Origin of the sequence: Nocardia camponoti, from assembly GCF_014646135.1 — a bacterium.
GTDB lineage: Bacteria > Actinomycetota > Actinomycetes > Mycobacteriales > Mycobacteriaceae > Nocardia > Nocardia camponoti.
The window spans coordinates 1,457,573-1,514,347 of record NZ_BMMW01000001.1; the positions used below are offsets into that span (position 1 = coordinate 1,457,573).

56 protein-coding genes and 2 tRNA genes (2 of these 58 only partly in view) are annotated in these 56,775 nt (G+C 64.8%); 23 read left to right on the plus strand and 35 right to left on the minus strand.

The features are described from left to right. Positions 1-558: the 5' portion of an ATP-dependent DNA helicase RecG gene (gene recG, locus IEX78_RS06685; RefSeq protein ID WP_188827880.1), read on the minus strand. 1,707 nt of this gene lie to the left of the window's left edge; the window shows 558 of its 2,265 coding nt (coding positions 1-558); the start codon lies at positions 556-558; its stop codon lies beyond the left edge, outside the window. Between the two features lie 2 nt (positions 559-560). Then, the gene (locus IEX78_RS24885) at positions 561-2,771 is read right to left on the minus strand and encodes a DAK2 domain-containing protein (RefSeq protein WP_505806208.1); all 2,211 of its coding nucleotides are present in this window, start codon (positions 2,769-2,771) and stop codon (positions 561-563) included. 778 nt (positions 2,772-3,549) lie between these two features. Between IEX78_RS24885 and rpmB the strand changes: the two genes are divergently transcribed. The 3 genes from rpmB (at position 3,550) to IEX78_RS06710 (ending at position 5,095) form a co-directional block, all read left to right on the plus strand. After that, a complete protein-coding gene (rpmB, locus tag IEX78_RS06700; protein ID WP_011210730.1) occupies positions 3,550-3,741 on the plus strand; it encodes a 50S ribosomal protein L28 in 192 nt (63 codons plus the stop codon). Positions 3,742-3,807: 66 nt separating this feature from the next. Next, positions 3,808-4,308, plus strand: a complete 501-nt coding sequence (locus tag IEX78_RS06705) for a GNAT family N-acetyltransferase (protein ID WP_229683744.1) — start codon at positions 3,808-3,810, stop codon at positions 4,306-4,308. A 4-nt stretch (positions 4,309-4,312) separates the two neighbouring features. Then, positions 4,313-5,095, plus strand: a complete 783-nt coding sequence (locus IEX78_RS06710; RefSeq protein ID WP_188827881.1) for an enoyl-CoA hydratase/isomerase family protein — start codon at positions 4,313-4,315, stop codon at positions 5,093-5,095. A gap of 50 nt (positions 5,096-5,145) precedes the next feature. On the opposite strand, the gene IEX78_RS06715 is transcribed toward IEX78_RS06710, so the two are convergent. From IEX78_RS06715 to IEX78_RS06725, 3 genes are read right to left on the minus strand one after another with little or no spacing between them, the layout of a single operon-like run. Beyond that, a complete protein-coding gene (locus IEX78_RS06715; RefSeq protein WP_229683745.1) occupies positions 5,146-5,397 on the minus strand; it encodes a hypothetical protein in 252 nt (83 codons plus the stop codon). Between the two features lie 40 nt (positions 5,398-5,437). Next, positions 5,438-6,121: a uracil-DNA glycosylase gene (locus IEX78_RS06720; RefSeq protein ID WP_188827883.1), complete on the minus strand. Its 684-nt coding sequence runs from the start codon at positions 6,119-6,121 to the stop codon at positions 5,438-5,440. A gap of 11 nt (positions 6,122-6,132) precedes the next feature. After that, entirely contained in the window at positions 6,133-7,146 is a 1,014-nt protein-coding gene (locus IEX78_RS06725; RefSeq protein ID WP_188828293.1) for a thiamine-phosphate kinase, read from the minus strand. A 96-nt stretch (positions 7,147-7,242) separates the two neighbouring features. On the opposite strand from IEX78_RS06725, the gene IEX78_RS06730 reads away from it, so the two are divergent. Beyond that, on the plus strand, positions 7,243-7,803 hold the full coding sequence (locus IEX78_RS06730; RefSeq protein WP_188827884.1) for a DUF3515 domain-containing protein: 561 nt from the start codon (positions 7,243-7,245) through the stop codon (positions 7,801-7,803). Between the two features lie 88 nt (positions 7,804-7,891). Here IEX78_RS06730 and IEX78_RS06735 read toward each other — a convergent pair whose 3' ends face one another. Then, positions 7,892-8,989, minus strand: a complete 1,098-nt coding sequence (locus tag IEX78_RS06735; RefSeq protein ID WP_188827885.1) for a D-alanine--D-alanine ligase family protein — start codon at positions 8,987-8,989, stop codon at positions 7,892-7,894. A 50-nt stretch (positions 8,990-9,039) separates the two neighbouring features. Continuing rightward, positions 9,040-10,035: an NAD(P)H-dependent glycerol-3-phosphate dehydrogenase gene (locus tag IEX78_RS06740; protein ID WP_188827886.1), complete on the minus strand. Its 996-nt coding sequence runs from the start codon at positions 10,033-10,035 to the stop codon at positions 9,040-9,042. A 31-nt stretch (positions 10,036-10,066) separates the two neighbouring features. Between IEX78_RS06740 and cofC the strand changes: the two genes are divergently transcribed. The 3 genes from cofC (at position 10,067) to IEX78_RS06755 (ending at position 13,949) form a co-directional block, all read left to right on the plus strand. After that, the gene (gene cofC, locus IEX78_RS06745; protein ID WP_188827887.1) at positions 10,067-10,750 is read left to right on the plus strand and encodes a 2-phospho-L-lactate guanylyltransferase; all 684 of its coding nucleotides are present in this window, start codon (positions 10,067-10,069) and stop codon (positions 10,748-10,750) included. 92 nt (positions 10,751-10,842) lie between these two features. Then, positions 10,843-13,011: an RNA degradosome polyphosphate kinase gene (locus IEX78_RS06750; protein ID WP_188827888.1), complete on the plus strand. Its 2,169-nt coding sequence runs from the start codon at positions 10,843-10,845 to the stop codon at positions 13,009-13,011. Between the two features lie 5 nt (positions 13,012-13,016). Further along, on the plus strand, positions 13,017-13,949 hold the full coding sequence (locus tag IEX78_RS06755; protein WP_188827889.1) for an NUDIX hydrolase: 933 nt from the start codon (positions 13,017-13,019) through the stop codon (positions 13,947-13,949). 115 nt (positions 13,950-14,064) lie between these two features. Here IEX78_RS06755 and IEX78_RS06760 read toward each other — a convergent pair whose 3' ends face one another. The 3 genes from IEX78_RS06760 to leuC form a co-directional block, all read right to left on the minus strand. Next, complete coding sequence (locus IEX78_RS06760) at positions 14,065-14,676, minus strand: HU family DNA-binding protein (protein WP_188827890.1); 612 nt, start codon at positions 14,674-14,676, stop codon at positions 14,065-14,067. A gap of 157 nt (positions 14,677-14,833) precedes the next feature. Beyond that, positions 14,834-15,442: a 3-isopropylmalate dehydratase small subunit gene (leuD, locus tag IEX78_RS06765; protein ID WP_188827891.1), complete on the minus strand. Its 609-nt coding sequence runs from the start codon at positions 15,440-15,442 to the stop codon at positions 14,834-14,836. A gap of 36 nt (positions 15,443-15,478) precedes the next feature. Continuing rightward, a complete protein-coding gene (gene leuC, locus IEX78_RS06770; protein WP_188827892.1) occupies positions 15,479-16,903 on the minus strand; it encodes a 3-isopropylmalate dehydratase large subunit in 1,425 nt (474 codons plus the stop codon). Between the two features lie 91 nt (positions 16,904-16,994). Between leuC and IEX78_RS06775 the strand changes: the two genes are divergently transcribed. Beyond that, the gene (locus IEX78_RS06775) at positions 16,995-17,696 is read left to right on the plus strand and encodes an IclR family transcriptional regulator (RefSeq protein WP_188827893.1); all 702 of its coding nucleotides are present in this window, start codon (positions 16,995-16,997) and stop codon (positions 17,694-17,696) included. Positions 17,697-17,744: 48 nt separating this feature from the next. Here the strand turns inward: IEX78_RS06775 and IEX78_RS06780 are convergent. The 4 genes from IEX78_RS06780 to IEX78_RS06795 all read right to left on the minus strand — a co-directional run bounded on the left by IEX78_RS06780 (position 17,745) and on the right by IEX78_RS06795 (position 20,374). Further along, positions 17,745-17,817, minus strand: a tRNA-Glu gene (locus IEX78_RS06780). A 30-nt stretch (positions 17,818-17,847) separates the two neighbouring features. Further along, positions 17,848-17,919, minus strand: a tRNA-Gln gene (locus IEX78_RS06785). Positions 17,920-18,111: 192 nt separating this feature from the next. Then, the gene (gene gltX, locus IEX78_RS06790) at positions 18,112-19,578 is read right to left on the minus strand and encodes a glutamate--tRNA ligase (protein WP_188827894.1); all 1,467 of its coding nucleotides are present in this window, start codon (positions 19,576-19,578) and stop codon (positions 18,112-18,114) included. Between the two features lie 22 nt (positions 19,579-19,600). Next, positions 19,601-20,374 (minus strand): fumarylacetoacetate hydrolase family protein, encoded by a 774-nt coding sequence (locus IEX78_RS06795; protein ID WP_188827895.1) that lies wholly within the window; start codon positions 20,372-20,374, stop codon positions 19,601-19,603. A gap of 265 nt (positions 20,375-20,639) precedes the next feature. On the opposite strand from IEX78_RS06795, the gene IEX78_RS06800 reads away from it, so the two are divergent. Then, positions 20,640-21,776, plus strand: a complete 1,137-nt coding sequence (locus IEX78_RS06800) for an MFS transporter (protein ID WP_229683801.1) — start codon at positions 20,640-20,642, stop codon at positions 21,774-21,776. Between the two features lie 166 nt (positions 21,777-21,942). On the opposite strand, the gene IEX78_RS06805 is transcribed toward IEX78_RS06800, so the two are convergent. The 3 genes from IEX78_RS06805 to IEX78_RS06815 form a co-directional block, all read right to left on the minus strand. Beyond that, on the minus strand, positions 21,943-22,950 hold the full coding sequence (locus tag IEX78_RS06805; RefSeq protein WP_188827897.1) for a 3-isopropylmalate dehydrogenase: 1,008 nt from the start codon (positions 22,948-22,950) through the stop codon (positions 21,943-21,945). A gap of 104 nt (positions 22,951-23,054) precedes the next feature. Next, on the minus strand, positions 23,055-24,653 hold the full coding sequence (gene serA / locus IEX78_RS06810) for a phosphoglycerate dehydrogenase (protein WP_188827898.1): 1,599 nt from the start codon (positions 24,651-24,653) through the stop codon (positions 23,055-23,057). A gap of 173 nt (positions 24,654-24,826) precedes the next feature. Next, positions 24,827-25,030, minus strand: coding sequence for a cold-shock protein (locus IEX78_RS06815; RefSeq protein WP_014987157.1), 204 nt, complete (start codon positions 25,028-25,030; stop codon positions 24,827-24,829). 394 nt (positions 25,031-25,424) lie between these two features. On the opposite strand from IEX78_RS06815, the gene IEX78_RS06820 reads away from it, so the two are divergent. From IEX78_RS06820 to IEX78_RS06830, 3 genes are read left to right on the plus strand one after another with little or no spacing between them, the layout of a single operon-like run. Continuing rightward, the gene (locus IEX78_RS06820; RefSeq protein WP_188827899.1) at positions 25,425-26,207 is read left to right on the plus strand and encodes an MHYT domain-containing protein; all 783 of its coding nucleotides are present in this window, start codon (positions 25,425-25,427) and stop codon (positions 26,205-26,207) included. Positions 26,208-26,254: 47 nt separating this feature from the next. Next, positions 26,255-27,547: a hypothetical protein gene (locus tag IEX78_RS06825; RefSeq protein ID WP_188827900.1), complete on the plus strand. Its 1,293-nt coding sequence runs from the start codon at positions 26,255-26,257 to the stop codon at positions 27,545-27,547. A gap of 29 nt (positions 27,548-27,576) precedes the next feature. Further along, positions 27,577-28,209: a hypothetical protein gene (locus tag IEX78_RS06830; protein ID WP_188827901.1), complete on the plus strand. Its 633-nt coding sequence runs from the start codon at positions 27,577-27,579 to the stop codon at positions 28,207-28,209. Here the strand turns inward: IEX78_RS06830 and IEX78_RS06835 are convergent. The 3 genes from IEX78_RS06835 to IEX78_RS06845 form a co-directional block, all read right to left on the minus strand. Continuing rightward, positions 28,206-28,652 (minus strand): NUDIX hydrolase, encoded by a 447-nt coding sequence (locus tag IEX78_RS06835; protein ID WP_188827902.1) that lies wholly within the window; start codon positions 28,650-28,652, stop codon positions 28,206-28,208. The two genes, IEX78_RS06830 and IEX78_RS06835, sit on opposite strands and share 4 nt — an antisense overlap. An 86-nt stretch (positions 28,653-28,738) precedes the next feature. Then, positions 28,739-29,068, minus strand: a complete 330-nt coding sequence (locus IEX78_RS06840) for a Clp protease N-terminal domain-containing protein (RefSeq protein ID WP_188827903.1) — start codon at positions 29,066-29,068, stop codon at positions 28,739-28,741. Continuing rightward, complete coding sequence (locus tag IEX78_RS06845; RefSeq protein ID WP_188827904.1) at positions 29,065-29,247, minus strand: hypothetical protein; 183 nt, start codon at positions 29,245-29,247, stop codon at positions 29,065-29,067. Before IEX78_RS06845 ends, IEX78_RS06840 begins: the two co-directional genes overlap by 4 nt. Before the next feature lie 200 nt (positions 29,248-29,447). Here IEX78_RS06845 and IEX78_RS06850 point away from each other — a divergent pair, with 200 nt between their 5' ends. The 3 genes from IEX78_RS06850 to IEX78_RS06860 all read left to right on the plus strand — a co-directional run bounded on the left by IEX78_RS06850 (position 29,448) and on the right by IEX78_RS06860 (position 31,674). Further along, positions 29,448-30,242: a DUF5919 domain-containing protein gene (locus IEX78_RS06850; RefSeq protein ID WP_188827905.1), complete on the plus strand. Its 795-nt coding sequence runs from the start codon at positions 29,448-29,450 to the stop codon at positions 30,240-30,242. 44 nt (positions 30,243-30,286) lie between these two features. After that, entirely contained in the window at positions 30,287-30,652 is a 366-nt protein-coding gene (locus IEX78_RS06855) for a VOC family protein (RefSeq protein WP_188827906.1), read from the plus strand. A gap of 248 nt (positions 30,653-30,900) precedes the next feature. Beyond that, on the plus strand, positions 30,901-31,674 hold the full coding sequence (locus IEX78_RS06860) for an HNH endonuclease (protein ID WP_188827907.1): 774 nt from the start codon (positions 30,901-30,903) through the stop codon (positions 31,672-31,674). Positions 31,675-31,678: 4 nt separating this feature from the next. On the opposite strand, the gene IEX78_RS06865 is transcribed toward IEX78_RS06860, so the two are convergent. Next, positions 31,679-32,287 carry an NgoMIV family type II restriction endonuclease gene (locus IEX78_RS06865; RefSeq protein WP_373291543.1) on the minus strand — a complete coding sequence of 203 codons (609 nt, stop codon included), beginning with the start codon at positions 32,285-32,287 and terminating at the stop codon, positions 31,679-31,681. A gap of 309 nt (positions 32,288-32,596) precedes the next feature. Between IEX78_RS06865 and IEX78_RS06870 the strand changes: the two genes are divergently transcribed. Next, positions 32,597-33,937, plus strand: a complete 1,341-nt coding sequence (locus tag IEX78_RS06870) for a DNA cytosine methyltransferase (RefSeq protein ID WP_188827909.1) — start codon at positions 32,597-32,599, stop codon at positions 33,935-33,937. Here the strand turns inward: IEX78_RS06870 and IEX78_RS06875 are convergent. From IEX78_RS06875 to IEX78_RS06890, 4 genes are all read right to left on the minus strand, one after another. Then, entirely contained in the window at positions 33,915-34,475 is a 561-nt protein-coding gene (locus tag IEX78_RS06875) for a hypothetical protein (RefSeq protein WP_229683747.1), read from the minus strand. The genes IEX78_RS06870 and IEX78_RS06875 overlap by 23 nt on opposite strands. Positions 34,476-34,647: 172 nt before the next feature. Beyond that, the gene (locus IEX78_RS06880; protein ID WP_188827910.1) at positions 34,648-35,298 is read right to left on the minus strand and encodes a hypothetical protein; all 651 of its coding nucleotides are present in this window, start codon (positions 35,296-35,298) and stop codon (positions 34,648-34,650) included. A gap of 95 nt (positions 35,299-35,393) precedes the next feature. Further along, on the minus strand, positions 35,394-35,771 hold the full coding sequence (locus tag IEX78_RS06885) for a nitroreductase family deazaflavin-dependent oxidoreductase (RefSeq protein WP_229683748.1): 378 nt from the start codon (positions 35,769-35,771) through the stop codon (positions 35,394-35,396). A gap of 147 nt (positions 35,772-35,918) precedes the next feature. Beyond that, positions 35,919-36,374 (minus strand): carboxymuconolactone decarboxylase family protein, encoded by a 456-nt coding sequence (locus tag IEX78_RS06890; RefSeq protein ID WP_188827912.1) that lies wholly within the window; start codon positions 36,372-36,374, stop codon positions 35,919-35,921. Between the two features lie 147 nt (positions 36,375-36,521). Between IEX78_RS06890 and IEX78_RS06895 the strand changes: the two genes are divergently transcribed. Continuing rightward, entirely contained in the window at positions 36,522-38,984 is a 2,463-nt protein-coding gene (locus IEX78_RS06895) for a tetratricopeptide repeat protein (RefSeq protein ID WP_229683749.1), read from the plus strand. On the opposite strand, the gene IEX78_RS06900 is transcribed toward IEX78_RS06895, so the two are convergent. The 7 genes from IEX78_RS06900 to IEX78_RS06930 form a co-directional block, all read right to left on the minus strand. Next, a complete protein-coding gene (locus tag IEX78_RS06900; RefSeq protein WP_188827913.1) occupies positions 38,981-39,505 on the minus strand; it encodes a DinB family protein in 525 nt (174 codons plus the stop codon). The genes IEX78_RS06895 and IEX78_RS06900 overlap by 4 nt on opposite strands. A gap of 45 nt (positions 39,506-39,550) precedes the next feature. Beyond that, positions 39,551-40,927 (minus strand): vWA domain-containing protein, encoded by a 1,377-nt coding sequence (locus IEX78_RS06905; RefSeq protein ID WP_188827914.1) that lies wholly within the window; start codon positions 40,925-40,927, stop codon positions 39,551-39,553. A 133-nt stretch (positions 40,928-41,060) separates the two neighbouring features. Further along, positions 41,061-41,942: an AAA family ATPase gene (locus IEX78_RS06910; RefSeq protein ID WP_188827915.1), complete on the minus strand. Its 882-nt coding sequence runs from the start codon at positions 41,940-41,942 to the stop codon at positions 41,061-41,063. Positions 41,943-41,967: 25 nt separating this feature from the next. Then, entirely contained in the window at positions 41,968-43,326 is a 1,359-nt protein-coding gene (locus IEX78_RS06915) for a DUF2252 domain-containing protein (protein ID WP_188827916.1), read from the minus strand. Between the two features lie 134 nt (positions 43,327-43,460). Beyond that, complete coding sequence (gene ilvC, locus IEX78_RS06920) at positions 43,461-44,462, minus strand: ketol-acid reductoisomerase (RefSeq protein WP_188828296.1); 1,002 nt, start codon at positions 44,460-44,462, stop codon at positions 43,461-43,463. 69 nt (positions 44,463-44,531) lie between these two features. Further along, positions 44,532-45,038, minus strand: a complete 507-nt coding sequence (ilvN, locus tag IEX78_RS06925) for an acetolactate synthase small subunit (protein WP_188827917.1) — start codon at positions 45,036-45,038, stop codon at positions 44,532-44,534. After that, entirely contained in the window at positions 45,035-46,951 is a 1,917-nt protein-coding gene (locus IEX78_RS06930; protein WP_188827918.1) for an acetolactate synthase large subunit, read from the minus strand. Before IEX78_RS06930 ends, ilvN begins: the two co-directional genes overlap by 4 nt. Before the next feature lie 351 nt (positions 46,952-47,302). On the opposite strand from IEX78_RS06930, the gene IEX78_RS06935 reads away from it, so the two are divergent. From IEX78_RS06935 to IEX78_RS06945, 3 genes are all read left to right on the plus strand, one after another. Then, positions 47,303-48,022, plus strand: a complete 720-nt coding sequence (locus IEX78_RS06935) for a PH domain-containing protein (protein ID WP_229683750.1) — start codon at positions 47,303-47,305, stop codon at positions 48,020-48,022. Positions 48,023-48,217: 195 nt separating this feature from the next. Beyond that, a complete protein-coding gene (gene ilvD, locus IEX78_RS06940; protein ID WP_188827919.1) occupies positions 48,218-50,059 on the plus strand; it encodes a dihydroxy-acid dehydratase in 1,842 nt (613 codons plus the stop codon). Between the two features lie 295 nt (positions 50,060-50,354). After that, positions 50,355-50,609, plus strand: a complete 255-nt coding sequence (locus IEX78_RS06945) for a hypothetical protein (RefSeq protein WP_188827920.1) — start codon at positions 50,355-50,357, stop codon at positions 50,607-50,609. 20 nt (positions 50,610-50,629) lie between these two features. Here IEX78_RS06945 and IEX78_RS06950 read toward each other — a convergent pair whose 3' ends face one another. From IEX78_RS06950 to IEX78_RS06960, 3 genes are all read right to left on the minus strand, one after another. Further along, entirely contained in the window at positions 50,630-51,643 is a 1,014-nt protein-coding gene (locus IEX78_RS06950; protein ID WP_188827921.1) for an LLM class flavin-dependent oxidoreductase, read from the minus strand. Beyond that, a complete protein-coding gene (locus IEX78_RS06955) occupies positions 51,640-52,791 on the minus strand; it encodes an MFS transporter (RefSeq protein WP_188827922.1) in 1,152 nt (383 codons plus the stop codon). The genes IEX78_RS06950 and IEX78_RS06955 overlap by 4 nt, the downstream gene beginning before the upstream one ends. A gap of 63 nt (positions 52,792-52,854) precedes the next feature. Beyond that, complete coding sequence (locus tag IEX78_RS06960; protein ID WP_188827923.1) at positions 52,855-53,781, minus strand: DoxX family protein; 927 nt, start codon at positions 53,779-53,781, stop codon at positions 52,855-52,857. 92 nt (positions 53,782-53,873) lie between these two features. Here IEX78_RS06960 and IEX78_RS06965 point away from each other — a divergent pair, with 92 nt between their 5' ends. The 3 genes from IEX78_RS06965 to IEX78_RS06975 form a co-directional block, all read left to right on the plus strand. After that, the gene (locus IEX78_RS06965) at positions 53,874-55,001 is read left to right on the plus strand and encodes a PQQ-dependent sugar dehydrogenase (protein ID WP_188827924.1); all 1,128 of its coding nucleotides are present in this window, start codon (positions 53,874-53,876) and stop codon (positions 54,999-55,001) included. A gap of 52 nt (positions 55,002-55,053) precedes the next feature. Beyond that, a complete protein-coding gene (locus IEX78_RS06970; RefSeq protein ID WP_188827925.1) occupies positions 55,054-55,266 on the plus strand; it encodes a DUF4351 domain-containing protein in 213 nt (70 codons plus the stop codon). Positions 55,267-55,385: 119 nt separating this feature from the next. Next, positions 55,386-56,775 carry the 5' portion of a type I restriction endonuclease subunit R gene (locus tag IEX78_RS06975; RefSeq protein ID WP_188827926.1) on the plus strand. The gene runs 1,361 nt beyond the window's last position, so only the first 1,390 of its 2,751 coding nucleotides appear in the window; it begins with the start codon at positions 55,386-55,388; its stop codon lies beyond the right edge, outside the window.

Sequence of the window (56,775 nt, forward strand, 5' to 3'; positions counted from 1 at the left end):
CGCGGTCGCGGGATAGACCGGGACGAATTCGCGTTCGAAGAAGCTGGCGTCGATGCCGCCCGCGCCCTTGGCACTTTGCGCGAGGCCCTTCAGCGCGCCACTGCCGCGCACGGTCGTGAGCTGTTCGATGCCGCCGTCGGGGGTGGTTGGCAGGATCAGGTAGTCGGGGTGCGAGAGGTTCCAGCGGTCGGGCCGCCACCAGTGCACGGTGCCCGACATCATCGCGCGCGCACCTTCGCGCACGAGGAAACGGACCTTGTCGCCGTTGAAGAAGGTGATCTCGATCGGGGTCGACGCGCCGGTGTCGAGGTGGACCTTGAGCAGGTTCCCGCGACGGTTACGCATCGGGCGCAGTTCGGTTTTCGTGATGCGGCCGATGACGGTGATGTGCGCGCCCTCGTCGGGGACTTCCTCGGTGAGCGGCTGGCCCTGCGTCGCGTAGCGGGCCGGGTAGTGACGCAGCAGATCTTCGACGGTTGTCATGTCGAAGGACTCTGAAAGTCGTTCTGCCGCTTTGACTCCCAGTACGTGGTCGAGACGGTCCTGCAATGTCGCCATGCTCACTCCACCCCAATCTGGCACAAATCACCTTGTTGCCCACCGGAATACACCACAACCTCCACGCCGGGGAAACCGGCCTCGATGTGCGCGGTGAGCACGTCACCGAGTTCGGCGCTGGCATCGGCACCCATGAGCAGGGTCACCAATTCGCCACCCAGAGAAAGCATTCGGTCGAGGAGGATGCGACCGGCATCGAGTACGTCGGGGTCGATGACGACAACGTCGTGGCCGACGAGGCCGAGTCCGTCGCCGGGTTCGCAGGTACCGACCATCGTGAGCGCGCGCCCGGATGCGGCCCTTAGCGCGCCCCAGCGGGTGGTGGCTGCGGCTTCCGACATGGCGAACACGTCGTCGACGGCAACGCGTTGCTGGTCGTGCACCGCGAGCGCGGCCAGCCCTTGGACCATCGACGCGGACGGCAGGAGCAAGACGTCACGTGACTCGTCGCGGGCCGCCATACCGACGGCGACAAGTTCCTGGGCGGGGAGCGCACCGTTGGGCAGCACGAGGACTTCGCGATGTGGCATGGACCTGATGGCGGTGAGGAGGGCGGATGAGTCGAAGGTTGGCTGGTCGCCGCGCAGGGTTGTCGCGCCCGCACTTTCGAAGAGGGTGGCGGCGGCAGTGCCCGCGACGACGGCGAGGACGCCGCGAGGGGTGCGTGGGTGTTCGGCCGGTGCGGGTGAGGAAGCCGCAGCCTGCGCGCCGACGGCACCCGAGTAGTTGCCCGCGTGCCCGTCGCGGTCCGAGCGGCCGGTGGCGGCGACCTCGTTGGGCGCGCCCCCCGACTCGACTCTGTGCCCGAATTCGCTCGCAGTGGCGGCTTGGTGCGCGCTGCCAGGATCACCCGTGGGGACGAAATCTCTCGGCGCACGCCCGGGCCCGCCGACATGGGCAGGACCGGTCCCGAATTCGCCCGCAGTGGCGGATCGGCGCGCGAGGTCGCTCGCAGTGACGGTTTGGTGCGCGCCGCCAGGATCACCCGTGGGGACGAAATCTCTCGGCGCACGCCCGGGCCCGCCGGCATGGGCAGGACCGGTCCCGAATTCGCCCGCAGTGGCGGATCGGCGCGCGAGGTCGCTCGCAGAGGCGGTTTGGTGCGCGCCGCCAGGCTCGCCCGCATGGTCGCCGGGATTGTGCTCGTGTGGGGTCGTCGCGACGAAGCTCTCGATCTTGATCGCGCTGAGGTGGCCCACCGCGATGCCCGCCTCGATCGCCGCGCCCGCGTCGCGGCAGTGGACGTGGGCTGAGAACGTGCCCGTGCCGTCGCCAACGACGACGACGGAGTCGCCGAGGATCGCGAGTCGGTCGCGGAGGGCGTCGGCGGTGGTGGCGTCGATGCCGCTGATGAGATACATCACTTCGAAGTGGGGGACGGCGGCCGATGTTGGGTATGCCGCGTCGAAATCCGCGCCACGCGGGACGCTGTCGTTCGAGCCGATCGCGGTGCGTCTTCCCCCGCCGAGGCTGGCGTCATAACTCGCATTGCCAACGCTCGCACGGTGCGGCGAATCACGCGTGTACGCCGGACGCGCGGGCAGCGTGCCGCCGACCGTCGCAACGAGGCAGTCGAGCAGCACCAACAACCCGCGCGCACCCGCGTCGACCACGCCAGCGGCTCGCAGTACACCGAGCTGAGTTGGCGTGCGCGCCAACGCTTCCGCCGCTGCCGAACTCGCGGCTACAGCGACAGCGAGCAACTCCGATCCGTCCGTCGATGCCCCTTCTGTCGATGGGCTGGCTGCGCGCACGGCACTCCCGACGCCCATCGGTTCCGCAGTCGACGCGGACGCAACGTGGCCAGGCCCCGACGCCGATGCTGCGTCGCACGCTGTCGACGGACCGGGTGCGTGCACAGCACTGTCGACGCTCGTCGGTTCCGCAGTCGACGCGGACGCAACGTGGCCAGGCCCCGAAGCCGGTACCGCGTAGTCGGCCGCCGACGCCGCCTGGTCGAGGACGGTCAGAATCGTCCCGTCGACCGGCGCACTCAACCCCGCCCGCGCCAACGAAGCCGCCCCCACCAACGCAGCGCGCACCTCACGCCCGGTCAGCGGTCCATTTCCCACCGGCACCGCCTCGGCCAACCCGCGCAAAACCTGCGAAAGAATGATCCCCGAATTCCCCCGCGCCCCCCGCGTAGCCCCCCGCGCCAACGCCCGCGCAACCGTTCCGGTGTCCCGACCTGCCGCATCGCCATCGGCCCCCATGCGCCCAGCGCCAGCCATTTCAGCGACCTGACTGACTGCCGCTGGGCCCCCGCGCTCAGCACCATCGACCACGCTGCCACCAACCCCAACGCCTTCACCGCCCGCCGCTGCGCCCCCGCACTCAACGCCAGCAACCACGCTTTCAGCACCGGCACTGGTCAGCGCCACATCCACGCTGACCCCAGTGTCTTCACCACCCGACGCTGCGCCCGCGCGCTCAAGCCCAGCATCCACGCTTCCAGCACCGGCACTCGTCAGCCCCACCCCGCCCGCTGCGACCGCGTCCTGCGCCGCCGCAACCGCCGCACGCATGGTCGCCAACAGATTCGTTCCCGTGTCCGCATCCGCGATCGGGAAAACGTTCAGTGCGTCGATCTCTCGGCGACGGGCCGTCAGTTCGGCTACGCACGCATGCGCCCAGGTCAACAGCGCGGCGCCGTCTAGCGCCTCAAGCACCTGCGACACGCCACCCTCTCCCCGTCGAAGGCGCTCACGCGTCGAGCGCCGCACGCCAGGTTAGCGCTCCGGTCCGACACCGGTATGCTTGCTCTCGACCGGACCGCCGGGCCCTGCCGCACGCGCCTACTCCCCCGTGCCAACGGAGACCCGGTTTTGGGGATCAACGCCTCGACAGGTACCCTTGTACGGTTGCCTCGTGCGGCCATCCCGGTCTGCGCTGTGCCGATATCCATCGGCAAGGCATTTTAAGACGACATCAGTTTCCGGTTCGGTGTACTAACTGTGCGCCAGCCGCTTATGACATGAAGGAGCTCGCGACATGGCTGCCGTTTGCGACGTCTGCGCCAAGGGCCCCGGTTTCGGGAAGTCGGTCTCGCACTCGCACCGGCGCACCAACCGTCGCTGGAACCCGAACATCCAGACCGTGCGTGCGCAGGTTGCCCCTGGCAACACCCGCCGGATGAACGTGTGCACCTCCTGCCTCAAGGCGGGCAAGGTTGTCCGCGGCTGATTATCAGCCCGTACATTCTGCCGATTACGCCCCGGCACCCCTTGTGGGTGATCCGGGGCGTTGTCGTTGGCAGAACAACCGTCGGCGGATAAGACCTTGGCCGAGAGTTGGCGAGTTGAACCGCTCACCGCACCGCGCGTAGCCGACCTCGCCGCCTGCCACATCGCATCGTGGCGTGAGTCTTACGCCGACGTCGTCGCCGCGCACGTGCTCACCGCGTTCGACCTTGAGCAGTCCGCGCGCGGCTGGGAACGTCGTCGCCGCGAAGGCACGCATCGCATTCCCGTCGCGATCGTCAACCACGAACTCATCGGTTTCGCCGCGGCGACCCCCACCGAACTCGACGCGCTGTATGTCCGCGCGTCCTGGCACGGCACCGGCGTCGCCGACGCCCTCATCGAAGCTGCCACCGGAAAATCCGCGTGCACGCTGTGGGTTTTCGCCGATTACCCCCGCGCCCACGGCTTCTACACGCGCCACGGTTTCGCCGACACCGGCGTCCGTCGCGTCGACCCCTTCACCCTGCTCACCGAACAACTGTGGCAGCGAGCCCCCTCGCTAAAGTGAGCCCATGAGTGAAACCGAAATCCCGCCCGTCGCCGAAGTCGTCGACGACGTGTTGCGCCTCACCCTCGCCACCCACGTCGCGGGCACCTCACTGGATTTCGCCCGAGTTGTTGAGGCAACCGAAGCGATCGCCGCGTTCGGACCCAAGGTCGGCGCGATCGTCCTCACCGGTTCGGGTGCGAATTTCTCGGCGGGCGGCAACGTCCGCGACTTCGCCCACGCCGACGATCCCGGCGCGTACCTGTTCGCCAAAGCGGGCGAACTGCATGACTTCGCGCGTGCGTTGTCGGAGTCGCCGGTGCCGGTCGTCGCCGCCGTGCACGGCTGGGCTGCTGGTGCCGCGCTGAGTTTCGTGCTCGCCGCCGACGTCGCGATCGGCGGCCCGTCGACCAAGTTGCGCCCGGCTTACCCGGGCATCGGCTTCACCCCCGACGGCGGCATGTCGTGGTTGCTGCCGCGCGCCGTCGGTGCGAGTCGCGCGCGGGAGATTCTGCTCACTGACGCGGTGCTCGACGCCGACGAGGCCGTGCGCCTTGGCATTCTCAGCCGCATCGTGCCCGACGATGAGGTGCTCGCCGAAGCGCTCAAGGTCGCCGCCAAGTTCGTGAACGGCCCGCGCGAGGCCTACACCGAGATCAAGAAGCTGCTCGCGGTGTCGCCGGACAACACCTTCGACGAGCAGCTCGACGCCGAACGCGCCGCGATTTCCGCCGCGGCCAACAGCGCGACCGGCCGCGAGGGCGTCGCGGCGTTCATCGACAAGCGTCGCCCGGTTTTCCCCCGATAACGCGATCGGCCGCCCCCAACAATGAAAAGGGGCGGCCGAAAAAGCGGCAACTAGCAGGCTGCGCCAAGCGCGCTGAACGTGTTCTGCAGCAGGCAGGTGACCTTGGCGTTCACGCCGGACGAGATCGACGAGGTGCCGGTCGAGGTCCACTCCTCGCCAACCTGGGTGGTCGCCACCGGCGCGGCATTCTCGTTGTAGGGCTCAAGCGCGAGGCCAGCGGCCGAGGCCGACCCCATCGCGACGGCAAACGCGCCAGCGAGAGCGGCGGCGGCGACTGCGCCTCGAACAGTATTGCGATGCATTCGGTTGTGCTCCTTCATCATTAGTTGCGTGGCACCCGGGTCAGGGTAGCCGCCAATCGATCGGTTCGGCACCGAGCTCATCGAGCAGTTCGTTCACCCGCGAAAACGGGCGCGACCCGAAGAACCCGCGCGATGCCGAAAGCGGGGACGGGTGTGCGGATTCGACATAGGGCACCTCAGCGGCGGTGAGCAACGGCTTGAGCGTGCCAGCGTCGCGGCCCCACAGGACGGCGACAAGCGGTTCGTCACGGGCGACGAGCGCGCTAATCGCCTGGTCAGTGACGGCTTCCCAGCCCTTGCCGCGATGCGAAGCGGCCTCACCCGGCGCGACGGTGAGCACGCGGTTGAGCATCAGCACGCCCTGATCCGACCAGGGACTCAGGTCGCCGCAGGACGGCGTCGGGTGGCCGAGGTCCTTGGAGTACTCGGCGAAAATATTGTTCAGACTGCGCGGCACCGGCGAAACATCCGGGGCGACCGAGAAACTCAACCCCATCGCATGCCCGGGCGTCGGGTAGGGATCCTGGCCGACAATCAACACGCGCACATCAGCGAAGGGGCGCTGGAACGCGCGTAGCACGTTGTCGCCCGCGGGCAGGTAGCCTCGACCGGCCGCGTTCTCGGCGCGAAGGAATTCGCCCATCGCCGAAATTTGGCCGGCGACCGGTTCCAGTGCGGTCGCCCAGCCCGGATCGATGATCTCCGACAGTGATTTGGCACCCATGACGAGACAACCTATCGCGGTGACGGCGTCGACGACTCGTCGGATCCTCGAAAGGAATCCCAGCCGCCGCGCATGTTCGGAGTGGTGCCGTCGACGGTGACGCCCGACCCGACCCCGACGGTGCCGATTCGTCGCCAGCCCGGCGGGAGTGGTGCGTCGGCATCGAACGTGCCAGCGAACGCGTGGTCTTCACCGCCAGCCAGAATCCATTGCGGCGCATCGGCATTCACGGACGTGGCGACGGCGTCTAGCTCTGGATCGGCGAGCAACGCCCTGTCGATGTCGATGGAAACGCCGGACGCCCGCGCGAGATGACCGAGGTCGGCGAGCAGCCCGTCGGAGATATCCGTAAGCGCCCGTGGACGATTCGCGGCTAAGGCTAGGACAGCGTCATACACCGGCTGCGGAACCCGATGCGTCTCAAGAGCTTTCGCTTCAAAGCGGCTCAATTCCGTTGTCGCCCGCACTGTTCCGCGCTCAAGCAGTGCAAGCCCAGCGGCCGACCAGCCGAGTTCCCCTGCGACAGCGACAATCTCACCCTTCGACGCACCCGACCGCCGCACCTCAACCGCGCCACCAAGGTCGCCGAACGCGGTCACCGAGATCACCACCTCGCTGCTTCGCACCAAATCCCCGCCAGCGATCGACCCGCCGGCCCGCGCGGCTTCCTGCCACATCCCGTCCGCGAGCCCCTCGATCACCGACACCGGCGTATCGGCGGGACACCCAAGCGCGACGACGAACGACGTTGGCCGCGCCCCCATCGCGACCACGTCGGCCGCGTTCTGGGCAATGGCTTTGCGGCCAACATCAACCGGGCTCGACCAGTCGAACCGGAAGTGTCGTCCTTCGACGAGCATGTCGGTCGTGACGACGAACCGACCGTCGGGGGCGGCGATGAGCGCGGCGTCGTCGCCAGGGCCGATCAGCACCTCACGGGCGTGCGCGCGCCCCGCGTTGATGCGGTCGATCAGCGCGAATTCGCCCAGCTCACGCACCGTTTGCGCCGTGCCGTCCTCGCTGATGACCTGCCCCTTCCCACTGGATGCACCTGTCGGCCTAAATCGCCCCGACGGTACCCTGCTTATGTCAAACGAGCACCACCGCAGGAGAGGCGAGCAATGTCGGCATCAGACCCCACCGAGGCCGAACCCCGCGCCTACTCCCCCTCGCTCATCGCGACCGCGGTCGCGTTGCCGGTCGTGTTGATTGTCGGCGTGATCGTCGCGGCCGTGATCGTGATGCGTACGCCGGTCGAACGTCAGCCACTCGTGCTTGGGCCCGTTCCCGCGCCCGCTGCCGAAGGTGCGGCGTGCCAGCGGCTGCTGCCCACGTTGCCCGCCGACCTCAGCGGCTTCACCGCGTCGACCATCGCCGACCCCGCTCCGCTCGGCACCCGGGCGTGGCAGCGGCCCGACGGTGGTGAGGCGATCGTGCTGCGCTGCGGTCTCGACCGCCCGCTCGAATTCAACCGCGCGTCGCCGTTGCAGGTGATCGACGGGGTTTCGTGGTTCCAGATCCGCGACGAGGCAAGCAAGGTCGGCACGTGGTTCGCCGTTGACCGCGAGACCTACATCGCGCTGACCGTCCCGGACAACTCGGGAACGGGCGCGGTGCAGTCGGTGTCGGACGCGATCGCCGCGACGCTGCCTGCCCAGGCACCGTCGCCGGGCGAGCTGTAGTCAGCAACCGCGCCCGGCCTGCGAGAGGGCCGCTGCGGGGGCAAGACTTGACCTTCAGCCGAGCCGGTTCGCAACGCGACGCGAAACCTCAGCGCAGCCCAGTTCCCCGCGACAGCGCGGTCTCAATGAGCGTGGAAACCAACGTCGGGTAATCGATCCCCGTCGCCTCCCACATGCGCGGGTACTGCGAAATCGGGGTGAATCCGGGCATCGTGTTGATCTCGTTGATCACCGGACCGTCAGCGGTGACGAAGAAATCGACTCGCGCGAGCCCCTGGCAGTCGAGCGCCTGGAACGCACGCACCGACAGCTCGCGAATCTCGGTCGCGACGTCGTCGTCCAGCTTGGCTGGCACGTCGAATTCGCAGACGTCATCGAGGTATTTGGTCGCGAAGTCGTAGAAGGCCGGGGTTTCCTCGGTCTCATCAGGCATGCGAATTTCCGAAACCACGCTCGCGCGAATGTCACCGTCGGGGAATTCGAGGACGCCGCACTCCACTTCGCGCCCAACGATGCCCGCTTCGACAATCACCTTCGGGTCATGACCGCGCGCTTCGGCGACAGCGGCATCGAAATCAGCCCAGTCGTCAATCTTGGTGATGCCAATCGACGAACCGCCGCGCGCGGGCTTGATGAACGCGGGCAGCCCGATCAGCTCACGCTGTTCGTCGGTGAGCTGGCTAACGCCCGGCCGCAGGACAATCTGCACGCCAACGGGCAAGCCCTCGGCGGCGAGCAACTTCTTCGTGAACTCTTTGTCCATGCCCGCCGCGCTGGCCAACACACCAGCGCCAACGTAGGGCAGCCCGGCGAGTTCGAGCATGCCTTGCAGCGTGCCATCCTCACCGAACGGGCCGTGCAGGATCGGGAAAACGGCGTCGACGCTGCCGAGCACGGCGGTCGGGTCATCGAGCGCGACGAGCGCACCCAACCGCGACGGGTCAGCGGCGAGAGTGAGCGCGGTACCCGACGCGTCGACGGCGGGAAGCGCGTCGTGGCTGAGGTGAAGCTGCGCGAGGTTCGCGTCGCCGAGCACCCAACTGCCTTCGGCGGTGATGCCGATGGGCACCACGTCGAAACGTTCGGGGTCGAGGTTGCGCAACACGCTGCTCGCCGATACGCACGACACCGCGTGTTCGCTGCTGCGCCCGCCGAACACCACGGCTACCCTGATCCGCTTCGTCATGACTGCCAACCGTAATGGGTTAACGGGCTAACGATGCGCCCGGACCGTCGCTACTCCGGCTTCACCCGTCGGCCAAGCAAGTTTTCGACGGCTTCGCCCACCGATAATCCGCTGTGACAGACCTGGTGAACGGCGTTGGTCAGCGGCATTTCCACCCCGTGCGCGGCAGCGAGCGCACGCACCGATGTGCAGGACTTCACACCCTCGGCGACCTGCCCACTGGTCGCGGCCTGAGCTTCGAGCATCGACCCGCCCTTGCCGAGCACGTACCCGAACGACCGGTTGCGCGACAGTTCCGACGTGCAGGTTGCGACGAGGTCGCCGATGCCAGCAAGGCCGGCGAGGGTGGCCGGTTGCGCGCCCAGCGCGACGCCGAGTCGGATGATTTCCGCGAGCCCGCGCGTGATGATGCTCGCCGATGTGTTGTCGCCCAAACCCATTCCGGCGGCAATACCGGAGGCGAGCGCGATGACGTTTTTGCATGCGCCGCCGATTTCCGCACCGATCACGTCGGTGTTGGTGTATGGGCGGAAATAGCCTGTCGCACAAGCCTTTTGGACGGCGGCGGCACGGTCGGCATCGGTACACGCGATCACCGTGGCCGCTGGCTGACGCTCGGCGATTTCGCCAGCGAGATTGGGCCCCGACAGCACAGCGATGCGATCCGACGCCGCCCCGGTGACCTCGGCGATCACCTCACTCATCCGCAGCAGCGTCCCCGTCTCAACACCCTTGGCGAGACTCAGCAGCGTCGAATCGTCGGCGATGGCGTCGCGCCAGGCGGCGAGGTTGCCGCGAAGCGACTGCGACGGCACAGCGAGCACAACCAGATCAGCGCCGTCCAACGCGACCCGGTGGTCGGCGGTGCCACGCACAGGTGGCAATTGCGCGTTCGGCAGGTAGAACGGGTTGCGGTGCTCGTCGTCGATGGCCTTGGCCACCTCAGGCCGACGCGCCCAAATGGTGACCTCGGTCCCCGCTTCCGCCAACACCTTCGCGAACGCCGTGCCCCACGACCCCGCCCCCATCACCGCAGCCCTCGTCATTTCCCCAATATGCCATGCAAGGATCGATGCCATGCACCCCGTGCACGCCGTCATGGCCGTCAAGCACACCGACCGCGCGAAGAGTCGCCTTGCCGAGGTACTCACGCCCGCTCAACGCGGCGCGCTCGTGCTCGCGATGGTCACCGACACCCTCGCCGCGGCGAGTGCCGTTGACGTGATCGCGGGCATCACCGTCGTCACGCCCGACCTGGTCATCGCGACGCGGGCGCGCGAATTCGGTGCGCACGTTGTCGCCGAACCCGCCACCCCGACGCCGGGTGTCGACGCGTTGAATTCCGCGCTCATCGCCGGGGCGCGCACGGTCCGCGAACGGTTCGGCCCAACGCGGTTGCTCGCATTACAAGCCGACCTGCCCGCACTGCGCCCCAACGAACTCGCGGACGTGATCGCGCGATCAACTGCCCATGAGCGAGTCGTGGTGATCGATCACACGGGCACCGGTACCGCCGCATTACTGGTCGGCGATCCGGTCGCCGACCTCGACCCGCGCTTCGGTCCCAGCTCCGCGGATGCGCATCGCGATTCTGGCGCGGTAAGTCTGGGCGGCAGCATGCCCGGTTTACGCCATGACGTCGACACTCCCGCCGATCTCACCGCTGTCGCCGCCCTCGGTGTTGGCCCGCACACCGCGGCCGCACTGACCGAATTCGGCTACCCAACGCAACGGAGCACTCCTATTTCGGCTGTGTGCTAGCCGATCGCGGTCCTGCCGCACCCGACCGAACAACCCGGCGAATCGGTCAGTGTCGTCACCTCCCGTCAACCAAGGTGAGGGATGATTGCGAGGTGAGCGATACGGAAACCATCAAGCAGTTGCCGCCGATTTCCCCGCCACCGGCGGCCGCCAACGCATCAAGTGGTGACGCGGGCAAGCAGCGGTTGCCCCGTGATCGCTACCTGAATCGCGAATTGAGTTGGCTCGACTTCAACGCCCGCGTGCTCGCGCTCGCCGAGGACGCATCGTTGCCCCTGCTTGAACGCGCTAAGTTTCTCGCGATTTTCGCGTCGAATCTCGACGAGTTCTACATGGTTCGGGTCGCCGGACTGAAGCGTCGCGCGGAAACCGGTCTTTCGGTTCGCTCGGCCGACGGTCGCTCGCCGTCGGAACAGCTCGCGATGATCACCGCGCGCGCCCAAGAACTCGCCGAGCGGCACGCGAAGGTCTTCATCGACGACGTGAACCCCGCGCTCGCTGACGAGGGCATCAAGATCATCGGCTGGGACGACCTCGACGCGCCCGAACGCGAACGCCTCTCGGGGTACTTCACCGACCAGGTCTTTCCGGTCCTCACGCCGCTTGCCGTCGACCCCGCGCACCCCTTCCCCTACATCTCGGGCCTGAGCCTCAACCTCGCGGTCACGGTGAAGGATTCCGGCACTGGCGGCGAGCATTTCGCGCGCGTGAAGGTGCCCGACAACGTCGACCGATTCGTGCGCGTCCGCCGCACCGACGCCCCGTCGGCCATCGCCGCGTTCCTGCCGATGGAAGACCTCATCGCCGCCCACCTCGAACTGCTGTTCCCCGGGTTGAGCGTCGTTGAGCATCACTCGTTCCGCATCACGCGCAACGCCGATTTCGAAGTCGACGAAGACCGCGACGAAGACCTGCTGCAAGCGATGGAACGCGAACTCGCGCGTCGCCGGTTCGGCAAGCCGGTTCGCCTTGAGGTTTCCGACGACATGACCGAGCACATGCTCGAACTGCTGCTGCGCGAACTCGAAGTCGACCCCGGCGACGTGATTCAGGTGCCCGGGCTGCTCGACCTGTCGTGCCTGTGGCAGGTCTACGGCGTCGACCGGTCCGACCTCAAAGACGCGCCCTATGTGCCGGTGACGCCACCAGCGTTCGGCGAGCGCGAAACCCCGCGCAACGTCTTCCAGGCGCTGCGCGAAGCCGACGTGCTCGTGCAGCACCCCTACGACTCGTTCTCCACCAGCGTGCAGCGCTTCATCGAACAGGCCGCCGCCGACCCGCAGGTGCTCGCGATCAAGCAGACGCTCTATCGCACATCGGGCGATTCGCCGATCATCAACGCTTTGATCGAAGCCGCCGAAGCGGGCAAGCAGGTGGTCGCGCTTGTCGAGATCAAGGCGCGCTTCGACGAGCAGGCCAACATCAAGTGGGCGCGCGCGCTCGAACAGGCTGGCGTGCACGTGGTGTACGGGCTCATCGGGCTCAAAACCCATTGCAAGACTTGCCTTGTCGTGCGTCGCGAAGGCTCGACGATCCGGCGCTACTGCCACATCGGCACCGGCAATTACAACCCCAAAACCGCGCGGCTCTACGAAGACGTCGGCCTGTTCACCGCGGCGCCGGAAATCGGGGCCGACCTCACCGACCTGTTCAACTCGCTCACTGGATACTCCCGCAAGGAGGACTACCGGAATCTGATGGTCGCGCCGCTCGGTGTGCGCGCGGGCATCATCGAACGCATCGACCGCGAAATCGCGCTTGCCGAGGCGGGCGAGGACGCGCGAATTCGCATCAAGGCCAACGCGATTGTCGATGAGCAGATCATCGACGCCCTCTACCGCGCGTCGCAGGCGGGAGTGCCGGTGCAGATCGTCGTGCGCGGCATCTGCGGGCTGCGCCCCGGCGTTCCCGGCTTGAGCGAGAACATCGAGGTTCGCTCGATTCTTGGTCGCTTCCTTGAACATTCGCGCGTCATCAACTTCGGCGCGCAGAACGAAACGTGGATCGGCAGCGCCGACATGATGCACCGCAACCTCGACCGTCGCGTGGAAGTGATGGTGCAAGTGAAGGATCCGCGTCTCACCGCGCAATTGGGCGAGATGTTCGATTCCGCGCTCGACCCGATGACGCGCTGCTGGGTGCTCAACCCCGACGGGACATGGCAGGCGAGCCCGCTCAATGCCGACGCCGAAGCCGACGCCGATCAGGTGCGTGACCATCAGCACTACATGATGAGTCTGCGGAGGCCCGATCAGCCGTGAGTCCCATGACGACCCTGCGAGATCCGCAGGTGCTACCCAACATTCACGCTGCGGGCGCGGTGCTGTGGCGCGAACGTGGCGGACAGCCCGACGACATCGAGATCGCCGTCATTCACCGGCCCAAGTACGGCGACTGGTCGCTGCCCAAGGGAAAACTCGACCCAGGCGAGTCACCGTTGGTCGCCGCCGTGCGCGAGGTCGGCGAGGAAACCGGCCTCCCGTGCACGCTGGGGCGCTATCTCGGCCATGTCACCTATCCGATCCCCGGCCATCGCAAACTCAAGCGAGTCGACTATTGGGCCGCCAAAGCGACCACCGGCGATTTCGTTGAGAACGCCGAAGTCGACGAAATGCGTTGGATCCCACTGGAACAGGTGATGGATCAACTGTCGTATCCGATGGACCGCCAGATCGTGCGCGCGTTCACTCGAGTGCCCGCCGACACGTCGACGATATTGCTCGTGCGCCACGCCAAGGCGGGCAAGCGCGGAAGCTTTGCCGGCCCCGATGTGCAGCGCCCGTTGGTTGCCGCGGGTGTCGAACAAGCCGAGGCGCTTGTGCCAAATCTGTTGGCGCTCGGCGCATCTGAGATCTATTCGGCAACTCCGGCGCGCTGCGTGGAAACAGTTACCCCGCTAGCAAAGCGGTTGGACGTCGAAATCAATTGCGACACACTGTTTTCCGAGCAAGGTTACGATTCCGCGAAAGCCGCGGCGCGCCAACGATTTCGGTCATTGATAACCAAAGACGCTGTGCCCGTTGTGTGTTCGCAAGGTGGCGTGATTCCCGATCTTGTCGCCTGGCTCGCCGACGAGAGCGGACTCGCAGTGCCTTCGGCGCGCAATCGCAAAGGCAGCGTTTGGGCATTGTCGTTCTTAGGCGACCGATTAGTCGCTGCCGACCATATGGATCGAGCGTTGTCGACCGAAATCGTGTGAAAACGACGAAACGGCCCCGGAATCCGCTTGCGGATAACGGGGCCGTTGTCTGAAGTTGTGGTGGGTGATGCGGTCTACGTACACATTCCCGACCAAATCTCGCGGCTAGGCGAGATCAACGAGCGCGACGAGCAGTTGTCTTCTTCGCGGCGGTCTTCTTCGCGGGAGCCTTCTTGGCTGCCGTCGCGGTGACCTTCTTAGCGGCCGTTGCCTTCTTGACCGGAGCCTTCTTCGCGGCGGTAGCCGTTGTCTTCTTCGCAGCCGTTGTCTTCTTGGCCGCAGGAGCCTTCGTAGCGGCCTTTTTGGCCGTTGTCTTAGCCGGACCCTTCGAAGGGGTTGCCTTCTTGGCAGCGGTCTTCTTAGCGGCTGTCTTCTTCGCGGCGGCCTTCTTAGCGGCGACTGGGGCGTTCACACCGCGTTTGACGGCGGGACCGTTGGCGGCGAGCTTCTGCTTGCCAGCGATAACCGCTTTGAATTGCGCGCCGGGACGGAAGGCGGGCACCGAAGTGGCCTTGACCTTCACCGTTTCTCCCGTACGCGGATTACGCGCGACCCTGGGAGCGCGCTTGCGCTGTTCGAAGACACCGAAACCGGTGATGGTGACGCTTTGACCCTTATGCACGGCACGGACGATGGTGTCGACCACGTTCTCAACTGCCGCGGTGGCCGTACGCCTGTCCGTACCCAACTTTTCGGTCAGAACGTCGATCAGTTCCGCCTTGTTCATTGAATCCTCCGCAGACTAATGGCCCGTCGTCGGACCGACTAGGTACAACGGTAAACCGACTTTCGTCAAGAGTCTATGTGCCACGCCAAAATTCATGCGGCATAGCACACGACCAGCTACCACTCTTCAGGGCCGCCAGACTATGTCACGGAGGCGATTACGGCTGCGAAATAGGTTCCGGTAGCGTGACGGGTTTCCATGACGGCCTACCCTTTTCGAACTCGGTGATGACGTCGGCGTCACGCAACGTGAGCCCAATGTCATCCAAACCCTCAAGCAGACGCCACCGTGTGTAGTCGTCAATATCGAACGGCAACACGACGGTTCCGGCAGTGACAGTGCGCTCGTTGAGGTCAACAACCAATTCAAGACCGGGCTGTTCTTCGATGAGCTTCCACAGCATTTCGACATCGTTCTGTGACATCTGCGCGGCCAACAGACCGCCCTTGCCCGCATTACCGCGGAAGATGTCAGCGAAACGCGACGAGATCACAACGCGAAATCCGTAGTCCGACAGCGCCCACACCGCGTGCTCACGCGAAGAGCCCGTACCGAAATCGGGACCCGCGACCAAGACGCTGCCGCGACTGAACGGTTCGGTGTTGAGAATGAAGTTCGGATCAGCACGCCAACCGGCGAAGAGACCATCTTCGAATCCCGTGCGCGTCACGCGCTTCAGATAAACCGCCGGAATGATCTGGTCGGTGTCGACATTGGAACGCCGCAGCGGCACACCAATGCCCTTGTGAACGGTAAAGGCTTCCATAACGATTCCCTTTCGATCTAGGGGTGATCGCGGCGCTCAGGCCAGATCAGCGGGCGAGGACAGGGTGCCGCGCACCGCGGTTGCGGCGGCGACAAGCGGCGAGACCAGGTGGGTGCGACCGCCCTTGCCCTGCCTGCCTTCGAAATTGCGATTCGACGTCGACGCGCAGCGCTGGCCCGGCTCAAGTTGATCGGGATTCATACCGAGACACATCGAGCAGCCAGCCTGGCGCCATTCCGCGCCCGCCGCGATGAAGATTTCGCCAAGGCCTTCTTTTTCGGCTTGCGCGCGAACACGCATGGAACCGGGAACGATCAGCATTCGCACGCCGTCGGCGACCTGACGGTCGCGCAAAACGTCGGCCACGGCACGCAAATCCTCAATGCGGCCATTGGTGCACGAGCCGACGAAGACGGTGTCGACCGACACGTCACGCAACGGCATTCCGGGCTCCAAGCCCATGTAGGTCAATGCCTTTTCGGCCGACTCACGTTCGCTCTCATCGGCGATCTGGGCGGGGTCGGGCACGTTCGCGCCAAGCGGCAGGCCCTGACCCGGGTTCGTGCCCCACGTGACGAACGGCGTGAGTTCGCTCGCATTGATATGAACTTCGCGATCGAAGACCGCGCCTTCGTCGGTGGCGAGCGCGTCCCACGCGGCGACAGCGGCGTCCCAATCGGCACCCTGGGGCGCGTGTGGGCGGCCTTTGAGGAATTCGTAGGTGGTTTCGTCGGGGGCGATCATGCCCGCGCGCGCACCGGCTTCGATTGACATGTTGCAGATGGTCATCCGCGCTTCCATGGACAGCTTGCGAATAGCTTCGCCGCGATATTCGAGCACGTACCCCTGACCGCCACCGGTGCCAATTTCGGCGATCACGGCCAGAATCAGGTCTTTACTCGTGACGCCGGGAGCTAATTCGCCGTCGACGGTAATGGCCATCGTCTTGAACGGACGCAGCGAAAGCGTTTGGGTGGCGAGCACATGCTCGACCTCGCTGGTGCCGATGCCCATCGCCAGCGCGCCGAACGCGCCGTGGGTCGAGGTGTGGCTGTCGCCACAGACCACGGTCATGCCCGGCTGAGTGAGGCCGAGCTGCGGTCCGACGACGTGGACGATGCCCTGTTCGAGATTGCCCATCGAATGCAGGCGCACGCCGAATTCGGCGCAGTTGCGGCGCAGCGTCTCAACCTGGGTGCGCGAGATCGGGTCGGCGATCGGCTTATCGATGTCGATCGTTGGGACGTTGTGGTCCTCGGTCGCGATCGTGAGGTCAGGCCGCCGCACCGGCCGCCCCGCCGCGCGAAGACCGTCGAAGGCCTGCGGGCTTGTGACCTCGTGGACGAGGTGGAGATCGATGTAGATCAGATCCGGTTCACGGGAGGAACCTTCGCCAGCGCCAGGGGCGACGACGTGTTGGTCCCACACCTTCTCGGCCAGTGTGCGGGCGCGCTCGGCCATTGCTTGATCACCTTTCGACGGAAGACGCTCGTAGTTCTCAGCTTCGGGTTCAGGTACTTGATCCCACGCTTTGAGACGCTAGTATCGTTCTATGAGACAGCATAGCGGTATCGGTGTTCTCGACAAAGCGGTGGCGGTGCTTTATGCCGTCGCCGACGAGCCATGTGGTCTCAACGACCTGTGCACTCGCACCGGCCTCCCCCGCGCCACCGCCCACCGGTTGGCAGTCGGCTTGGAAACACATCGCCTCCTTGCCCGTGACGGCTCAGGAATGTGGCGGCCAGGGCCTGCCCTCACCGAGCTAGCGGCAGGCGCTGCTGACCCGCTAGTGGAGGCGGCAGGGGCCATTTTGCCCCGCTTGCGCGAGATTACGGGCGAAAGCGTGCAGCTCTACTGCCGCGATGGCAACGCGCGCGTGTGCGTCGCCGCGCTTGAACCGCCCGTGGGGCTGCGCGACACCGTCCCGGTCGGTTCGCGGCTGCCACTCACCGCGGGCTCAGCGGCCAAGGTGCTGCTCGCGTGGGCCGATCCGGAGTTGCAGCGCACGGTGTTAGCCGACGCGGTTTTTGGCGACCGCGCGCTTGCCGAGGTGCGTCGCCGTGGCTGGGCGCAAAGCGCCGCTGAGCGGGCGCAGGGCGTTGCGAGCGTGTCGGCGCCGGTGCGCGATGCGAATGGGGCTGTGGTTGCGGCGGTGTCGGTGTCGGGGCCCATCGACCGGATGGGTCGTCGACCGGGTGCGCGCTGGGCCGCGGATCTAGTCGCGGCGGCCGAAGCGCTGCACAAGCGCCTGTAGAAACAACGAAAGACCCCAGCCGCGATGGCTGGGGTCTTCACGTTGTTGTAGCCCCGACGGGATTCGAACCCGCGCTACCGCCTTGAGAGGGCGGCGTCCTAGGCCGCTAGACGACGGGGCCATAGACGATCTCACTAGAAGTGAAACCTTGCTGGGGTACCAGGACTCGAACCTAGAATGGCTGAACCAGAATCAGCTGTGTTGCCAATTACACCATACCCCAATGTAACGAAACGCTCTCTTGCCCACCGGCTGGTTGTCGGTGTTGCGAGGCCGTGTTCCGCGGCGAGAAGAAGATTACCGCATCAGTGGGGGTGAACTACAAATCGCCTGGTTAACGGCACCTTTTGGGCGGTTTTCTGGCTGTTCACCCGGCCGTGGCCCGAGCTTGTCTGGCTCGAGCCACGGCTAGCGACTACTCCGGCGCGGTCCAGCCTCGGGCCGCGCGCAGGCGCTCAAGCGAGGTATCGCGGCCAAGCAGTTCCATCGACTCATACAGCGGCGGGCTGATGTGGGAACCGGTCACCGCGACGCGCACCGGCGCGAACGCCTTGCGCGGCTTGAGGCCAAGGTTGTCGATGAGCGCGGTCTTGAGCGCTTCCTCCAACGCGGGCGTCGTCCACTCGCCCAGCGGTTCCACCGCCGCGATCGCCGCGTCGAGCACCGCGTCGGCTTCGGCGCCCAAATTCTTCGCGCCAGCGGGCGGGTCGATCGCGAAATCGTCGGTGAACAGGAATTTCAGCAAGTCCCACGCGTCGGCGAGAACAACGATGCGCGTCTGCACCAACTCGGCTGCCGCGAGGAACAATTCCTCGTCTACCTCAGCACCAATGTGGCCCGCATTGGTGAGGAACTCACGCAATCGGTGACCAAAATCACCCGGTGTCAAAAGGCGAATTTGTTCCGCATTGATAGCGTCCGCCTTTTTCTGATCAAAACGGGCGGGATTGGAATTGACGGAGGAAACGTCGAACGCGTCAACCATCTCTGTCATGGAGAACACATCGCGGTCTTCGCCAATACTCCAACCGAGCAGCGAAAGGTAATTCAGCAAACCCTCGGGGATGAATCCGCGATCGCGATGGACGAACAGATTCGATTCCGGGTCACGCTTAGACAACTTCTTGTTGCCCTGGCCCATTACGAATGGTAGATGGCCAAATTCGGGCGTGAAATCGGCGACGCCAATGCGCTGCAACGCCGCGTAAAGCGCGAGCTGACGCGGTGTGGAGGAAAGCAGATCCTCGCCCCGCAACACATGAGTGATCTTCATCAACGCGTCGTCGACCGGGTTCACCAAGGTGTAAAGCGGGTCGCCATTTCCACGGGTAAGCGCGAAATCGGGAACGACGCCAGCCTTGATCGTTGTCTCGCCACGCACGAGGTCATTCCAGGTCAGGCCCTCATCGGGCATCCGCAACCGCACAACAGCGGGACGACCCTCGGCCTTGTAGGCCGCGATTTGCTCGGGCGTGAGGTCACGATCGAAATTGTCGTACCCGAGCTTGGGGTCGCGACCGGCCGCCTTGTGGCGCGCCTCGACCTCGTCAGGCGTGGAAAACGCCTCGTACGCCTCGCCCGCTTCGAGCAGCTGACGCACGACGTCGAGGTGCTGATCGCGACGCAACGACTGCCGATACGGCTCGTACGGGCCACCGACCTCCGGGCCTTCGTCCCAGGTCAGGCCCAGCCAGCGCAGCGCGTCGAGCAGCGACTGGTAGGACTCCTCGCTGTCGCGCGCGGCGTCGGTGTCTTCGATACGGAAGACGAACTTGCCCCCGTTGTGGCGGGCGAACGCCCAGTTGAACAGCGCCGTCCTGATCAGGCCGACGTGCGGCGTGCCAGTAGGCGACGGGCAAAAACGGACCCGTACATCACTCATCGATTCTCAACTTCCGCGAAATTCAGCGCTTGGTAGCAACAGGATTGGTGAGGGTACCGATGCCCTCGATGGTCACCGAGACGTTCTCGCCCGCTTGCAGCGGACCAACGCCTTCCGGTGTGCCAGTGAGAATTACGTCACCTGGCAGCAACGTCATCACTGACGAGATCCACTCGATGATCTTCGGAATATCGTGCAGGAAAAGGGAAGTGCGGCTTCGCTGCTTCTCCGCGCCATCAACAGTGGTGGTAATTTCCAAATCGCTTGGGTCAAGCGATGTTTCGATCCACGGGCCAAGTGGGCAGAAAGTGTCATATCCCTTGGCGCGCGTCCACTGCCCATCGTGGCGTTGTTGATCACGTGCGGTCACGTCGTTGGCGCAGGTGTAACCGAGAATCACCTCGGCCGCTTTGGCGGCACTCACGTCTTTGCACGGACGACCGATCACAACGGCCAATTCGCCTTCGTAATCGACCTGAGAAGCGCTGGGCGGCAAGATAATCGGCGCGCCAGGACCAACGATTGACGTGTTTGGCTTGAGGAAGATCACCGGGTCGACCGGCGCTTCGCCGCCCATCTCCTTGGCGTGCGCGGCGTAGTTCTTGCCGATCGCGATCACCTTGCTCGCCAAGATCGGCGCGAGCAGCCGCACGTCGGCGAGTGGCCAACTGCGGCCGGTGAAGGTGGGCGAGCCGAACGGGTGTTCGGCGATCTCCTTAGCAATAGCGTCGCTTCCGTCACCTTCGATGCTGACGAACGCGACTCCATCGGGACTGGCAACTCGACCTAGGCGCATACCGGCGAGTCTATCGAGGCGGGCCTACCTGGCTGAACGCGGCGTCATGCGTGTTGTCACCGGCCCCAATTCGCGATCCGCGTGTGACCGACCAGACACCCAAACGTGGACGCGGTTTTGGCGGCGAGCGGTGTAGCGTGATTTTCGGTGTTCATACCATGAGACTTGGATCTCAGATAATGAGATGCAATCGTGCGAGCTGGCGATAGTGAGGCACCCCGTGACCCCAACCGAACACAGGCGAATTGGCACCGCGCAACGCTGGATGATGTTGGCGCTAGGCGTTTTCGCGCAGACGTCGTCGGCGATGTTCATCCACGGCACGCCGTTTTTGCTGCCCGCACTCACCGCACGCGGTGATTCACTTCCCGCGGCGGGCGCGCTCGTCGCGTTGCCGACAGTCGGGCTCGTGTGCACGCTCATCGCGTGGGGCTATGTCGTTGATCGCATCGGCGAACGTGTCGTTTTGGTCGCGGGAACGGCGTTGATGTTCGTCGCGGGAACGGCCGCCGCGCTGGTCGACAACCACATCGTGTTCGGGGCGCTGCTGTTCATCGGTGGTGTTGGTGCGGCCAGCTCAAACGGGGCGAGCGGGCGCGTCATCGTCGGGTGGTTCCCGCCAGAACGACGTGGGCTCGCGATGGGCATTCGCCAGACCGCGCAGCCGCTTGGCGTTGGGTTGGGCGCGCTGGCGATCCCGTGGGTCGCGTCGCATCACGGCATCCCCGCCGCACTGCTCGTACCTGCGGTAATGGCCGGCTTGGCGGCGATCGGGTGCGCGGTTGGCATCGTCGATCCGCCGCGTCCGGCGACCAAAGCTGCCGACCGCGCCAACCCCTATCGCGGCGATTCCACGCTGTGGCGCATTCACGCGGTGTCGATCTTGTTGGTTGTCCCGCAGGGCACGCTGTGGACGTTCGCGCTGCTGTGGCTCAATGTCGACCTCGGCTGGTCGCTGGCGGGCGCCGGATTGCTGATGACCATCACCCAATTCCTCGGTGCCGCAGGGCGTATCGGGGCAGGCGCGTGGTCGGATCGGGTCGGCAGCCGCCTGCGACCGCTGCGTCAGGTCGCGATCGCTGCGGTGATCGCGATGGCCGCGCTGGCGGTGTGTGCGTGGACGCAGTGGTGGTGGGTCGCGGTGCCACTGATGGTTGTCGCGTCAGTTATCTCGGTGTCGGACAACGGATTAGCGTTCACCGCCGTCGCGGAACTGGCTGGACCGTTCTGGTCGGGACGCGGGCTTGGGATTCAAAACACGGGCCAGAATCTCGCGATGGCCGCGCTCCCACCGGTTTTCGGGGCGATCATCAGTGCGACGGGGTTCCCGGTGGTGTTCGCGTTGGCCGCAGTGGCTGCCGCTGTGGCGGTGCCGTTGGTGCCGGGCGTGCGCGGCAGGTAGTCGAGAGTTGTTGCTGCGCACTGGGTCTCGCCAGGCGAACTAATTTGGTTGTGGCGCAGCAGCTTTAAGCGGGGACGCAGCGGCCGATGCCGCGAATCCTGCAGCCACGCACAGCAAAAGGCCCACCCGAGCGATCTCGGGCGGGCCCTTTGCGTTCGACTACGAACTACACGATCGCGGCGATGCGGTCGCCGACCTCAACCGTCGACGCCGCGCCCGAGCGCTGCGCGAGGTCCTTCGCCACTGCCGACTCGATGCGCGCGGCACCCTCGGTGTCGCCAATGTGGTTGAGCAGCAACGCGACCGACAGGATCGCGGCGGTCGGGTCGGCCTTGCTCTGGCCCGCGATATCGGGCGCGCTGCCGTGCACCGGCTCGAACATCGACGGGTTCACACCCGATGCGTCGATGTTGCCCGACGCGGCGAGGCCGATGCCACCGGTGACGGCGGCGGCGAGGTCGGTGATGATGTCGCCGAACAGGTTGTCGGTGACGATCACGTCGAAGCGACCCGGGTCGTTGACCATGTGGATGGTCGCGGCGTCGATGTGCTGGTAACCCGTTGTGACATCAGGGAATTCGGCGCCGACCTCGTCGACGGTGCGCTGCCACAGCGAACCGGCGAAGGTAAGCACGTTGGTCTTGTGCACCAGCGTCAGGTTCTTACGCCGAGCCTGCGCGGCGGCGAACGCGTAGCGGACAACGCGCTCAATGCCGAAGCGGGTGTTGTTGGAGACCTCGGTCGCCACCTCATGCGGGGTGTCGACGCGAATCGCGCCGCCGGTGCCGGTGTAAGGGCCCTCGGTGCCTTCACGCACGACGACGAAGTCGATGTCGGGGTTGCCAGCCAGCGGGCTCGTGACGCCGGGGAACAGCTTCGACGGGCGAAGGTTCACGTGGTGATCGAGCGCGAAGCGGGTCTTGAGCAGCAGACCGCGCTCAAGCACGCCCGACGGCACCGACGGATCACCAATGGCGCCAAGGAGAATCGCGTCATGCTGCTTGAGTTCGGGCAGCACCGACTCGGGCAGGATCTCGCCGGTGCGGTGGTAGCGCGCGGCACCGAGGTCGTATTCGGTCTTCTCGACACCCGGCGCGACAACGTCGAGCACCTTGAGCGCTTCGGCGATGACCTCGGGACCGATGCCGTCGCCAGCGATGACAGCGAGTTTCATTGTGTGCCTTCCGTTTCGAATGGGGCGGATCGGTCCGCGCCGGAAACAGTTCGCGCGCCGCCCTTTTCGAACAAGGACGGCGCGCGACTGTCGAAAACTACTTCTTAAACCAGGTCGACCTGGACGACCTTCGCGGCACCGACGGCCTCGCCGATCGCGGTCTGCACGTCGGCGGGAACCTCGCGGTTCACGCGAAGCACGACGGTTGCCCCTTCGGCGTCGACGTCCTGGCTCAGCTGCGCGGCGAGGATGTCGATCTCGGCCTGGCCAAGCAGGGTACCGATCTTGCCAAGCGCGCCCGGCTTGTCGCTGTAGTTCAGCACGGCGAGGTTGAGGCCCTCGGCGCGCATGTCGTAGTTGCGGCCGTTGATGTTGACGAACTTCTCAACGAGGTTGGGCTCGGTGAGCGTGCCCGCGACGTTGAGGGTGGAACCGTCGCCGAACACGGCGCGCAGGTCGACGACGCTGCGGTGGGTGGGGCTTTCGGTCGCGGTGGTGACGGTGGCGGTGATGCCACGCTCCTTCGCGAGGGACGGCGCGTTGACGAAGGTGACCTGATCTTCGACGAGCGCGGAGAACACGCCACGCAGTGCCGAAAGCTCAAGCACCGCAACATCTTCCGAGGCAAGCTCGCCACGGACCTGCACCTCGATGCTGACCGGCAGCTCGTTGGCGATGGCACCGAGCAGCGCGCCCTGCTTGCGGACAACGTCGAGCCACGGGGCGACGACATCGTTCACTGCACCGCCGGTGACGTTCACCGCACCCGGCACGAACTCGCCAGCCAGCGCGAGCAGCACGGACTTGGCGACATCGGTGCCAGCGCGATCCTGCGCCTCAGACGTGGAAGCGCCGAGGTGCGGGGTCACGACGACCTGCTCAAGGTCGAAAAGCGGGCTGTCGGTGCAGGGTTCGGTCTCGAAAACGTCGAGGCCAGCGGCGCGCACGTGGCCGGACTTGATGGCGTCGGCGAGCGCCTGCTCGTCGATGAGGCCACCACGCGCGGCGTTGACGATGATGACGCCCGGCTTGGTCTTCGCCAGCGTCTCCTTGTTCAGCATGCCCTTGGTCTCAGGAGTCTTGGGCAGGTGAATGGAGAGGAAGTCGGCGCGCTCAAGCACCTCGTCCAGGGTCAGCAGTTCGATGCCGAGCTGGGCGGCGCGGGCCGGCGAGGTGTAGGGGTCGTACGCGACGATCTTGGTCTCGAACGCGGCGAGACGCTGCGCGAACAGCTGACCGATGCGGCCGAGGCCGATCACGCCAACGGTCTTGCCGAGGATCTCGACACCGTTGAACTTGCTGCGCTTCCAGGTCTTTTCGCGCAGGGTCGCGTCAGCGGCCGGGATCTGGCGCGCGGCGGCGAGCAGCAGCGTGACCGCGTGCTCAGCGGCGGTGTGGATGTTGGAGGTGGGCGCGTTCACGACCATCACGCCACGCTCGGTGGCGGCGGGCACGTCGACGTTGTCGAGGCCAACGCCCGCGCGAGCGACGATCTGGAGCTTCTTGCCCGCTTCGAGGACCTCGGCATCAACCGTGGTTGCCGAACGCACGAGGATCGCGTCAGCGTCGGGGACCGCGGCGAGCAGTGCCGCGCGGTCGGGGCCATCGACCCAGCGAACCTCGACACCGTCACCGAGTGCGTCGACGGTCGACTGGGCGAGCTTGTCGGCGATCAGAACTACAGGACGGCCTGCTTGGCTCACTGTGGGGTACTCCTGAACAAGAATAGGGTCGGCAGTTACCGCGGCCCAGAATAGTCGGGGCTTGTCGGAGCCGTCGCGGCCGGGTTACCCGGCTGGGCGAAAAGGGCCATGAAACGCGGAAACTCCGCACCATCTGGTGCGGAGCTTCAACTACGACGTGGTCGCGCAGGAACTCAGAGGACGCGAACGTCCTGTGCCTGCGGGCCCTTCTGGCCCTGACCGATCTCGAACTCAACGCGCTGACCCTCGTCGAGGGAGCGGAAGCCCGAGCCGCTCACAGCGGAGTAATGCACGAAGACGTCGGGGCCGCCGCCGTCTTGTGCGATGAAGCCGAAGCCCTTCTCGCTGTTGAACCACTTCACAATGCCCTGAGCCATTTTAAAACCTTCTGTAGACGAGCCAGGTCCTAATAGTCCGGTCCCGGTCTCGCCGACCACAATGCCACGATTCGGGCAATTACTCCACACATCCGGTTGTTGATTGTGAGGAAGCCAACGTCGCAACCTTGGCAAACACCACTAAAACGCCTGGATGCTGGGGATATGCCAGACAGTTAGCTGTGGGGATGCCCATTGTTGTTCGCACGCATTACGTACCGACTGGCCTGCTCGCGTCCGTTACCGCCCTGGTGAACAGTTCGAACTTTTCACTGACATGTCAGCGGCCCTTTACATTTTCAATAATTCGAGTACGGCAAATTTCCTACCAGCGTACTTTCCCTGTTTGTGAGGGCCAACACGCCTCGCTGGGAAATCACATAGGGAGCAGCTCGTGCTGAACATAGACCATTTCACTTATGGCTGGGTCACCCCGACTTTCGCCTATCTGATGTCAGTCATCGGGTCGATGCTGGCGCTGCGTTGCATGGTTCGCTCGCGCGCATCAGGCAACCACGGCGGTTGGCTTACCGCAGCAGCAGTCGCACTTGGTGGAACAGGCATCTGGGTGATGCATTTTGTCGCGATGCTCGGATTTTCAGTCAGCGAAGCGACTATTCGCTACAACGTTCCCGTGACGCTGTTGAGCGCGGTGATCGCAATGGGTGTCGTCTGGCTTGGCCTGTCGATCGTCGTGCGGCGCGGTTGGGATTCGGCGGCCCTGCCCGTCGGCGGCACGATCACCGGACTCGGCGTCGGCGCGATGCACTACGCGGGCATGTACGCCATGCGCACCGACGTCACGATCATCTACGAACCGCTCGTCGTCGCCGTCTCGCTCGTGATCGCCGTTGCCGCGTCGACGGCCGCGCTGTGGTTCGCGCTGCATATTCACGGCATCTGGGCCACGATCGGGGCCGCGCTGCTGATGGGCGTCGCCGTCACGGGCATGCACTACACCGGCATGATGTCGATGTCGGCGCACACGAGCATGCACGCCGCGCACGCGTCGGGCGCCACCGCGGCCCAGCTCCTGACCCCGCTCATCATCGGCATCAGCATGGTGACGCTGATCTTGCTCATGCAGGTTGGCATCACCGAAGCCGAAGACCCGAACCTCACCCGCCCGGTAAACGGCCAGCGCGCGAGCCGGTACTGGCCAAGCGGACAGAACTGACGCCTCGCTTACCGCTTTTTGCAGGGTGAGGTCGATAAGCTGCGCGAGTGACTGCGACTCCGCGTTCGGCCGCCGAGAGCGTCACCGTGTTTATCGCGACGTCGGTCGCGGTGCTGAGCATCATGCTGCCGCTGAGCTTTTCCAATTTGGGCAGCTTCGTGCACGTCGACCTGCTTGTTTTCAATATTCCGCGGGTGATGAGCGCGGCCGCGTTCGTCGCGGTCACCACCGCCGCCGTGCTTGTCGCGGCGAGCAGCACCCGGGCCGCGTTATGGACCGCGCTGCTTGGACAAGCCGGGATCCTGTTCAACCACCTGGTGATCTTGCCGATCAGCGACCGGTCGCATTTCACCGGACTTTCCTTGCCCACGTTGAATTTCATCGACGCGCTGCTCGCGGGCGCGGTGGTTGGCGCGATCGCCGTCGCCGTCTGGCGTGATCGGGTGCAGCGCGGGGTTTATCTGTTCGCGATGGTCGGCGCGACCGTGCTCGGCGACCTCACCGAAACCCCAACCGACGGCGACAATGACGGCTTCGACAGCGTCCTCGGCGGCACGTTGCCTCTGTGGTTCGTCGGGGCGAGCGTGCTTGCGCTCGGGTACTTCGCGGCCACCTCGGGCGCGACGCATGCGATTACCGACGATGCGATTCCGCTCGCGCCGGTGTTTGCCGCGGTGATCTTGTTCTCGACGATTTTGGTCAGTGCGCTCGCGATCGCCGCCGACAAAGACAGCGCGCTGACGTTGGTAATTGGTGGCGTGGCGACCGTGCTCGCGGCAACGGCGGCGGCGTTCATTTTGCCCGGGCGCGACGGGGTTTTGCTGCTGCTGATGACGTCGTTTTCGGTGGCGGGCAGTTTGGTTGTCACGTTGCCGCGGCCGGGGTGGGTCGATGGCGCGACGTTGATTTTCGTCGGCGTCGGGCTGTACGCGGGGCTGCATTGGCGTCGACCGAGCGCCGCGGCCGCGTGCGTGACCGTGATGGCGGCGTTGACGCTGGCATCCGATACGAGTTTCCGGGCAACGCCGGGCGCGGTGGCGGTGATCGGGTGCATGGGACTTGGTGCTGCCGTTGGGTATTGCGTCGGGACCGGGCTGCCAGCCGATCCGGCGTCGGGGGTGGTTGGGCTCGTCGTGTTGTTCGTTCCCTCGCTTGGGGTGGCATTGGCCGATCCCGATGTGGACCAGTTGGCGTATTCGGAGTCGTGGTATCGCGCGATCGGGCATGAACGCGGTCCGGTGCCCGCGACGGTCGCGATGTGCGTCGCGATCGGTTGCTCGCTGGCGATCGCGTTGTTGGTGCGGGTGCGGCCCGCGCCGGTTGACCCGTATGGTGCGTGAAATCGCGGGTTTTGGCGTTTACTCTTTGCATGAGTTTTCCCGTGACGTTCGGCGTCGCGCAGATTTTCCTGCTCGCCTTGATAATTGGTTCGATCGCGCTGCTTGGTTGGGCGGTTGTCGCGCTTCGGCGCGGCGATGTGCGGATGGTTTTCGCGCGTGGCATTCCCGGTGTGGTGATCGCGTTTGTCGCCGTGGTGCTGTTGTGGATCGCCACCCTCTTGCAGACCTACTTGGGGCTCACGGGTGAGATTAAGGCGGCGCATGTTGTCGCGAAACCTGTTGCGGGACAGCAGCATCTGCTCGATCTGGGGCTGACGCTGTTCACCGATGACGGGCCGGTTCGGTCGGTGCACCGAGTTGAAGGCGATATTTGGGCGTTGCAGGCCAACATCGTTGAGCTTGAGCCGTGGGTCAACGCGCTGGGGTTCCACTCGGGGTACAAGGTGTCGCGACTGTTCGGTCAGCGGCTCGACGGCAAAGCGGTTGCTCAGGACCACATCTTCTTGAACGGGAGCGACGCCGACTTCTTTCAGTCGATGAACGAACGACGTTGGTACACGGCACCTTTCGTGCGTTCGGCCTATGGGAACGCGGTGGTCGCGTCGCCGGGCACCTACGACGTTTTCGTTTCGCGCGATGCGATTAAGGTGCGCCCGGTTTAGGACTCGTCCCAGCCGTAGAGGGAGAAGGCTTCGCCTGCGGTAATCGCGGCGAGTGCTTGGCGGCAGTAGTCGACGATGTCGGTTGGTAGGTTTTGCGGGTCGAACCAGCGGAGTTCCGAGCATTTGTCCGGCTCACGGTTCGTCACGTGACCATTCCAGTGCCTGGTCCGGAAGAACATCTGCACGCGACCATCCTTCGCGCCGCTGTGCATGACGTGCACGAATTCGAATGCCTCACATGGTATTTCGATGCCGATTTCCTCGTTGGCCTCACGGATGAGCCCGTCGATCACGGACTCCCCCGCTTCGAGGTGTCCCGCTGGCACATGAAACAGCCCGTCCCCGAACCCGGTATTGACCCGCCTGCCAAGCAGGACCCTCCCGCGCTCGTCGATCAACACCAGGTGCACGCCAACGAGCGAGCGATACTTCGCGTCTTCCACCGGGTCAACTTTACGGTTGTCGGTGAGCACGCTCTGGTGGCGAAAGCTACTCGACGAACGCCGCCACCAAAGCGTGCTGATCTTGTTTAGCGACGGGTGATTTCGTCGGCGTGGGGGCCGAACCACTCAGTTTCGACGTGGACGGGTGCCGTCGGGCCTGTTTCTGGGCGCTGCACCGGGGGCAGTGCCGCGATAGCTTTTTCGCGGAGCTGGTCGACGGTGAGCTCGGCGTCCGCGGGCCAGATGCGGCGAAGGAACGAGCGCTCATGGTCAAGCATCGCGAGCAGGAGGTGTTCGTCGGCGAGGTAGTTGTACCCGCGCTCCGCTGAGATTTGGGCGGCGAGCTGGAGAATGCGCTCGGCGCCGGGCGGCATCCAGCCGGTGATGGTTGTGATGCTGTTGTCGCGTTCGGTCATGAGAACAGGACCTCCATGTCGTTGTAGAAGCCGCCGATGCACCACGCATGGCCGTCGTGCATGCGGGTGACGATCCGGCCGTCGCCTTCGCACTGGCCCGAGCTGACCGCTGCGGCGCTGCCCGTGGCAGCCAAGGTCACGAGAACCACTGCCGCACCAACGATCGCGACCGTCTTCATGCTGGTACTCCTGGGAGCAAGATGTCAATTACCACTTGGCAATTCGAATCTTTGGGCATGAGAACACTGTGGCGAAACTGGGAGTCTCGTCGCGTCGCCCTGGGGCACTGTTCTTGTCTCTTTTAGTCCGGCATAGTCTCGTGTGCGCCTGATTAGCCGCTCGTGATCGTCCTCACTGTTGTTGCCGGAGGGATATCGCTGTGACCGCGTTGAAAGAGCTGCTCCGCCAGCGCCATTGGCAAACCCACTCCGCGTTCAGCCGCGAGTACAACGCGGTGGCGCGACGGGTTGAGCCCGACCTCGTCGGCGCGGGCCCCGGAAAGGCACAGTTCTACAAGTGGTTGTCCGGCGACCTGGCTGGCTTGCCACTCCCCCACCACTGTCGAGTGCTTGAGGCGATGTTCCCCGGCCATCCGGTGCGCACGCTGTTTTCGGCCGATTCGTCGCCAGCCCCGTCAGCGGCGAGGTACCTGACAACGACTTACCCAACCCGCAACCACTTCCTCCGCGACTACCCGCCAACGGAACTCTTCGCCGGCGCGCGTCGAATCGACCTCCTTGGCATCGCCCTCAACGTGTTTTGCCAGCAGGTCTCCGATGGACAGATAACCGCGCTGCTGGAATCTGGCACCGAGATCCGCTGCTTGTTTCTCGATCCAACAAGCCGGCACACGGACGAACGTGAAGCGGAGGAGGGCCAAGTTCGCGGCACCCTCACGTCGCTGATCGCGATTAATCGCGCGATGATGCAGCGAATCGCCCGCAAAACCCGTAGTGCCGCAGGCACTTTGACGACCCGCACCTATTGCGCACCTCCACGGCTGAACATCATCCGGGTCGACGAGCTGTGCGCGTTCCAGCCGTACCTGCCGCAGGCGCGGGGATTGGACTGCCCAACGTTTGTCGCGACGGGAAGCGAACTGCGCGAGGCGATGGCGACGACGTTCGAATCACTGTGGCGTGGCGCGGGTTTGAGCAATCCGCGGGAATCGTGAATTTTCAGTGGTCGCAGAACTGGCTGGCACCCTAAGGTCGCCTAATGACCTCGGCAAGAACGATCCAAGTCACCTTCGATTGCGCCAATCCTGAACGGGTAGCGCAGTTTTGGGCTGCCACCTTGGGCTACGAGCAACGCGGCGACTGCTGCATCGACCCGGCCGGGGTCGGCCCACGCCTGTACTGCCAGCGGGTGCCGGAAGAAAAAGTGGTCAAGAACCGGGTCCACATTGACGTGCGAGTTGGGACCGGGCTGGTAGGCGAGGAACGAGTTGCCGCACTGGAGGCCGAATGCACGCGCTTGGTAGCCCTAGGCGCGACCCGCGTCGAACTCTTGCTCGCGGACGAGGAGAACGAATCTTGTTTGGTGATGCGGGATGTGGAGGGAAACGAGTTTTGCTTGGACTGATCGTCACAGGTTCAACCCGCAGAGTCGCACCCGCGGTCGGTACGACAAGAGGGACTGTCCAGGTCTCGCAGGCGTAAGGCCGAACGGTTCGGTGTCGACACTCACGCCCCCGCAACCCTCGATTCACAACCACCGTCATCGAACCTCGCACTTGCGACGAACTCCTCGATATCTTTCGCGAGTCCACCTAGTCTGGACATACCGGGCAATATCGAAAGTGCTTAGCGCTCAATGCAACAGGGGAAGATTTGTCGTCGCAGTACCCGGACACCGCATTCGTTAAGGGTGTCCTCTGGTGGAACCTAACCCAGTACCCCAACAAGAAGATGAAGTTTGGCGCTACGAATCGCATCGCGGCGTGGCTTCACTTCAACAAGGAGGTGGGAGACACATTCACCATCCGGGAGCTTAGGGAAGTTCTCGGTGACGAAGATCGGCCCGTCACCGACGAACACTTCGGACGCCGCCTTCGCGAGCTACGAGCGCTTCAATGGCAGCTCCCGTCCCAGCAGGAAGACAGCTCGCTAAAGACCAACGAATATCGCATCCGCAGTAAGGGCTGGCATCCAGCGCTAGGAAAGAAGCCAAGCGCCGGAGAAAGCATCCGCAGCGGGGTGCGTCGCCGGGTCTTGGAAGAAGGCGGAAGTCGCTGCGTTCACTGTGGGACTGGGAGCGGCGAGCCCTACCCGGAAGCGCCCCACAGCCCCGCTGTCGTGACGATTGGGCATCGCATCCCACGTAGTCTCGGTGGATCAAACGACTTCGACAACCTGCAAGTTGAATGCCAACGGTGCAATGAGCCCGTGCGTGACGAGGCGGGGCTGCCGACCCAGCTCAACGAGCTGCACCCGGAAATCAAGGGGCTCAAGCGCGCAGAGAAGGAAACGCTGCTCGCCTGGTTACGACATGGCCATCGGACACGGTCCAGGGTGGACATCGTTTACGATCGCTGCCGCCTGCTGAGCGCGAAAGAGCGTGACGCTCTGGTCGAAATTCTCGCCCGCGCAACGAGTTCCGTATGAGGCGCTACCAAACTACGAGTGCCTCAGCCAAATCCGCGTAATCCAGCAAGCGGGCCTGTCCCGTTACCTCAGCCCACGTATCTTTCTGCTCCGACGTGCCGGTTTCCTTGATCGCGTACGCCATCGCGTCGTAGCAAATTTGGTACGTCGCGTCTACCTCGCCTGTTCCGCGTGCGATCGAGGCCAGTCGCGCGGGCAGGCGTTCAGCCGTGACCGTGACGAGGTGCGGCAGGCAACCTCGGCCGTGGCGGATCATGTTGCTGTTCTCGTGGCGAATGTCCTCCACACGGTCGGAGCGGATCGTCCACTCACACACCAGAGCCGCGTGCATCCACAGTCGATCGGTCTTCGTCGGGGTGTTTGCAAGCCCGACATGCATATCTGGGTTGATGAGATAGTCAGTACCCAACGTGACTCGTAAGTTCGGGTTGGATTCGATGGCCTCGTCGCTCGCCGCCAAGTGCTGGTACTGCGCATAGTTGACGATGCTCTGCCGACGCGGGACGTCCCACGCGCGAGCCGGGTCAAGGCTCGGTCCGGCAGCGAAATAGGGTCGACCGCGCTGTCGTTGGGATTCGGATCGCCGAGATAGTCGAGCGCCAGCGCTGCCAATCGCAGGCTAGCGGCGTTGTCGGTGGTGTTGGGCACCCAACGCCACTTCAACTTGTTCTTGCTGCTCTTCTTCCACCCGAGCCGGGCCCCTGAAATGCCATCCCTATGTGGCACATCTAGCGCGTGAAATCCGCCGCGCGCCACGCCCGCAATAAATTCCGCCTTGACTGAGTGCGCCAGCAGTGGGACGTGAGCGCGACGCACCGGAACGGGATCGAATACTATCGCTCACACGTTCGGATACGCTCAACCGGCTGTGGTCAGGGGCTGCGAGTTCTGACCCAGTCCCCCGCACGCGAAAGGTCACCTTATGAAGCAACTCAGCGTCATCGAGATCTGCGCAGGTGCGGGCGGGCAGGCTCTCGGCCTTGAGCTCGCCGGGTTTGACCATGTGCTGGCCGTCGAGCTAGATCGCATCGCGGCTGAAACATTGAGCTTGAATCGGCCGGATTGGACGGTTGCGATTGGCGACGTTGCCGACCTCGCCGTCTTCGATCCCCGATCGTTCGCGCCTAACGCGGAAGGCCGAGACGGTGTGCCGATCGACCTGCTGGCCGGCGGCGTGCCTTGTCCCCCGTTCTCGATCGCAGGCAAACAGCTGGGTGCCGAAGACGAGCGCGACCTCTTCGCCTGGGCAATCGAGCAGGTCGCTATTATTCAGCCTCGAGCGCTAATGCTGGAAAACGTGCGCGGTCTGAGCATGCCTCGCTTCGCAGGGTACCGGCAACACGTTCTTGATCGCCTGGGCGAAATGGGGTACCAGGCGGACTGGCGCCTCATCCAGGCGTCCGAGTACGGGGTTCCCCAACTGCGACCGCGTTTTGTGCTAGTCGCAATGCGGCCCGAAGAGTTCCAGTACTTCCAGTGGCCAGAACCTCAATCGGATGTCCAGACGGTCGGCGAAGCGCTCCACGCGCTGATGAGCGCGGACGGATGGCTTGAGGCGGATGAGTGGGCGAGCAATGCCAATCGCATCGCCCCCACCGTCGTAGGCGGATCGAAAAAACACGGCGGAGCCGATCTCGGGCCCACTCGCGCCAAGCGCGCCTGGGCCGAATTGGGCGTCGACGGCTACGGCGTGCATGACACCGCACCTCCCTACGCCAAACGCCCCATGACGGAATTCGGCCCTAAGTTGACCATCGAGATGGTCGCCAGATTGCAGGGCTGGGTATTTTACGACCCGTCAAAGCCTGAGCAGTTGAAGCGGCTTAAGAAAGAAGCGCCAGCAGGAGACCCAGAATACCTTTGGCAATTCGCTGGAAAAAAGACAGCGCAGTACCGCCAAATCGGCAATGCCTTCCCACCCCCGGTGGCTCGCGCTATCGGTGAATCCATCGCAGCCGCTTTGCGCCACGAAGGGGCGGCGGTCGACCGCTCAGTCGACAGCTCGACCGACCCGATCTACCGAGTCCTGCGTGAGCGTCATGACTTCATCACAGCGGAGCAGATCGCGCGCGAGTCGGGCGTCGAACTCGACGACCCGGAGATTGACCGCCGAATTAGCTTGCTGAACAGGGACTTCCACGTCGAGAAGGTGGAACTTCCAGCTGGCTTCGCTTACCGGCTGGGCGAGTTTCGCGCCTTCACTGGCCAGAAGGACCACGCGCGGCATGAGTATTACCGGACTAGTTTGTCGCGGGTGAGCTGAGACTCCCCGGCGGCAACCACGCCTGGTCGCCGACCGGGAGCTCGCCGCTGCCGATACCCAGGTCAAGGCGCGCTCTTTCGTAGAACTCGTTACGGAGTCGGCCGCATTCCTCATACCGCTCTACGTAGTCGGCGTGGCTGGTCTCCATGCCGTTTCCGACATGGCTGAGATCCCACACCGCCTTGTTCCATCGTCGACCTGCCGCGACCGCGTCAGGTGAGCCCAACAGCAACAACGCTTCCCACTTGAGCGCCTTCGCCTCAGTTGCCTGCCCGAGCATCTCGACACCCTCGGTCAGGTCAATGGGTTGCGCCGCAGCCGGGTATCCCCGCGTAGCGGCCATACGCATAGACACCAGCGAGTACCCCTTCAACGCATGGGCGAACTCGTTGTACGCGACGAGCCTGCGTTCGTCCCACTTTGAGCGCTCCGCCCGTCGCCACTTGGCCCGTTCACTAACGGCGGCGAAGGCGAAGGTGCTTGTGGCCCCGAGTAGAACGCCTAGGACCGTAACCAATTGCTGCACAACATCATTCACCCACCTAGAATGCCTGAAATCTCCGCGATCCGCGGGTACAACCAAGCTCGTCCCCAGCGCAACCACCTGGTTGCCAAACATGTGGCATTTTCGTGCACTCGTTCGCGCAAGCCCTCGATTTCCGGGCGAAAGTCCAAACGAATGCACGAAAATGCCAATTCCCACGGCACCCCTACCGATACTGCGTCGTCCCCGCCGATCCCCGGTTATTGCTCACCAACTTCGCGAAGCAATCGTCGGCGCTCAATGCGTGCGCGTCGCACCAGGCGTTTGCCGACGCCGGGTCCGAGTACGACGCCCCGCCCAACGTGATCCACCAACCGTCCAAGTCGAAGGTGGTCCAATCGTTGCTCCACACCAAACGGGCGCCCGGAAACTGCTGACGTAAGCGCTGGTGTTGGGCCAGAATCTCGCTGTTGGTCCAGTTCACCATGCGACCGTCGAAGTCGGTGGCGACCAAACCCGGCTGCTTCGCCGAAATCTGGGGTACCCACCGGTCGGCGATGGTGGCTGAGACGACGGGGAGGTCGGCGTTCGCCTGGCCGCGCAGCGAACCGACTGTCTGCGTTGACGGATCCGCAGGCGGAGCCGTGGCAGCGGGCGGGACGACCGCCGTCGCACCCGGGCCCGCCACTACCGTCGTGGCAACGGTCGCGCTCGCATCGTTTGCTCGTGAGTTGCGCTCACGGCCGATAATGATGATTCCGGCCGCGATCACGCCAACCATCAGCGCGGCGACAACAACGAGAATGCCGAGGATCCACGGCCAGCGCGAAGGTGGTTGCTGCGGTGGTCCGTACTGCGGATAACCGGGGTAGCCCACGATTACCTCCGCTCTCCAGCCGCCCGTGCCTGCCAAGTATTTTAGATTTCTCGGCACGGCCACCGGGCTTCTGTTGCGCAATCGACATGCGCTAGCTAATTGGTTGCCAACCGCACGATGTTGTAGTCGCGCCCCGCCTTCGCCTGATATTTCCCGTACCGCGGCTGCGCTTCGACGATCGAATTCCACGACTGCGCGCGGTCAGCTCCGGTGAGTACCTGCGGCGTGACCGCGACCGGGTCGCCATTGGGCAGCGTGACCGTTGCCTGGTCGGGGTGGGCCATGAGGTTGCGGAACCAGTCGGGGTCGCCGTCGGTGCCGCCCGACGCGACCAGTTCCCAGCTGCCGTCCGGGCCCGGGAACCAGGAGACCGGAGTGTCACGTGGCGTTCCGCTGCGGCGACCGATGGTGTGCAGAATCAGCACGTCCGTACCCATGAAAGTGCCGTTGCCACTGCGGATCTTACGATTCATGCGGTTGTTCATTGTGTGCTGCATCCAACGCGAGAAGGCGCCCATGATGTGTTCCCTTTCTAGATTATTGGCGGGCGGTCAGCAGGCTCTCATGGAGAAAAATGGGGTCGAATTTCCGCCATGAGAGCCTGGTGAACAGGTGTCCAGTTAGCCCCACTGGCCGGCGATTTGGCGCGTAGTCGCGTTGAGCCGGTTGAACATGTTCGTCACGCCGATCATGAGCACGATCGCGGCCAGTTGGCGCTCGTCGAAGTAGCTCGCCGCCGTGTCCCAAAGTTCGTCGGTGACGGCGTCGGGGCGGTCGGCCAAGCGGGTCGCCGCCTCAGCGAGCGCCAACGCGGCGCGTTCCTCGTCGCTGAAGTACGGGGCTTCGCGCCAGGCGGCGACGGTGTGCAGGCGCTCCTCACTGACACCGGCCTTGCGCGCGGTCTTCGCGCCACCGTCGACGCAGGCGCTGCACCCGTTGATCTGGCTGACGCGCAGGTGGACCAGTTCGAGCAATTCCCCTTCAACACCGCCACTCTGCACCGCCTTCAGCAACGACTGAATCGGGCCCATCGCGTCGGTGAGGACCATCGCCGGGTTCGCCATCCGAGACTGCATTTTCTTCTCCTTCGATTTCGTTCCGCTCGCTGCGGTGTGACTCAATAACAGCCGGTCGCGCCACGGATTACGATGGGCGTGGGACACCGTGGGACAGTGCGACACCGTCCCACCACCGCGTTGTCAGGCAAAGATTTTTGTGCCCACATGGGACAAGAAGGCGAGACGATGGACCACCCGCAAGATCCGCGCCATGAGTTCGCGTCACGCCTGCGCATGGTGCAGGAACTGTCGGAGCTGGGGGTGCGGGCGCTTGCCCGCGAAACGGGTCTGAGTTCGTCGTCGCTGTCGCGTTATCTGGCTGGGCAGACCGTGCCGCCGTGGTCGGCCGTCGTCGAGCTGTGCCGGTTCGTCAAACGCGACCCGCGTCCATTGCGTCCGCTGTGGGAGCGCGCGAATACGCTGCTGCCCGCGCCGCCGAAGACAAGCCGTCAGATCGCACCGCCGAGCCCGCCGCCGGGCGCGCCACGCAACGACCTGCCACGCGACATCCCCGACTTCACCGGGCGCGAAACCGCCCTCGCCGACGTGCTCGCCGCCGTGAAGGCGAACCGCGTGGTCGCGATCGACGGCATGGCTGGCGTCGGCAAAACGTCGCTCGCGGTCCACGCCGCGCACCAACTCGCCGCCGACTACCCCGACGCCCAGCTCTACCTCGACCTGCATGGCTTCACCGACGGCCGCACACCGCTCGACCCCGACGCCGCGTTGCGCGCGCTGCTGTCGGCGCTGCGGGTGCCGTCGGAGAAGGTTCCTCAGGACGGCGGCGTCGAGGTGCGGGCAGCGTGCTGGCGGTCGGAGTTGGCCGGGCTGCGCGCGGTGATCGTGCTCGACAACGCCGCCGACGCCGCCCAAGTCGCGCAATTGTTGCCCGGCGCGGGCGAGTCAGTCGCGATCATTACTAGCCGAAACCGGCTCGTCGAACTCGACGACGTACCGCCCGTGACGCTCGACGTGCTCACGCCCGAGGAAAGCGCCGAACTGTTGGTGCGGGCGAGCGGTGACCCGCGCGGCCCCGACGGCCGACTCGCCCGCGACCCCGACAACACCGCCGAAGTGCTGCGGCTGTGCGGGAATTTGCCGCTGGCATTGCGACTGGCGGCGGCGCGGCTGCGGCACCGGCCGGGCTGGTCGGTCGGCATCCTCGTTGAGAGAATGGCCGAGGGCCCAAGCGAATTCGACACCGCGTTTTCGATGTCGGTGCGCCAACTCAACCGCGATCAAGCCCGCCTGTTCCGGCTCACCGGCCTCATCCCGGGCTCGACTTTCACCGATTACGTCGCCGCCGCCGTCGCGGGGGTGCCGCTACGCACCGCGCAGGCGATCTTGGAAGACCTCCTCGACGCGCATCTCGTGCAGCAACCGGCCGACGGCCGCTATCGCCTGCACGACCTGGTCCGCCACCACGCCCGACGGGCGACCTTCGACACCGACAGCGACGCCGATCGTGAACGCGCGCTTGGCCGTGTCCTCGACTACTACGTGCACACCGCCGCCGCCGCTGACGCCGCGATGCCGTTTCTCTCGCCGACGCGCCCGGTCTCGGCGGGGTCGCCGCCCGCCGCAATGCCGACCTTCCCGAACAAAGACGTCGCGTTTTTCTGGTTCGTCACCGAGTACACGAACCTCATCTCGGCGTTCTACGCGGCAGTGGAAGTTGGTGCGGCAGTACACGTTTGCGAATTGCCGCGGTTCCTCCGCGCCTACTTCGCAAGACGTTGTGGGACAACGCATCTCAACGCGCTGTTCGAGCAATCGCTAGTGGCGGCACAGTCGCTGGGAGATCCGCTCCAATTAGCCGAAGCGCACAGCGATTTGGGCTTCGCCCGTTACAACGCGGGCCGAATGAGCGAAGCGCATGAAGCGTATGCGGCTGCCGCGCCGCTCGTTGCCGGGCTCGGCGATCCGCTTCCGCGCGCTGAGTTGAGCATGCGCTGTGCTCAATTGCGTTGGGACGAAGGCGATGTCGCTGGTCCGATCGACCTGTTCCGTGAGGCTCGCGCGTTATACGAGCAGGGCGGCTGCCCGTCGAGTGCGGCGCATGCGCTCGCGAGCGAGGCATGGGCGAAGGTGCAACTCGGCCAGTACGAGGAAGCGAGTTCCCTTGCTACCGAAGCACTTTCGCATGCGGACGTGTTGCAAGCGCATGTCGCCCTAGGTGTCGCGCTTGCCCCCGCCGACCCAGCCGCCGCGCTAACCCACCTGGACGCCGCACTGGCTTCCGCCCGCGAAGACGGACACAAGCACAACGAAGCATGGTGTTTGAACTGCGCGGGCGTCGCGTTGCGTCGGATGGGCCGGTACGACGAAGCGCTGGCCAGTCACCGCGAAGCGTTCGCGCTGCTCGACGAGCTGTTCGAGGAGCATTGGAAGATCCACTTCCTCAACGCCTACGCCGAAACCTGCCGGTTGGCGGGACAGCCCGACGAGGCGTTGGCGCTGCACCGGCAGGCGCTGGAAATGGCGCCTGAGCTGGGGCATCGGTACGAGGAAGCGGCGGCGCATCAGGGAATCGCGCTGGTGCTTGAGGAGAGCGACCCCAACGCCGCCGCAACGCACCGCGCGAAGGCCGACGAACTGCTGGCTTCGCCCCTCGCCAGTGCCCGCTAGCCCATGGTCTTCTGCCCGTCGATGGCCTCCCGAATGATGTCGGCGTGCCCGGAGTGCTGCGACGTTTCGGCGATGATGTGCATGAGGGCGCGACGGGCACTCCATGTTGCGCCGGGCTCGAACCAGGGAGCTTCCGGAAGTGGTTGCGTCGCATCGAGATCAGGCAGATTGTTGACGAGTTCCTCAGTGCGCGCGGCAACTTCGGCGTAGTTCGCGAGCAGCGATTCGAGCGTTTCGCCGTCGACCATCTTGAACCCGTTGGTGTAAGCGGCGATCTGCTCGGGAGTGGGGTTGCTGAAGTCGGGCTGCTCGGCTGGTCCTTCGACGATGAACCGAGCCCAGGTGTCTTCAACCTCGGCAACGTGCTTGATGAGCCCACCAATGCTGAGCGCACTGACGGTGGGCGTGGCCGCGGCTTGCTCGGCGGTGAGCCCACGGGTGGTGTAAATCAAAAACCCTCGATGCCGAGCAAGCATCTCAAGCAGGTCGGTTCGTTCTTGGGAGAGAGCGGGTTTGGTCATGGGGTCACGGTAGGCGGTGGGCCTGAGACATTCGAGCGTTGCACCTCATCCAGCAGGCAAAAGGCGGGTGATTACTGTTCCCAGCTGCGCTACCGTCCTGCATTCGTGCATCGTGATCGACTCCGCGTACGTCAAGGCCGCTGAATCGCCGGTGCCCCACGAACGTGATGGTTCAGGGTTCAGCCAGTACGCGTGCTTTGCGCTGTCCATCATCGCGTGCAAAGCGGCGAGGTTTGGGTCGGTGCGGTTTGTTCGGCCGTCGCCCAAGATCAGGAGGCTGGTTCGTGGGCCCAGTGCGTCTAGGTAGTTGTCTACGAAGCCCTGCAATGCCTCGCCGTAATTGCTCGAACCGTAACGGGCGACCGGGGATTCGCGGACGATGCGGGTCGCTAAGCCCGGTTCCGTTGGTTCGCCCGGGCGGAAGTAGTCAGTGATTTCAGCGCAGGAGTCGACGAAGCCGAAGCTGCGGACTCGGCTGAATTGGTCTTGGAGTGCCTGGACCAGGGTGAGCGTGAACTCCGCGAAGCCGGTCACCGAGCCCGAAATATCAGCTAGCACAACGAGTTCCGGTCGACCGTGCGCGCGGGCACGCAGCACGACATCGATCGGGACGCCACCCGTCGCCATCGAGCGACGCAGTGTCCGACGCATATCGATCTGCCCACGCACGGCCTTCTTGCGGCGAGCCGCCAGGCGCGTCGCGAGCTTGCGAGCGAGCGGGTGCACGAGCTTGCGCATCTCGACCAGGTCTTGCTCGCGAGCACCGAGGAAATCGATTGCCTCCGAGCCTGATTGGACGCCGCGTCGCGCGATATAGTCGGTGCCGCGCAACTGCGCTGACCGCAGTCTCGCTTCGGTTTGGACCTCGGTGCGGAAACGCTCGACGCGACGTCGCGCTTCGATACTGTGCACCGCCGCGTCGAATTGCCCTGAACCGCCTAGCATTTCAGTAACTTGCTCGGTAATGCGGTCGGGATTAAGGGTTTTCATCGTCATGTACGACGACCAGCCCGCACCGGACGCGTTGCTGATCCGGTTGGCCGTCTCCCCCGCACCCCCGTACGCGCCGAACGTTTCCAGCGCTTCGCGCGCGAGCTTCGCGGTGTCCTCGCCCGCGACCAAGGCCGACGTCAGCTTCTCGCGCATCGCGGCAGGGTCGGCGTCTGCGCGCACGACGGGACGCGGAATGTCGAGGAAGAACAGGTCAAAGAGCTGGTCGAACACGCTGCGCTGACCGTTGCGTCGCAGTAGGCACGCGGCGAGCCCGGACCGCAGAATGCGCGGGTCGTCGGTGCCGAGCGCGACGATGGCGTCGGCGGCATCGATCGTCTCGCTCGGCCCGGCATGCACCCCGTGCGCACGCAGGAGGGTGACGAAGTCTACGAGACGCTGGGAATCGATCGGGCGCAAAGGAGCACTCATCGCGCGCCGCCCGCCTCGAACGCCCTGCGCGTAACCCGGGCCATAGTCGGCGCGGCGACACCGACGGCGGTCGCGCGAAACCCGTCCGCCCGGCGCACTCGACGAACTGCGTCACGCTCAAGCACGCGGCCCTTCATTCCAGCCCATCCACTCGCGGGTCCAAAGCCAACTTCTCAATCGCGACCCGATGATCCGACTGGTATTTCAACAGCACCCCAAGCGTCGACCGCACCACTTCACGACCCAAAGTCCGCGCACCCAACGCGACCAAAGTGCTTGCCCAGTCGACGGTTTCGGCGATCGACGGCACCTTCCGCAACGGCAGCTGACGTAACGCGCCTACCGTCGTCACCACCGAATCACGCAGGGCCGCATCAAGTTCCGGCACCTTCAACGCCACGATCTGGCGTTCCAACTCGGCACTCGGGTAGTCGATGTGCAGGTACAGGCAGCGACGCTTCAACGCCTCGGACAGCTCGCGGTCGGCGTTCGACGTCAAAATCACGAACGGTCGACGGCGGGCGCGCACGGTGCCCAATTCCGGGATGCTCACCTGGAAATCGCTTAACACCTCAAGCAGCAGACCCTCCAACTCGACGTCAGCCTTGTCGAGTTCGTCGATCAACAGCACCGTCGGCGTCGGGCTAGAAATCGCCGCCAACAACGGCCGCGCGAGCAGGAATTCCTCGGCGAAAACGTGGTCGCGCGTGCTGTCCCAGCCGACTGAATCCGACGCCGTAATCGCGAGCAACTGCTTCGCGTGGTTCCACTCATACAGCGCACGCGCCTCGTCAATGCCCTCGTAGCACTGCAATCGCAGCAGCTCAGCGTCGGTCGCGGCGGCAACGGCCTTCGCCAGCTCGGTCTTGCCAACGCCAGCCGGGCCCTCGATCAGCAACGGCTTGCCGAGGCGGTCGGCGAGGAAGACCGCGGTGGCGATGTCGACGGAACCGAGGTAACCCGACGCGGCAAGGCGCTGGGTCACCTCGTCGACCGACGCAAATAACTTACTCATCAGTAACAGTCTAAAACGGGTGCGATCAGTACGGGTTGGCGGCCACTTTCACTTCGCCGTCGGCGATCGCGGCAAGCAGCCGGTGGTAGTCGGCGTCGTTCTGATCCGAATACGCCATCGCGAAATCGCGAATGCCCTTGTCGAACTTGTCGCCCGAGCCGATGTAGGCGTTCAGCGCGATCGGGTCGCCGGATCGACAGTGCGCACGCGCGAGCACTCCGCCGCACAGCCCGCCATAATTCGATATCTGCTTGTGCGTCATGGAACTGATGTCGGCCGAGCCCTTCATGTCGCGGAATTGGCGCCAATAAAAGTCAACGCCCTGCACGCCGGTCGCCCAGCCAAGGAAAATGTCGCTCGCGGCCTGCATTAACTTCTGGCCCTCGACAACCCGCTGGCCCTGCTGGGTGTATTTGCTCGGCTTCGTATATGGCGCGAGCACCGACGTATCGGCTTCCTTGAGCTGCAAAAACAGCGGCGCGCCCGACTCTTTATCCATCAAAAGCGCGATGTAGCAACGAGTTCCAACGCTGCCAACGCCAACGACTTTCATCGCGTAATCGACAACGGTGTAGCGGTCGAGCAGCACGTCCATCTGATCGGGCAGGCTCGCGCGGTAGTCGGTGAGCACCTTGTGCACGGCTTTCTCGTCGGAAAGCCCAATCGGCACAAGCAGCGGCGGCTGGTTCTTAATTTGCGGAACCCCGTTCGGGCCGGGCTCGGTGAGTTTGTTGAGCGCCTGCAAACTGGTTCGACTGCGCGCCTTTTCCATCGTTTTTTCGGCCGCTTTGCGGAACTTGTGCTTGGGAATGTTGGCGAGCACTTCTTCGGCGTCGACGCGGTCGTACCAGATCGACAGGCTGTCGAGCTTGGTCATCGCTTCGACGCCGCGCCGGTAGCCGCTCGCCGACGCCTCAGCTGCCGAAGCCGCTTCCTCGTCGGTACACCCGTTGACCAGCGCGGCGACGGCGACGCTGGTCGCGAGCCGTTTCACGTCCCATTCGAATGGCCCTGGCAGCGTTTCATCGAAGTCATTGACGTCGAAAACGAGGTTGCGTTCCGGGGTGCCGAAAAGGCCGAAATTGGCTAAATGCGCGTCGCCGCAGAGTTGCGCGTAGAGCCCAGTATCGGGATGACAGCCAAGGTCGTAGGCCATAATCGCGGCCGACCCACGCAGGAAAGTGAACGGCGAAATCGCCATCCGTGCCATGCGAATCGGCACTAATTCCGGGACGCGCTGCTTGTTTTGCTTTTCCAGAATGGAAACGGGGTCGGGTCGACCAGGCTCGGCGCCCCATTCCCCCAGCTCCTTGCGCGATACCCGCTTGCGAGCCTGCTTGCCGACTTCTTCCGCCCGCCGATCATATTCCGCAGCCGTAGTCATTCGACCAAGTCTTGCGCTCGGACCGCCTATGAGCAAGGACCAGCGGGTCACCGTGCGGTGACAACCCGGCCGCCTACACCAACGCGAAAGGCCCGCTCGCAAGAAGCGAACGGGCCTTTCAGCAGGGTGAAACCTTACGCGGTCTCGGTGATCGGGCGATCGACCCAGCTCATCAGACCACGCAGCTTGGCACCGGTGACCTCGATCGGGTGCTCGGCGTTGGCCTTGCGCAGGCCCTCAAGCTCGGTGTTGCCGTTCTCGACGTTGGCGACGAGACGCTTCACGAAGGTGCCGTCCTGGATGTCGGTCAGGATCGCCTTCATGCGCTCCTTGGTGCCCGCGTCGATGACGCGCGGGCCCGAAAGGTAGCCACCGAACTCAGCGGTGTCCGACACCGAGTAGTTCATGCGGGCGATGCCACCCTCGTACATGAGGTCGACGATGAGCTTGAGCTCGTGCAGCACCTCGAAGTACGCCATTTCGGGGGCGTAGCCAGCCTCAACCATGACCTCGAAGCCGGTCTTGACGAGCTCTTCGGTGCCACCACAGAGGACGGCCTGCTCGCCGAAGAGGTCGGTCTCGGTCTCTTCCTTGAAGGTGGTCTTGATGACGCCGGCGCGGGCACCACCGATGGCCTTCGCGTAGGACAGGGCAAGCGCCTGGCCTTCGCCGGTCGGGTCCTGATCAACGGCGATGAGCGCGGGAACGCCCTTGCCATCGACGTACTGACGACGCACCAGGTGGCCGGGGCCCTTCGGGGCGACCATCGCGACGGTGACGTTGGCCGGAGCCTTGATCAGCCCGAAGTGGATGTTGAGGCCGTGGCCGAAGAACAGCGCGTCGCCGTCCTTGAGGTGCGGCTCGATGTCGTTGGTGAAGATCGACGCCTGGGCGGTGTCGGGCGCGAGGACCATGATCACGTCGGCCCACTCGGCAACCTCGGCGGGGGTGCCGACGGTGAGGCCAGCTTCCTCGGCCTTGGGGCGCGACTTGGAGCCCTCGGCGAGGCCGACGCGCACGTCGACACCCGAATCGCGCAGGCTCAACGAGTGCGCGTGGCCCTGGCTGCCGTAACCGATCACGGCGACCTTGCGGCCCTGGATGATCGACAGGTCAGCGTCGTCGTCGTAGAACATCTCGACTGCCACTTGGAAGTCCTTTCTAGATGAGGGATAGTCCCCGCTTCGCGGGGGGAATGCTAACGGTCAGCGGGTTGCGGTGATCGACTTGGGTCCGCGGCCCACCGCGACAACGCCCGACTGCACGATTTCGCGGATGCCGAACGGCTCGACCATGCGCAGCAGCGCGTCGAGCTTGGACCGAGTGCCGGTCGCCTCGATCGTCAGCGCGTCCGGGGACACGTCGATGACCTTGGCGCGGAACAACTGCACCGCTTCGATCACCTGCGTGCGCACCGACGCGTCGGCACGCACCTTGACCAGGATCAGTTCGCGGGCAACCGAAGCGTCGGCGTCCTGCTCGACAATCTTGATCACGTTGACCAGCTTGTTGAGCTGCTTGGTGACCTGCTCAAGCGGCAGATCGTCGACGGTAACGACGATCGTCATACGCGAGATCTCGGGAATCTCGGTGCCGCCGACGGCGAGAGACTGAATGTTGAAGCCACGTCGCGAGAACAGGCTCGCGACACGGGCAAGCACGCCCGGCTTGTCCTCGACGAGGACGCTCAGGGTGTGGGTGGAAGTGGTCATGCCTGCGTTCCCTTTTCCATGGCCTCGTGGATGACGGCGGGTTCCGAAACGGACTCGTCCTCATCGAAGAGCGGACGGATGCCGCGCGCGAACATGATCTCGTCGTTGCTCGTGCCAGCGGCGACCATCGGCCACACCTGCGCGTCCTTGCCGACGATGAAATCGATCACAACGGGACGGTCGTTGATCGCCTGCGCCTGCCGGATGGCGGCTTCGACGTCTTCTTCCTTCTCAACCCGAATACCAACGCAGCCAAGGGCTTCCGCGAGCTTGACGAAGTCGGGGATGCGCAGGGTGTGCGTGCCGAGGTCGGTGTTGGAGTAGCGCTTTTCATAGAAAAGCGTCTGCCACTGACGGACCATGCCGAGGTTGCCGTTGTTGATGAGCGCGACCTTGATCGGCACACCTTCAATGGCACAGGTCGCGAGTTCCTGGTTAGTCATCTGGAAGCAACCGTCGCCGTCGACCGCCCAGACTTCCTTGTCCGGCGCGCCCATCTTGGCACCCATCGCGGCCGGGACCGAGTAGCCCATCGTGCCGAGACCACCCGAGTTGAGCCAGGTGCGCGGGTTCTCGTACTTGATGAACTGCGCGGCCCACATCTGGTGCTGACCAACGCCAGCGCAGTAGATCGCGTCCGGGCCAGCGAGGCGACCGAGCGTCTCGATGACGTACTCCGGCGAAAGCGCGCCGTCGGACGGGGTCTTCCAGCCAAGCGGGTAGCTGTCGCGGATATCGGACAGGTAGCTCCACCACTCCGACAGCTCAAGCAGCGGCGCGGCACCCGACTGCGGGTCGGCCTTGAGCGTCTCGATGAGCTCGACGATGACCTCACGCGCGTCGCCGACGATCGGCACGTCAGCGTGGCGGTTCTTGCCGATCTCGGCCGGGTCGATGTCGGCGTGGATGACCTTCGCGTTGGGCGCGAACGAGTCGAGCTGACCGGTGACGCGGTCGTCGAACCGCGCGCCGAGGGTGATTAGCAGGTCCGACTTCTGCAACGCTGCGACCGCGCCGACGGTGCCGTGCATGCCGGGCATACCCATGTTGAGGGTGTGGCTGTCGGGGAACGCGCCACGCGCCATCAGGGTCGTCACGACCGGGATGCCGGTGAGTTCGGCGAGTTCGAGCAGCTCAGCTGAGGCGTCGGACTTGATAACGCCGCCGCCCACGTACAGCACGGGCGCCTTCGACTCAAGGATCATGCGCGCGGCTTCACGCACCTGCTTGCCGTGCGGCTTGGTGACCGGACGGTAGCCGGGTAGGCGCAGCTCCGGCGGCCACGAGAACGTGGTCTGGGCCTGGAGCGCGTCCTTGGTGATGTCGACGAGGACAGCGCCAGGGCGACCCGACGCGGCGAGGTAGAACGCCTCGGCGAGAGTGCGCGGGATGTCAGCGGGGTCGGAAACCAGGAAGTTGTGCTTGGTGATCGGCATCGTGATGCCCGAGATGTCGGCTTCCTGGAACGCGTCGGTGCCAACGAGGCTCGACGGCACCTGACCGGTGATCGCGACGATCGGCACCGAGTCCATCTGTGCGTCGGCCAGCGGGGTCACCAGGTTGGTCGCGCCCGGGCCCGACGTGGCCATACACACGCCGACCTTGCCCGACGCCTGGGCGTAACCGGTCGCGGCGTGACCCGCGCCCTGCTCGTGGCGCACGAGGACGTGGCGGACCTTGACGGAGTCGAAAAGCGGGTCGTAGACGGGCAGCACCGCGCCGCCAGGAATGCCGAATACCGTGTCGACATCGAGTTCCTCAAGCGAACGGACCACCGACTGCGCGCCGGTGACGCGCTCAGGCGCGACCTGGCGACGAGAAGGCGTGGCAGGGGTGCCGGACTGAGCCGACTGCCCCGAAGCGGGGGTCGACCTGCGGGCTGAAGGCCCGGGTCGTGCGGTTGGTGCGCTCACCGTCTTGTTTCCTTACTTTGTCGTTGTTGACCCCGGAGCTATCCGGCGCGGGGCGCCAGATCGGCCGACATTGCGCCGAACACAAAAAAGCCCCCGATCAGCACATGGCTGTTCGAGGGTGGCGCGTGCAACGCGAGCTGACGTATTCGACTCAGGCAGTCAGGCTCAACGCTGGACGCGCTGGCCAAGTACGAGCAACTCGTTTCTGTTCACCCGCACGACGTTAGGCGCGTGAGCAGTAGAGAGTCAAACAGGCTTGCCACTTCTGTCCCATTCTGTGGGATTCGAGTGGTTGCGTGGGTCGGTTTACCGAGATGCGAGGATGGAGGGGTGTCATCACCACATCAGTCCGTGCCACCTTCTGAATCGTCCCACACTGCCGAGGAGCCGACCGATACGGGTCGCCCCTCGCACAGCGGTGGCCTGCGCGCGGCCGGTCCAGGTCGGCTCATCGCCATCGGCGCGGTGGTACTCGCGTACCTGATTTTCGTTGTTGTCGGCACGATGCAGGGATGGTCGCTTGGGCTGCGGATCGGGCTGATCGTGCCGACCGCGGTCGTCGTCTGGCTGATCACGCCGCGTCGCGCGAGTCATCCGAAACCGGGCACCTACACGATCGGCGTGCCGAAGCTCGCCTACATCGGCGTGCTCGTGCTGGCGTTCTGCGTGTTCTTCCCGTTCGTCGGGTGGCCCGTCGCGCTGTGGTGGCTGTTGCTGTTCCCGGTGATCGCGATTCTGTGGGTCAACCGGACCTACACGACCATCTCCGCCTCCGGGCTTGAGCTGTCGACGATCCTGCGGAAACGTCATCTCGACTGGTCGCAGATCAAGGGCATCGCCATCCCCAAGCGCGGCCCGGTGCGCGCTCGCCTCGCCGATGACACCGAGGTCAAGCTGCCCGCCGTTGGCTACGACCGCCTGCGCGAGCTCATCGACGCCTCCGACGGTCGACTGCCCGACGTGTTCGGGGCGCTTGAGGAAGCCCAGGAGCGCGAAGCCGCCAAGCGTCGCGCTGACGAGCAGGCCCAGGCCGCGCTCGACGCCGTCGACGATTCCGCGGCCACCGACTAACGCGCGTACGCTGGCTAGGACGCACCGACCCGCACCCGGGCGGTGACGTACCATCCCAGCGCGCTACCCCGCCTCGTACAGACCTGCCCGGCCCGCGATCACATCGACGGCCCGGAGTAACGTGAAAGGTTGCCGGACGCACTAGCGCGTTCTCCCTTTCGCGCAGGTCAACCCGCTTACGACCAAGGACCACGCATGCCACCGCTTCGCTCACGCACAACCACCATCGGCCGCAATGCCGCGGGCGCGCGCTCGCTTTGGCGCGCGACCGGCATGACCGACTCCGATTTCGGCAAGCCGATCATCGCGATCGCGAACTCCTACACGCAGTTCGTTCCCGGTCACGTGCACCTCAAGAACATGGGCGAAATCGTCGCCGAAGCGGTCGCTGCCGCCGGTGGCATCGCGCGTGAGTTCCACACCATCGCCGTCGATGACGGCATCGCGATGGGCCACGGCGGCATGCTGTACTCGCTGCCTTCGCGCGAGATCATCGCCGACTCGGTCGAGTACATGGCCAACGCGCACACCGCCGACGCGCTGGTCTGTATCTCCAACTGCGACAAGATCACTCCCGGCATGCTCAACGCCGCGATGCGCCTCAACATCCCCGCCGTTTTCGTTTCCGGTGGGCCGATGGAAGCGGGCAAGGCCGTGATCGTCGACGGTGTCGCCCAGGCGCCGACCGACCTGATCACCGCGATTTCCGCGTCGGCGAACCAGGCCGTTTCCGACGAAGGCCTGAGCGAAGTTGAGCGGTCGGCGTGCCCGACGTGCGGTTCGTGTTCGGGCATGTTCACCGCGAACTCGATGAACTGCCTCACCGAAGCGCTCGGTCTCGCGCTGCCCGGCAACGGGTCGACGCTGGCGACGCACGCTGCCCGTCGCGCGCTGTTCGAGCGGGCTGGCACGGTGATTGTCGACATCGCCAAGCGCTGGTACTCCGACGACGACGCGTCGGTGCTGCCGCGAAATGTGGCTAACGCCAAGGCTTTCCGCAATGCGATGGCACTCGATGTCGCGATGGGCGGCTCGACCAACACCGTCCTGCACACCCTCGCCGCCGCCCAAGAAGGCGAGATCGACTTCGACCTGCAGACCATCGACGAGATCAGCCGTCGCGTGCCGTGCCTGTCGAAGGTGTCGCCGAACTCGGATTACCACATGGAAGACGTGCACCGCGCTGGCGGCATCCCCGCCATCCTCGGCGAGCTGCGTCGCGGTGGGCTCCTCGAAACCGACGTGACCACCGTCCACAACCCCGACTTCGAGAACTACCTCGACACCTGGGACATCCGGTCGGGCAAGGCGTCGGATGAGGCGTTCGAACTGTTCGGTGCCGCGCCTGGCGGCGTGCGCACTGTTGAGCCGTTCTCCACGAATAACCGCTGGTCGTCGCTCGATACCGACGCCGAAGGCGGCTGCATCCGCGACATCGAACACGCCTACACCGTCGAAGGTGGCCTGTGCGTGCTGCGTGGCAACATCGCCGTCGACGGCGCGATCCTCAAGACCGCTGGCATCGACGAAGACCTGTTCACCTACGAGGGTCCGGCCGTTGTTCTTGAGTCGCAGGAAGACGCCGTTTCGGCGATCCTCGGCAAGAAGATCCAGCCCGGCGACGTTGTCGTCATCCGCTACGAAGGCCCCGCTGGCGGTCCCGGTATGCAGGAAATGCTGCACCCGACCTCGTTCCTCAAGGGTCTTGGCCTCGGCAAGGTCTGCGCGCTGATCACCGACGGTCGCTTCTCCGGCGGTACGTCGGGCCTGTCGATCGGCCACATCTCCCCCGAGGCCGCATCGGGTGGTGCTATCGGCCTGATCGAAAACGGCGACCGCATCCGCATCGACGTGCACACCCGCACCCTTGAGGTGCTGGTCGCCGATGATGTGCTGGCGGAACGCCGGTCGAAGATGGAAGCATCGGAACGCCCGTGGCAGCCGGTCAACCGGGAGCGCCCGGTGACGAACGCCCTGCGCGCCTACGCGGCATTGGCGACGTCGGCAGATAAGGGCGCGGTCCGCCGCCTGTTGTGATGCTGAACTGAAAGTGGGAGTCCCCCGACCGGGTGGACGCCCACTTTCGTTTAATCGCCTGGCAGTCCCCACGCTTCAGCGAGTAACTCGAATGGCGGACAGTCCGGAGTGAGTGGATCCCGTAATGGCTCAGCAAGGTGACTCTTCAGCGGTGGTCGAGGATGCGCTGTGTCGTTCCCAAAGCCCGCACGTTAGCGATCGAGTGGATGCCATACCAGTATTGGCCCAGCACCTAGCAGAGCCCGCCGTTCTTGGTCGGCTTAGCTCCATGCTTCACGATCACAATGTCACCGTTATGGTTGACGCCGCCGAAGCGCTGGCAAGGCACGGCGGAAAAGCGGGGTTGCGGGCCATTGCAATAGAGATTGGTCGCACTGAGGATGACCCCGACGCGGACTACCTTATGTACAAGATTGAGGAACTTGAGGCGTTGGGCGAAGTCCCTGTGCTCGAAACATTGCGGGAATTCGACGCACGACGCGAGCCTGCCGATTTCTCTCGCGGGCTGGCCAGCATCGAACACTATATGGGGCACCACAATCCGCAGTAGCAGCCAGCCAGCGCACAGCATCAGCTGTCAGACAACCCCCACGCCTCAGCCAGTAACTCGAAGGAGCGGGTGCGTAGGTGGGGTTCGTGGGTGTAAGTCGTGATGATGAATTCGTCGGCCATCAGGTCGGCGGTTAGTGCCTCTAGCTGGCGGACAACGGTTTCCGGGGAACCGACCGCGCGTACCTGTTGGAAGTCCTCGATGAACGGGATCACGTTCGGGTCGACTACCGCGCCCAAGTCGGAAACCGGGGGCGGCAGGGGGCCTCGGCGACCGCTCGCGATGCCCGCTGCCAACTGCTGGGTGGTCGTGAACAAGTAGCGGGCCTCCTCGTCGGTCGGCGCGACCATCACGTTCACCCCGACCATCGCGTACGGCTCGCTGATCTCCGTCGTCACGAACTGCGTCGAAAAGCGCGACCGGTACAGCTGCAACGCCTGGTGACGCATGCGCGGCGCGAAGTGCGACGCGAACGCGAACGGCAGGCCGAGGTGCGCGGCGACGGCAGCACCGTCGAGGCTTGAGCCCAACATCCACAGCGTCACGTCGGCACCTTCGCCCGGCCACGCGCGCACCCCACGCGACCGGGTTGAGCCGGTGAAGTAACCGTGCAGTTCAACAACATCGTCGACGAAGGTGTCGGTCGCGGCGGCCCCGCGACGCAACGCCGCCGCCGTCACCGGGTCGGTCCCGGGTGCGCGGCCGAGCCCCAAATCGATTCTGTCGCCATAGATTTCGGCGAGCGTGCCGTAGTACTCGGCCACCATCAGCGGACTGTGATTGGGCAACATCACGCCACCGGACCCGAGTCGAATGCGACTGGTGTGCTCGGCCGCGCGCCCGATCAGCAACGACGTCGCCGACGACGCGAACGTTGGCACGTTGTGGTGTTCGGCGTACCAATACCGGTGGTAGCCAAGCGAATCGGCGACGATCGCCATCTCAACCGACTCGTTCAACGCGGTATGCAGGTCGGTGCCCGATGCGACCGGAACCAAATCGAGGATGGACAACGGAACACGGGACGCGTTCATGCGGTGACGCCCTTCTGTGTGTGTTGGGCACGCTGAGCGGCAAGCGCGGCGACCACAACGACGATGACTTCGATGACGCCGTACACGACAAAAGTGGAACGAAGGTGCCAGTGTTGCGCGGCAAGTCCCGCGAGCACCGCGGGCACGCTGAACGCGGTGTAGGCCACCGCGAAGGTGAGGGCGAAGGTTTTCGCACGGTCGCGCGCTGCGGTCGCGGCGGCGATGGTCGCCATGGTGAGCGAGAACGTGATCCCGAAGCCAGCACCGGCGAGCACCGAGGCGACCAGGTAAAGCGCCAACGATTTCGTCAGCACAGCGACGATCGTCAGCGCGACACCAACGCCGAGCATCCCGAAGCCGGTGAGCCTGCGTGTCGTCGGGTGCAGTCGAGCGGCGGCCAGCGTCGCCAAGGGTGCGGGCGCGAAGAAGCTGGCCAGAATCAGGCCGACGACGAAGTGGTTGTGCACGTCGAGCAGTTCCTGCAGCATCGACGGACCGAGCGACAGGTACAGCCCGCACGGCGCCCACGTCGCGAGGAGGGCGGGCACGATCGCGATGAACATCGGTCGCGCCTTTTCCGGGACGCCAACGCGCGGGCGCAGCGCGTCAAGCAGCGGCTCGCTGCGCGCCTGCGCACGCTGGGCGCGCGGCAACGCGGCCAGCGCGAGAATGAGCACCAGATAACACGCGAACAGCACCCAGTAGATGAGGTACCGAGGCCACGGCGCGTACTGCACCAACGCCCCCGCAACCGCGGCGCCGAGCGCCAACCCCACGGGCGACGCGCCGCCCGAAACAACCGACCCGATCTGCGGATTGGGTTGCAAATCAACGATCATCGCCGTTGCCGCGCCCGTGCACACGCCGGTGGCGATGCCTTGGACAACACGCGCCGCGATCAGCCCAGACACGTCACTGGCGTGGATGAACAGCAACATCGACACCGCAAGCACGAGCAGTCCACCGATGAGCACCGGCCGCCGACCGATCACGTCGGGTAGCGAACCAAGCAGCAGCATCGCGACCACCAACGCGACGACATACACCGCGAAAATGACCGTCAGCGTGAAGGCCGAAAACCCCCACGCCTGCTGATACACCGGATACAGCGGCGACGGTGCCGCCGCTGCCGCCAGCAGAAACACCATGGTTAACCCGGCGACTACGAAGCCCGCAGAGCGTGGCAAGAAGCCGGGAAAGGGCATCAGGCGCTAAGTGGTCTTGGCGTCAAAGGGGCCGATGCCTTGCAACGGGTTGCCCCCGTGCAAGAACAGGTACGTCGCGATTGCCGCCGCAACGGCAAGCACCAAGATCAGCACCGAACCCCAGCCCGGGCGGGTTGCCCAGCCGCGAGCACGGTCGATAGACAGGCGGCCTGGGCCGGTGAACAGAATCGCCACGAGCACTCCGCTCAGCACCGACTCGTATTCGGTGCCCGTTTTCGTCGCCATGTTGTATTGGAAGCCCGGCAGCATGCCCTGCTTCCACATCCACGCGCCGAGGATGGTCGACAGCAGCGCGCCCGCGGCAAGTGGTGTCGCGAGGCCGAGCACGAGCAGGATGCCGCCGCCCAGCTCGCCCGCGATCAGCAGCGCCGCCGACAGCGACGGGTAATCCCAGCCGCCGCCTTCCATCATGGCCTTCGTGCCGTCGATGCCGGGGCCGTGGAACCACCCAGCCAGCTTTTGCAGGCCGTGGTAGATGAACGTCCCGCCGATGACGAGTCGAAGGATCAGGAGGCCGAAATCTAGTGTGCCCCTGCGGGTTTCGCGGGTTCGACGTTGCAGGGTCGCGGTACTCGACGTGGTCGCGGCCGCTGGCGGGATCGAAGCGTAGGAGTACTGGCCGCCAGTGTCAGACTTCGACCCGGAACTGGTCGAATCCGTTGCGCCGACCGCCGCAGTGGCGGGAGTGCCAGCCGCACCAGACTTGGCCGACGGGACATCGTCGGGATCAAGTCCCAGGTCATCATCGGTGCGCGGCACGTTCTTCGATGTGCTGATCTGCTGCGTCGGCGAGTCGAATGGGCTTGTCACCGGCTTGCCGGTCGACGATGCGGGCGGCACGGGGGTTGGCGCGCCGGACGCGCTCGACTTGGGCTGAGCAGACTCCGACGGGTCACTCGACTTGTCAGTCACCAGTCCCACCTTAGAACTCCGTGCCCGAGATGGGGAGGGCTTAGTTTGATCAGGCGTGTCCGGCCCGGTCGCGTGCCGGTAACGTCTTGGCTATGAGTTCGGGAATAGCGGGCCGGGTGGCAATCGGGATCGCACTCGGGGCCGTGTTGGTTGCGGGGTCGGCGTGCGCGCGATTCGATGAGTCAGCGTCGAGCCCGTTCACCACCGAACCGTCGATTGGTGGGGCGGCGCCGAAGAAACCCGACGAATCGCCGCAGCAGGCACCGCCGCGCCCGACCGGTCCGTGCATCGACCCCGACCCGATGGTGGTCGGCACCTGCCTCGACTCCGCGGGCGGACTTGTCGGCACCGGCAACGGCGCGTACGTCGCCGAGCGCCGCACCGGACGCATCGTTGAAGTCACCGCCGTTGACGAGAGCACGCCGCAGCCAGCGCCCGTGGAAATCGCGAGCATCCCCGTCGACGCGGCGGGTGACGGCGGCCTGTCCGACATCGCGCTGTCGCCGTCGTTTGCCGAAGACGGGTTGATGTATGCCTACGTCACCACGCCGAGCGACAACCGCGTCGTGCGAATTAGCAAGGGCGGCACGGCGAAACCGATCCTCACGGGAATCCCGAAGGGCGCCAACGGAAATCGCGGCGCGTTGGAATGGATCAGCCCGACGCAGCTGATGATCCTGACTGGCGACGCCGGAAACCCTTCCGCCGCAACAGATCCCGGCTCGCTTGGCGGCAAGGTGTTGAAACTGGAAAACCCGTCCTCGGGGACTAACACCCCGACGGTCGTCGCATCGGGCATCGGCACCGCGGGCGACATTTGCCGCGACGCCAAGGACGGCATGTGGGTCACCGACCGCACCGCCGCCGAAGACCGTATCCAGCACCTCAGCGCCGACGGCACGTTGAGCGTGGCGTGGACGTGGCCGGACAAGCCGGGCGTCGGCGGTTGCGCGGCAACGGGTGATGGCGTCGGCGTCGCCTTGAGCGAGGGCAAGGCATTGGCCGCTTTGGCCGCCGACCCAACCACGTTCGCCGTAACGACAGCCCCGACCCTGATGTCGCAGGACAAGTACGGCAAACTCCTGGGCGCAACCCCGGGCGCCGACGGCAGCATTTGGGTGACGACGATCAACAAAACCGACGGTGCCCCAGGGGAATTCGACGACCGCGTAGTCCGCATCCCGCCGCCGGGTGGCGGTGGTGGCGAGGGTCACGACTAGGTACTCAGCGGAGTACGTCCGAGCAGGTGGGGCCGAGGCGAAGGGCGTATACGTGACTACCGCAGAGATGCTTCGGGCCGAAGGACGGGCCGAAGGACGCCTTGAAGGCGAAGCCGCTGGCCTCATTCGACTGCTGCAAGCCAAGTTCGGAGACGCTAGCGCCGCCGTCCACGACATGATTCGTCGGGCATCGATCGTGCAGATCCGCGAATGGACAGTCGCACTTCTTAGCGCCAATACGCTGGACGAACTCGGCATCCGCTAGTCCGCCGAGCCAGTGCCCACACGCTCGTCGTCGGCGTGACCTTGTCACTTCGGTGCGGCCGAACGACTAGCCTCGCTCCCCTGCTTTTGTCAGTGGGCTCCGATAATGTGAATCGCGTTATGAGCAACGACATGGCGGAACGTCTCGCTGCCGAGCAGCGCGCACGCGTTCTCATTGATTCCCAACTCGCCGCGGCTGGGTGGGCGGTGCAAGACAAGCAGGGGATGAATCTCTTTGCCGGGCAAGGGGTTGCGGTTCGCGAGGTCACGATGGCATCCGGCCACGGCCGAGCCGACTATCTGCTGTATGTGGACAAGAAGGCCGTCGGGGTTATCGAGGCTAAGCCGCAAGGCAACACTTTGTCGGGGGTGGAGTGGCAGTCGGCGATGTACGCCGAAGGTCTCCCGGCCGAGGTGCGTTTGAAAGCCTTGACTGTCGATGGCCGCCTTCCCTTCGTTTTCGAGTCCAGCGGCTCGGAACTTCACTTCACGAACGGTTTCGACCCGGACGCCCGGTCGCGGGGACTGTTTCATTTCCCACGACCGGAGACCCTGGCGCGAATCCTGCGCGACGCGGACGCCAACCCAGAGGCACCCACCTGGCGCGGCAAGGTTCGATCGATGCCGGAACTCGACGTGACGCGCTTGCGACCGGCTCAGATCGAGGCCGTCCGAGGCATCGAACGCAGTCTCGCCGAGCAGCGTTATAAGCGGAGCCTGGTGCAGATGGCCACCGGCGCGGGCAAGACCTACACCGCGGTCACCGAGTCCTACCGGCTGCTCCGTCATGGCGGATTCGGGCGCGTCTTGTTCCTGGTAGATCGGAACAACCTCGCTGATCAGACCCTCGCGGAATTTCAGGACTACAACACCCCCGGCGACGGGCGGAAGTTCACCGAGGTCTACAACGTCGACAAGCTAACGAAGGCCGGATTGCTCGCCTCATCGAGTGTGGTGGTCTCCACCATCCAGCGGGTTTTCAAAGTCCTGCAAGGCAATGACGTGGCCGATGTCGATGACCCGCACCTCGACGGCTACATCCCCGACGAACCAGTGACCGTCTCGTACAACCCGAACATGCCACCTGAGACGTTCGACTTGGTGATCGTCGATGAGGCGCACCGCTCGATTTACGGTGTGTGGCAAGGTGTTTTGCGGTACTTCGACGCCCACATCGTCGGGCTGACAGCCACTCCCGGTAAGCAGACCTTCGGCTTCTTCGAGCAGAACCTGGTCTCGGAGTACACCTACCAGGAGTCCGTCGCCGACCTGGTCAACGTTGACTTCGACGTGTACCGGATCAGGACCGAGATCAGCGAGCAAGGCTCGGAGATACCGGCGAAAACTATCGTGCCCAAGGTCGACCGCCGAACACGGATGCAACGGCTGGAGGCGCTCGACGACGACTTTACTTACACCGCAAGGCAACTCGATCGTGCGGTAACCAGCAAGTCGCAGATTCGAACTGTCCTAGAGACTTTCCGCGATCGCCTGTTTACCGAGATCTTTC

Bases quoted from the DNA above. Each gene is read 5' to 3' on its own strand.
- IEX78_RS24885 (WP_505806208.1), bottom strand. From the start codon at position 2,771: ATGGGGGCCGATGGCGATGCGGCAGGTCGGGACACCGGAACGGTTGCG.
- rpmB (WP_011210730.1), top strand. From the start codon at position 3,550: ATGGCTGCCGTTTGCGACGTCTGCGCCAAGGGCCCCGGTTTCGGGAAG.
- IEX78_RS06710 (WP_188827881.1), top strand. From the start codon at position 4,313: ATGAGTGAAACCGAAATCCCGCCCGTCGCCGAAGTCGTCGACGACGTG.
- IEX78_RS06715 (WP_229683745.1), bottom strand. From the start codon at position 5,397: ATGCATCGCAATACTGTTCGAGGCGCAGTCGCCGCCGCCGCTCTCGCT.
- IEX78_RS06720 (WP_188827883.1), bottom strand. From the start codon at position 6,121: ATGGGTGCCAAATCACTGTCGGAGATCATCGATCCGGGCTGGGCGACC.
- IEX78_RS06730 (WP_188827884.1), top strand. From the start codon at position 7,243: ATGTCGGCATCAGACCCCACCGAGGCCGAACCCCGCGCCTACTCCCCC.
- IEX78_RS06735 (WP_188827885.1), bottom strand. From the start codon at position 8,989: ATGACGAAGCGGATCAGGGTAGCCGTGGTGTTCGGCGGGCGCAGCAGC.
- IEX78_RS06740 (WP_188827886.1), bottom strand. From the start codon at position 10,035: ATGACGAGGGCTGCGGTGATGGGGGCGGGGTCGTGGGGCACGGCGTTC.
- cofC (WP_188827887.1), top strand. From the start codon at position 10,067: ATGCACCCCGTGCACGCCGTCATGGCCGTCAAGCACACCGACCGCGCG.
- IEX78_RS06755 (WP_188827889.1), top strand. From the start codon at position 13,017: ATGACGACCCTGCGAGATCCGCAGGTGCTACCCAACATTCACGCTGCG.
- IEX78_RS06760 (WP_188827890.1), bottom strand. From the start codon at position 14,676: ATGAACAAGGCGGAACTGATCGACGTTCTGACCGAAAAGTTGGGTACG.
- leuD (WP_188827891.1), bottom strand. From the start codon at position 15,442: ATGGAAGCCTTTACCGTTCACAAGGGCATTGGTGTGCCGCTGCGGCGT.
- leuC (WP_188827892.1), bottom strand. From the start codon at position 16,903: ATGGCCGAGCGCGCCCGCACACTGGCCGAGAAGGTGTGGGACCAACAC.
- IEX78_RS06775 (WP_188827893.1), top strand. From the start codon at position 16,995: ATGAGACAGCATAGCGGTATCGGTGTTCTCGACAAAGCGGTGGCGGTG.
- gltX (WP_188827894.1), bottom strand. From the start codon at position 19,578: ATGAGTGATGTACGGGTCCGTTTTTGCCCGTCGCCTACTGGCACGCCG.
- IEX78_RS06795 (WP_188827895.1), bottom strand. From the start codon at position 20,374: ATGCGCCTAGGTCGAGTTGCCAGTCCCGATGGAGTCGCGTTCGTCAGC.
- IEX78_RS06800 (WP_229683801.1), top strand. From the start codon at position 20,640: ATGATGTTGGCGCTAGGCGTTTTCGCGCAGACGTCGTCGGCGATGTTC.
- IEX78_RS06805 (WP_188827897.1), bottom strand. From the start codon at position 22,950: ATGAAACTCGCTGTCATCGCTGGCGACGGCATCGGTCCCGAGGTCATC.
- IEX78_RS06815 (WP_014987157.1), bottom strand. From the start codon at position 25,030: ATGGCTCAGGGCATTGTGAAGTGGTTCAACAGCGAGAAGGGCTTCGGC.
- IEX78_RS06830 (WP_188827901.1), top strand. From the start codon at position 27,577: ATGAGTTTTCCCGTGACGTTCGGCGTCGCGCAGATTTTCCTGCTCGCC.
- IEX78_RS06840 (WP_188827903.1), bottom strand. From the start codon at position 29,068: ATGACCGAACGCGACAACAGCATCACAACCATCACCGGCTGGATGCCG.
- IEX78_RS06845 (WP_188827904.1), bottom strand. From the start codon at position 29,247: ATGAAGACGGTCGCGATCGTTGGTGCGGCAGTGGTTCTCGTGACCTTG.
- IEX78_RS06855 (WP_188827906.1), top strand. From the start codon at position 30,287: ATGACCTCGGCAAGAACGATCCAAGTCACCTTCGATTGCGCCAATCCT.
- IEX78_RS06870 (WP_188827909.1), top strand. From the start codon at position 32,597: ATGAAGCAACTCAGCGTCATCGAGATCTGCGCAGGTGCGGGCGGGCAG.
- IEX78_RS06885 (WP_229683748.1), bottom strand. From the start codon at position 35,771: ATGAATCGTAAGATCCGCAGTGGCAACGGCACTTTCATGGGTACGGAC.
- IEX78_RS06890 (WP_188827912.1), bottom strand. From the start codon at position 36,374: ATGCAGTCTCGGATGGCGAACCCGGCGATGGTCCTCACCGACGCGATG.
- IEX78_RS06895 (WP_229683749.1), top strand. From the start codon at position 36,522: ATGGGACAAGAAGGCGAGACGATGGACCACCCGCAAGATCCGCGCCAT.
- IEX78_RS06900 (WP_188827913.1), bottom strand. From the start codon at position 39,505: ATGACCAAACCCGCTCTCTCCCAAGAACGAACCGACCTGCTTGAGATG.
- IEX78_RS06905 (WP_188827914.1), bottom strand. From the start codon at position 40,927: ATGAGTGCTCCTTTGCGCCCGATCGATTCCCAGCGTCTCGTAGACTTC.
- IEX78_RS06910 (WP_188827915.1), bottom strand. From the start codon at position 41,942: ATGAGTAAGTTATTTGCGTCGGTCGACGAGGTGACCCAGCGCCTTGCC.
- IEX78_RS06915 (WP_188827916.1), bottom strand. From the start codon at position 43,326: ATGACTACGGCTGCGGAATATGATCGGCGGGCGGAAGAAGTCGGCAAG.
- ilvC (WP_188828296.1), bottom strand. From the start codon at position 44,462: ATGTTCTACGACGACGACGCTGACCTGTCGATCATCCAGGGCCGCAAG.
- ilvN (WP_188827917.1), bottom strand. From the start codon at position 45,038: ATGACCACTTCCACCCACACCCTGAGCGTCCTCGTCGAGGACAAGCCG.
- ilvD (WP_188827919.1), top strand. From the start codon at position 48,218: ATGCCACCGCTTCGCTCACGCACAACCACCATCGGCCGCAATGCCGCG.
- IEX78_RS06945 (WP_188827920.1), top strand. From the start codon at position 50,355: ATGGTTGACGCCGCCGAAGCGCTGGCAAGGCACGGCGGAAAAGCGGGG.
- IEX78_RS06950 (WP_188827921.1), bottom strand. From the start codon at position 51,643: ATGAACGCGTCCCGTGTTCCGTTGTCCATCCTCGATTTGGTTCCGGTC.
- IEX78_RS06955 (WP_188827922.1), bottom strand. From the start codon at position 52,791: ATGGTGTTTCTGCTGGCGGCAGCGGCGGCACCGTCGCCGCTGTATCCG.
- IEX78_RS06965 (WP_188827924.1), top strand. From the start codon at position 53,874: ATGAGTTCGGGAATAGCGGGCCGGGTGGCAATCGGGATCGCACTCGGG.